The sequence below is a fragment of the Sulfitobacter sp. CW3 genome, from assembly GCF_019392245.1.
GTDB lineage: Bacteria > Pseudomonadota > Alphaproteobacteria > Rhodobacterales > Rhodobacteraceae > Sulfitobacter.
In genome coordinates this window covers 630,997-687,473 of record NZ_JAHXRL010000001.1, presented here as the reverse complement: position 1 = coordinate 687,473, position 56,477 = coordinate 630,997, and the positions used below count along the sequence as shown (strand labels likewise).

57 protein-coding genes (2 of these 57 only partly in view) are annotated in these 56,477 nt (G+C 58.7%); 29 read left to right on the top strand and 28 right to left on the bottom strand.

Annotated elements, in window-relative coordinates; genetic code table 11:
* The 3 genes in view from KZZ06_RS03155 to KZZ06_RS03145 are tightly spaced (each overlapping or abutting the next) and all read right to left on the bottom strand, a layout consistent with a single transcriptional unit that may run on beyond the window.
* Positions 1–27, bottom strand: the 5' end (the start) of a protein-coding gene (locus tag KZZ06_RS03155) for a CinA family protein (RefSeq protein WP_219578552.1). 450 nt of this gene lie to the left of the window's left edge; 27 of the gene's 477 nt are visible here — the first part of the coding sequence; its start codon is at positions 25–27; its stop codon lies off the left edge, out of view.
* The gene (locus tag KZZ06_RS03150) at positions 14–505 is read right to left on the bottom strand and encodes a phosphatidylglycerophosphatase A (protein ID WP_219578551.1); all 492 of its coding nucleotides are present in this window, start codon (positions 503–505) and stop codon (positions 14–16) included. Before KZZ06_RS03150 ends, KZZ06_RS03155 begins: the two co-directional genes overlap by 14 nt.
* Positions 502–1,644: a bifunctional 2-C-methyl-D-erythritol 4-phosphate cytidylyltransferase/2-C-methyl-D-erythritol 2,4-cyclodiphosphate synthase gene (locus KZZ06_RS03145; protein WP_219578550.1), complete on the bottom strand. Its 1,143-nt coding sequence runs from the start codon at positions 1,642–1,644 to the stop codon at positions 502–504. Before KZZ06_RS03145 ends, KZZ06_RS03150 begins: the two co-directional genes overlap by 4 nt.
* 180 nt (positions 1,645–1,824) lie before the next feature.
* On the opposite strand from KZZ06_RS03145, the gene dusB reads away from it, so the two are divergent.
* From dusB to KZZ06_RS03120, 5 genes are all read left to right on the top strand, one after another.
* A complete protein-coding gene (gene dusB / locus KZZ06_RS03140) occupies positions 1,825–2,811 on the top strand; it encodes a tRNA dihydrouridine synthase DusB (protein ID WP_219578549.1) in 987 nt (328 codons plus the stop codon).
* Entirely contained in the window at positions 2,808–3,902 is a 1,095-nt protein-coding gene (locus tag KZZ06_RS03135; RefSeq protein WP_219578548.1) for a nitrogen regulation protein NR(II), read from the top strand. The genes dusB and KZZ06_RS03135 overlap by 4 nt, the downstream gene beginning before the upstream one ends.
* 2 nt (positions 3,903–3,904) lie before the next feature.
* On the top strand, positions 3,905–5,272 hold the full coding sequence (locus tag KZZ06_RS03130) for a response regulator (RefSeq protein ID WP_219578547.1): 1,368 nt from the start codon (positions 3,905–3,907) through the stop codon (positions 5,270–5,272).
* Positions 5,273–5,404: 132 nt separating this feature from the next.
* The gene (locus tag KZZ06_RS03125) at positions 5,405–7,627 is read left to right on the top strand and encodes a PAS domain-containing sensor histidine kinase (protein ID WP_219578655.1); all 2,223 of its coding nucleotides are present in this window, start codon (positions 5,405–5,407) and stop codon (positions 7,625–7,627) included.
* Positions 7,620–9,032 (top strand): sigma-54 dependent transcriptional regulator, encoded by a 1,413-nt coding sequence (locus tag KZZ06_RS03120; protein ID WP_219578546.1) that lies wholly within the window; start codon positions 7,620–7,622, stop codon positions 9,030–9,032. Before KZZ06_RS03125 ends, KZZ06_RS03120 begins: the two co-directional genes overlap by 8 nt.
* Here the strand turns inward: KZZ06_RS03120 and KZZ06_RS03115 are convergent.
* Positions 9,029–9,499 (bottom strand): hypothetical protein, encoded by a 471-nt coding sequence (locus KZZ06_RS03115; RefSeq protein WP_257884168.1) that lies wholly within the window; start codon positions 9,497–9,499, stop codon positions 9,029–9,031. The two genes, KZZ06_RS03120 and KZZ06_RS03115, sit on opposite strands and share 4 nt — an antisense overlap.
* 140 nt (positions 9,500–9,639) lie before the next feature.
* On the opposite strand from KZZ06_RS03115, the gene trkA reads away from it, so the two are divergent.
* From trkA to hflX, 4 genes are all read left to right on the top strand, one after another.
* Complete coding sequence (gene trkA, locus KZZ06_RS03110; RefSeq protein WP_219578545.1) at positions 9,640–11,016, top strand: Trk system potassium transporter TrkA; 1,377 nt, start codon at positions 9,640–9,642, stop codon at positions 11,014–11,016.
* A gap of 22 nt (positions 11,017–11,038) precedes the next feature.
* Positions 11,039–12,577: a TrkH family potassium uptake protein gene (locus KZZ06_RS03105; RefSeq protein WP_219578544.1), complete on the top strand. Its 1,539-nt coding sequence runs from the start codon at positions 11,039–11,041 to the stop codon at positions 12,575–12,577.
* A gap of 140 nt (positions 12,578–12,717) precedes the next feature.
* Positions 12,718–12,957, top strand: a complete 240-nt coding sequence (gene hfq, locus KZZ06_RS03100) for an RNA chaperone Hfq (RefSeq protein WP_093915014.1) — start codon at positions 12,718–12,720, stop codon at positions 12,955–12,957.
* A 41-nt stretch (positions 12,958–12,998) separates the two neighbouring features.
* On the top strand, positions 12,999–14,252 hold the full coding sequence (gene hflX / locus KZZ06_RS03095; protein WP_219578653.1) for a GTPase HflX: 1,254 nt from the start codon (positions 12,999–13,001) through the stop codon (positions 14,250–14,252).
* Positions 14,253–14,342: 90 nt separating this feature from the next.
* On the opposite strand, the gene KZZ06_RS03090 is transcribed toward hflX, so the two are convergent.
* Both KZZ06_RS03090 and KZZ06_RS03085 read right to left on the bottom strand, forming a co-directional pair.
* The gene (locus tag KZZ06_RS03090) at positions 14,343–14,825 is read right to left on the bottom strand and encodes a hypothetical protein (protein WP_219578543.1); all 483 of its coding nucleotides are present in this window, start codon (positions 14,823–14,825) and stop codon (positions 14,343–14,345) included.
* Positions 14,826–14,968: 143 nt separating this feature from the next.
* Positions 14,969–15,958 (bottom strand): IS1595 family transposase, encoded by a 990-nt coding sequence (locus KZZ06_RS03085; protein WP_219578542.1) that lies wholly within the window; start codon positions 15,956–15,958, stop codon positions 14,969–14,971.
* Between the two features lie 162 nt (positions 15,959–16,120).
* Here KZZ06_RS03085 and KZZ06_RS03080 point away from each other — a divergent pair, with 162 nt between their 5' ends.
* Positions 16,121–16,522 carry a DUF2177 family protein gene (locus KZZ06_RS03080; RefSeq protein ID WP_219578541.1) on the top strand — a complete coding sequence of 134 codons (402 nt, stop codon included), beginning with the start codon at positions 16,121–16,123 and terminating at the stop codon, positions 16,520–16,522.
* A 69-nt stretch (positions 16,523–16,591) separates the two neighbouring features.
* Here the strand turns inward: KZZ06_RS03080 and KZZ06_RS03075 are convergent, their stop codons facing one another.
* Positions 16,592–17,155, bottom strand: coding sequence for a pseudouridine synthase (locus KZZ06_RS03075; protein ID WP_219578540.1), 564 nt, complete (start codon positions 17,153–17,155; stop codon positions 16,592–16,594).
* On the bottom strand, positions 17,152–19,620 hold the full coding sequence (locus KZZ06_RS03070) for a penicillin acylase family protein (RefSeq protein ID WP_219578539.1): 2,469 nt from the start codon (positions 19,618–19,620) through the stop codon (positions 17,152–17,154). The genes KZZ06_RS03075 and KZZ06_RS03070 overlap by 4 nt, the downstream gene beginning before the upstream one ends.
* 82 nt (positions 19,621–19,702) lie before the next feature.
* Here KZZ06_RS03070 and KZZ06_RS03065 point away from each other — a divergent pair, with 82 nt between their 5' ends.
* The gene (locus KZZ06_RS03065; RefSeq protein ID WP_308339995.1) at positions 19,703–20,593 is read left to right on the top strand and encodes an NAD(P)-dependent oxidoreductase; all 891 of its coding nucleotides are present in this window, start codon (positions 19,703–19,705) and stop codon (positions 20,591–20,593) included.
* Between the two features lie 44 nt (positions 20,594–20,637).
* On the opposite strand, the gene KZZ06_RS03060 is transcribed toward KZZ06_RS03065, so the two are convergent.
* Both KZZ06_RS03060 and hemB read right to left on the bottom strand, forming a co-directional pair.
* Entirely contained in the window at positions 20,638–21,204 is a 567-nt protein-coding gene (locus tag KZZ06_RS03060; protein ID WP_219578537.1) for a YSC84-related protein, read from the bottom strand.
* Between the two features lie 142 nt (positions 21,205–21,346).
* Entirely contained in the window at positions 21,347–22,345 is a 999-nt protein-coding gene (gene hemB / locus KZZ06_RS03055) for a porphobilinogen synthase (RefSeq protein WP_219578536.1), read from the bottom strand.
* 151 nt (positions 22,346–22,496) lie between these two features.
* Here hemB and KZZ06_RS03050 point away from each other — a divergent pair, with 151 nt between their 5' ends.
* Both KZZ06_RS03050 and mfd read left to right on the top strand, forming a co-directional pair.
* A complete protein-coding gene (locus tag KZZ06_RS03050; RefSeq protein WP_219578535.1) occupies positions 22,497–23,024 on the top strand; it encodes a component of SufBCD complex in 528 nt (175 codons plus the stop codon).
* A gap of 31 nt (positions 23,025–23,055) precedes the next feature.
* Positions 23,056–26,538, top strand: a complete 3,483-nt coding sequence (mfd, locus tag KZZ06_RS03045) for a transcription-repair coupling factor (RefSeq protein ID WP_219578534.1) — start codon at positions 23,056–23,058, stop codon at positions 26,536–26,538.
* A gap of 46 nt (positions 26,539–26,584) precedes the next feature.
* Here the strand turns inward: mfd and KZZ06_RS03040 are convergent, their stop codons facing one another.
* Positions 26,585–27,457, bottom strand: a complete 873-nt coding sequence (locus KZZ06_RS03040) for a DUF533 domain-containing protein (RefSeq protein ID WP_219578533.1) — start codon at positions 27,455–27,457, stop codon at positions 26,585–26,587.
* 140 nt (positions 27,458–27,597) lie between these two features.
* On the opposite strand from KZZ06_RS03040, the gene KZZ06_RS03035 reads away from it, so the two are divergent.
* Positions 27,598–28,488, top strand: a complete 891-nt coding sequence (locus tag KZZ06_RS03035) for a DMT family transporter (protein ID WP_219578532.1) — start codon at positions 27,598–27,600, stop codon at positions 28,486–28,488.
* Here KZZ06_RS03035 and KZZ06_RS03030 read toward each other — a convergent pair.
* The 4 genes from KZZ06_RS03030 to mazG all read right to left on the bottom strand — a co-directional run bounded on the left by KZZ06_RS03030 (position 28,485) and on the right by mazG (position 32,224).
* Positions 28,485–29,897 (bottom strand): YdiU family protein, encoded by a 1,413-nt coding sequence (locus KZZ06_RS03030; RefSeq protein ID WP_219578531.1) that lies wholly within the window; start codon positions 29,895–29,897, stop codon positions 28,485–28,487. The genes KZZ06_RS03035 and KZZ06_RS03030 overlap by 4 nt on opposite strands.
* A gap of 40 nt (positions 29,898–29,937) precedes the next feature.
* The gene (locus KZZ06_RS03025) at positions 29,938–30,387 is read right to left on the bottom strand and encodes an N-acetyltransferase (protein ID WP_219578530.1); all 450 of its coding nucleotides are present in this window, start codon (positions 30,385–30,387) and stop codon (positions 29,938–29,940) included.
* Positions 30,384–31,325 (bottom strand): nucleoside hydrolase, encoded by a 942-nt coding sequence (locus tag KZZ06_RS03020; protein ID WP_219578529.1) that lies wholly within the window; start codon positions 31,323–31,325, stop codon positions 30,384–30,386. The genes KZZ06_RS03025 and KZZ06_RS03020 overlap by 4 nt, the downstream gene beginning before the upstream one ends.
* Positions 31,326–31,399: 74 nt before the next feature.
* Entirely contained in the window at positions 31,400–32,224 is an 825-nt protein-coding gene (gene mazG, locus KZZ06_RS03015; RefSeq protein WP_219578528.1) for a nucleoside triphosphate pyrophosphohydrolase, read from the bottom strand.
* Positions 32,225–32,287: 63 nt separating this feature from the next.
* Here mazG and KZZ06_RS03010 point away from each other — a divergent pair, with 63 nt between their 5' ends.
* From KZZ06_RS03010 to KZZ06_RS02995, 4 genes are read left to right on the top strand one after another with little or no spacing between them, the layout of a single operon-like run.
* The gene (locus KZZ06_RS03010) at positions 32,288–33,457 is read left to right on the top strand and encodes a M20 aminoacylase family protein (protein ID WP_219578527.1); all 1,170 of its coding nucleotides are present in this window, start codon (positions 32,288–32,290) and stop codon (positions 33,455–33,457) included.
* Complete coding sequence (speB, locus tag KZZ06_RS03005) at positions 33,457–34,422, top strand: agmatinase (protein ID WP_219578526.1); 966 nt, start codon at positions 33,457–33,459, stop codon at positions 34,420–34,422. The genes KZZ06_RS03010 and speB (KZZ06_RS03005) overlap by 1 nt, the downstream gene beginning before the upstream one ends.
* Positions 34,419–35,366, top strand: a complete 948-nt coding sequence (gene speB, locus KZZ06_RS03000) for an agmatinase (RefSeq protein WP_219578525.1) — start codon at positions 34,419–34,421, stop codon at positions 35,364–35,366. Before speB (KZZ06_RS03005) ends, speB (KZZ06_RS03000) begins: the two co-directional genes overlap by 4 nt.
* Before the next feature lie 51 nt (positions 35,367–35,417).
* Positions 35,418–35,843, top strand: a complete 426-nt coding sequence (locus tag KZZ06_RS02995) for a DUF1499 domain-containing protein (RefSeq protein ID WP_219578524.1) — start codon at positions 35,418–35,420, stop codon at positions 35,841–35,843.
* Here the strand turns inward: KZZ06_RS02995 and KZZ06_RS02990 are convergent.
* Entirely contained in the window at positions 35,778–36,089 is a 312-nt protein-coding gene (locus KZZ06_RS02990) for a hypothetical protein (RefSeq protein WP_219578523.1), read from the bottom strand. The genes KZZ06_RS02995 and KZZ06_RS02990 overlap by 66 nt on opposite strands.
* A 63-nt stretch (positions 36,090–36,152) precedes the next feature.
* Here KZZ06_RS02990 and prfA point away from each other — a divergent pair, with 63 nt between their 5' ends.
* The 3 genes from prfA (at position 36,153) to KZZ06_RS02975 (ending at position 38,965) form a co-directional block, all read left to right on the top strand.
* Complete coding sequence (gene prfA / locus KZZ06_RS02985) at positions 36,153–37,208, top strand: peptide chain release factor 1 (protein WP_219578522.1); 1,056 nt, start codon at positions 36,153–36,155, stop codon at positions 37,206–37,208.
* Positions 37,205–38,047, top strand: coding sequence for a peptide chain release factor N(5)-glutamine methyltransferase (gene prmC, locus KZZ06_RS02980; RefSeq protein WP_219578521.1), 843 nt, complete (start codon positions 37,205–37,207; stop codon positions 38,045–38,047). The genes prfA and prmC overlap by 4 nt, the downstream gene beginning before the upstream one ends.
* Positions 38,048–38,260: 213 nt before the next feature.
* Positions 38,261–38,965: a DUF4167 domain-containing protein gene (locus KZZ06_RS02975; protein WP_219578520.1), complete on the top strand. Its 705-nt coding sequence runs from the start codon at positions 38,261–38,263 to the stop codon at positions 38,963–38,965.
* A gap of 84 nt (positions 38,966–39,049) precedes the next feature.
* Here KZZ06_RS02975 and rsmA read toward each other — a convergent pair whose 3' ends face one another.
* From rsmA to lptF, 6 genes are read right to left on the bottom strand one after another with little or no spacing between them, the layout of a single operon-like run.
* The gene (gene rsmA, locus KZZ06_RS02970) at positions 39,050–39,892 is read right to left on the bottom strand and encodes a 16S rRNA (adenine(1518)-N(6)/adenine(1519)-N(6))-dimethyltransferase RsmA (protein WP_219578519.1); all 843 of its coding nucleotides are present in this window, start codon (positions 39,890–39,892) and stop codon (positions 39,050–39,052) included.
* Between the two features lie 46 nt (positions 39,893–39,938).
* Entirely contained in the window at positions 39,939–40,907 is a 969-nt protein-coding gene (pdxA, locus tag KZZ06_RS02965; RefSeq protein ID WP_219578518.1) for a 4-hydroxythreonine-4-phosphate dehydrogenase PdxA, read from the bottom strand.
* Positions 40,904–42,121: a peptidylprolyl isomerase gene (locus tag KZZ06_RS02960; protein WP_219578652.1), complete on the bottom strand. Its 1,218-nt coding sequence runs from the start codon at positions 42,119–42,121 to the stop codon at positions 40,904–40,906. Before KZZ06_RS02960 ends, pdxA begins: the two co-directional genes overlap by 4 nt.
* 5 nt (positions 42,122–42,126) lie before the next feature.
* Positions 42,127–44,244 carry an LPS-assembly protein LptD gene (locus KZZ06_RS02955; RefSeq protein ID WP_219578517.1) on the bottom strand — a complete coding sequence of 706 codons (2,118 nt, stop codon included), beginning with the start codon at positions 44,242–44,244 and terminating at the stop codon, positions 42,127–42,129.
* A 1-nt stretch (position 44,245) separates the two neighbouring features.
* Positions 44,246–45,343, bottom strand: a complete 1,098-nt coding sequence (gene lptG, locus KZZ06_RS02950; protein WP_219578651.1) for an LPS export ABC transporter permease LptG — start codon at positions 45,341–45,343, stop codon at positions 44,246–44,248.
* Entirely contained in the window at positions 45,340–46,470 is a 1,131-nt protein-coding gene (lptF, locus tag KZZ06_RS02945) for an LPS export ABC transporter permease LptF (protein ID WP_219578516.1), read from the bottom strand. The genes lptG and lptF overlap by 4 nt, the downstream gene beginning before the upstream one ends.
* Positions 46,471–46,607: 137 nt before the next feature.
* Between lptF and KZZ06_RS02940 the strand changes: the two genes are divergently transcribed.
* Both KZZ06_RS02940 and KZZ06_RS02935 read left to right on the top strand, forming a co-directional pair.
* Entirely contained in the window at positions 46,608–48,080 is a 1,473-nt protein-coding gene (locus KZZ06_RS02940) for a leucyl aminopeptidase (protein ID WP_219578515.1), read from the top strand.
* Between the two features lie 4 nt (positions 48,081–48,084).
* Positions 48,085–48,543 (top strand): DNA polymerase III subunit chi, encoded by a 459-nt coding sequence (locus tag KZZ06_RS02935; RefSeq protein ID WP_219578514.1) that lies wholly within the window; start codon positions 48,085–48,087, stop codon positions 48,541–48,543.
* Positions 48,544–48,561: 18 nt separating this feature from the next.
* On the opposite strand, the gene KZZ06_RS02930 is transcribed toward KZZ06_RS02935, so the two are convergent.
* The 3 genes from KZZ06_RS02930 to KZZ06_RS02920 all read right to left on the bottom strand — a co-directional run bounded on the left by KZZ06_RS02930 (position 48,562) and on the right by KZZ06_RS02920 (position 51,792).
* Entirely contained in the window at positions 48,562–49,149 is a 588-nt protein-coding gene (locus tag KZZ06_RS02930) for a TIGR02281 family clan AA aspartic protease (protein ID WP_219578513.1), read from the bottom strand.
* Positions 49,150–49,200: 51 nt separating this feature from the next.
* Positions 49,201–49,848 (bottom strand): MarC family protein, encoded by a 648-nt coding sequence (locus KZZ06_RS02925; RefSeq protein WP_219578650.1) that lies wholly within the window; start codon positions 49,846–49,848, stop codon positions 49,201–49,203.
* An 81-nt stretch (positions 49,849–49,929) separates the two neighbouring features.
* Positions 49,930–51,792, bottom strand: a complete 1,863-nt coding sequence (locus KZZ06_RS02920; RefSeq protein ID WP_219578512.1) for an ABC-F family ATP-binding cassette domain-containing protein — start codon at positions 51,790–51,792, stop codon at positions 49,930–49,932.
* Positions 51,793–51,896: 104 nt separating this feature from the next.
* Between KZZ06_RS02920 and ndk the strand changes: the two genes are divergently transcribed.
* On the top strand, positions 51,897–52,319 hold the full coding sequence (gene ndk, locus KZZ06_RS02915; protein WP_219578511.1) for a nucleoside-diphosphate kinase: 423 nt from the start codon (positions 51,897–51,899) through the stop codon (positions 52,317–52,319).
* Positions 52,320–52,385: 66 nt separating this feature from the next.
* Here ndk and KZZ06_RS02910 read toward each other — a convergent pair whose 3' ends face one another.
* From KZZ06_RS02910 to KZZ06_RS02900, 3 genes are all read right to left on the bottom strand, one after another.
* A complete protein-coding gene (locus KZZ06_RS02910) occupies positions 52,386–52,796 on the bottom strand; it encodes a DUF4112 domain-containing protein (protein ID WP_219578510.1) in 411 nt (136 codons plus the stop codon).
* A gap of 96 nt (positions 52,797–52,892) precedes the next feature.
* On the bottom strand, positions 52,893–53,225 hold the full coding sequence (locus tag KZZ06_RS02905) for a TfoX/Sxy family protein (RefSeq protein ID WP_219578509.1): 333 nt from the start codon (positions 53,223–53,225) through the stop codon (positions 52,893–52,895).
* A 10-nt stretch (positions 53,226–53,235) separates the two neighbouring features.
* Positions 53,236–53,565, bottom strand: a complete 330-nt coding sequence (locus KZZ06_RS02900) for a hypothetical protein (RefSeq protein ID WP_219578508.1) — start codon at positions 53,563–53,565, stop codon at positions 53,236–53,238.
* A 45-nt stretch (positions 53,566–53,610) separates the two neighbouring features.
* Here KZZ06_RS02900 and KZZ06_RS02895 point away from each other — a divergent pair, with 45 nt between their 5' ends.
* The 5 genes from KZZ06_RS02895 to KZZ06_RS02875 form a co-directional block, all read left to right on the top strand.
* Positions 53,611–53,778, top strand: coding sequence for an RSP_7527 family protein (locus tag KZZ06_RS02895; protein ID WP_257884167.1), 168 nt, complete (start codon positions 53,611–53,613; stop codon positions 53,776–53,778).
* Positions 53,779–53,879: 101 nt separating this feature from the next.
* Positions 53,880–54,092: a DUF1127 domain-containing protein gene (locus KZZ06_RS02890; protein ID WP_219578506.1), complete on the top strand. Its 213-nt coding sequence runs from the start codon at positions 53,880–53,882 to the stop codon at positions 54,090–54,092.
* A 199-nt stretch (positions 54,093–54,291) separates the two neighbouring features.
* The gene (locus tag KZZ06_RS02885; RefSeq protein ID WP_219578505.1) at positions 54,292–55,266 is read left to right on the top strand and encodes a Gfo/Idh/MocA family oxidoreductase; all 975 of its coding nucleotides are present in this window, start codon (positions 54,292–54,294) and stop codon (positions 55,264–55,266) included.
* 83 nt (positions 55,267–55,349) lie between these two features.
* The gene (locus KZZ06_RS02880; RefSeq protein ID WP_219578504.1) at positions 55,350–55,997 is read left to right on the top strand and encodes a hemolysin III family protein; all 648 of its coding nucleotides are present in this window, start codon (positions 55,350–55,352) and stop codon (positions 55,995–55,997) included.
* Between the two features lie 225 nt (positions 55,998–56,222).
* A protein-coding gene (locus KZZ06_RS02875) for a Hint domain-containing protein (protein WP_219578503.1) crosses the window boundary here: on the top strand, positions 56,223–56,477 show its beginning. 1,518 nt of this gene lie beyond the right edge of the window; only the first 255 of its 1,773 coding nucleotides appear in the window; the start codon lies at positions 56,223–56,225; its stop codon lies off the right edge, out of view.

Below are 56,477 nucleotides of genomic sequence, written 5' to 3'. Positions count from 1 at the left end.
CAAGATAGCTGCGTCAGAGAACCCCATGATACAGTCCCGCCAACCCGATCACACAGATCAGGGCAAAGACACCGGCAATCACATCATCCAACATCACACCAAGCGGGTCACCGCGCCGGTCGGCCCATCCGACCAGCAGCGGCTTCCAGATGTCGAACAGCCGGAACAAGGCAAATGCAGCAATCCAGCCCGGCCACATCACGAGGATGTTCAACCCCATCGACCACGCCGCATAGCTTAGCGGTAATAGGGCAATCCACTGGCCTGCGACCTCGTCGATGACAATTTCGGACGGGTCATGATCGGTGCTGCCTGCGGTCATTTTCGCGGTCGCCCACCAACCGGCGGCAAAGGCCACGATGACGCCAATCACCAGTAAGGGGAACCCGCCGATCACATGCAACAACCACGCCCATGGCAGGGCGACCAACGATCCCCATGTACCGGGGGCAGGGCGGATATATCCGACGCCCAGAACGGTGCCGATCAGCTTCGCGAGTTTCATAGTTTCACCAATGTTGCTGTGGCCATGCAGGCGATACCTTCGCCGCGACCGGTAAAGCCCAAACGTTCCGATGTGGTCGCCTTGACCGACACACGATCCGCGTCGATGCCCAGATACAGCGCCATCACATCACGCATCGCGGCGGCGTGGGGCCCGACCTTGGGATGTTCGCAGATCAGCGTGCAATCGACATGGGTCAGGGTGAACCCGTGGGACCGCGCCAGATCGGCGGCATGGGTCAAAAAGATATGGCTGGCGGCACCCTTCCACTGCAGGTCAGAGGGCGGAAAATGCTGGCCGATATCGCCCATGGCAAGCGCGCCATATATTGCATCCGTCACGGTATGCATGCCCACATCGGCATCAGAATGGCCCACAAGCCCCTGATCATGATCAATTTTCACGCCACACAGCATCACATGATCGCCGGGGCCAAATGCATGTACGTCAAAGCCGTTACCGGTGCGAATATCCATCTGGCTCTCCAATATACGTGCGGCCCGGGTCAAATCACCGGGCATGGTTATCTTTAGGTTATCGGCGCTGCCGGGGGTGATGGCAACGGGCAATCCAGCGGCGCGCGCCACTTCAACATCATCTGCTGCGGTCCCCTCGAACGCGGCATGGGCGGCGCGAATGGCCGCTGTGGCAAAGCCTTGCGGCGTTTGTGCGGCATATAATGCTGCGCGGTCCTGCGTGCCTGCGACGTCGCCATCCTCGCCCAGCCATAGGGCATCGGTGATCGGCAATCCGGGTGCGGCGGCGGGACCGTCGGCCAAGGCATCCAGCACACCATCAATAACCGCCCGAGGGACACAAGGCCGGGCCGCATCATGGATCAACACTTGATCGCAACCGTCGAGCAACGCCAGACCATTGCGCACCGATGTCGCGCGGTCGGCACCGCCTGTGGCAATCAGACAGCCTTGGGCTCGAAACCCTTCGGCCTGCGCCATGTCGCTCTCGTTCAGGACAACAACAATGGTGTCGATCCTGTCGTGATACCGAAACGCGGCAACTGTATGGTCGATCACCCGCTTGCCGCATAGGTCCTGCCACTGCTTGGGGATCGCACCGCCCGCACGGGTGCCACGACCCGCAGCGACAATAATGGCGGCAATTCTTGGCGGTGATGACATCGGCAGCCCCTTGATCTGATAGCGTGTTTTTAGGCAAAGCGGGGCTGCGGCGCAATCTCTTGGCCGTTGTGCTTAAAAATTAGGCACATACACGCATATATATGCCATAATAGCGGCGGCTTTCTTGAGTTCAGGCAAGGCTGTCGCTACACCGAATGGAAATGCACAAGGATTAATCGTTTGGGTCTTGCTGATCTGCCATTTTCCCTAAACCCGCCTGTTTTACTTGCACCCATGGCCGGGATTACGGACCTACCATACAGAAATCTGGTCGCCTCGTTCGGGGCAGGGCTGGTGGTATCTGAAATGGTGGCCTCGGAAGATATGATTAACGCACGCCCCGGCACCCGCGAGAAAGCCGAGCTGGGTCTGGGAATCGAAGGCACCGCCGTGCAGCTTGCCGGTCGCGAAGCCGCCCCGCTGGCCGAGGCCGCCCGCATGGTCGAGGCACAAGGCGCGCGTGTCATCGACATCAACATGGGCTGTCCCGCCAAAAAGGTCACCCAAGGCTATTCCGGTTCTGCCCTGATGCGCACGCCGGACTATGCGCTGACCCTGATCGAGGCGGTGGTAAACGCAGTGTCCGTGCCGGTGACACTGAAAACCCGCCTTGGCTGGGATGACGCGATGCTGAACGCGCCGCAAATCGCCACGGCCGCCGAAAACGCGGGCATCACGATGATCACGATCCACGGGCGCACGCGCTGCCAGTTCTATAAGGGGGCTGCCGATTGGGCCGCCATTGCCAAGGTGAAACAGGCCGTGTCGATCCCCGTGATCGCCAACGGGGACATCGTCGACAGTGACACCGCGCGGATGGCGCTGAAGCAATCCGGTGCTGACGGCGTGATGGTCGGGCGCGGATCGCAGGGCCAGCCGTGGATTTTGGCGCAGATCGCGCATCAGCTTTATGGCACGCCGGCACCCGTTGTGCCGCAAGGGACGGATTTCACCCGCATGGTCGCCGATCACTACGAAGAGATCATCCGCTTTTATGGCACCACCATTGGTCTGCGTGCCGCACGCAAACATTTGGGCTGGTATATGGACACCTGCAGCACCCCGACCGACCTGCGCCGCACGGTGCTGACCGCACCTGACCCGCAAACTGTGCACGGTCTGATTGATGATGCCATGGTCGCACATCCCACAAGGGAAGCAGCATGATGAACATGGATGCGGTGTTTAATTCGCTGCCGGTGCCGGCCGTGCTGATCGGGCCGGATGACAGAATCGTCGATCTGAACTCGGCCGCCGAAGGGTTCTTGAACACCTCGGCCAAGTCGGCCAAAGGGACCCCCGTCTGGGATCTGATTGCTGTGAATGCGCCCTTGGAAGAGGCATTTGCCCGGGCACGTAAACATGACACGCCGTTGTTTGTGAATGACGTTGATGTGGGCAGTGGCCAACGCCCTCCGGCGCTGTCCGACCTGCATCTGGCCCCGCTGAACGGTGTGCCGGGCCATATGCTGCTGATGATCACCCCGCGCGAATTTGTGGGCAGGATGAGCCATAACAATCAGGTTAAATCCGCCGCGAAATCCGCGATTGGCATGGCCGAGATGCTGGCCCACGAGATCAAGAATCCGCTGGCGGGCATCACCGGTGCCGCGCAACTGCTGAGCATGAACCTGAACGCCGAAGACCTTGAGCTGACGGATTTGATCGTCGCGGAATCGCGCCGGATCGTGAAGCTGCTTGAACAGGTCGAACAGTTTGGCAACCTGATGCCGCCCGAACTGGGGGCCGTTAACCTGCATGACGTGCTGGACCGCGCCCGCCGGTCGGCGCTGCTGGGCTTTGGCGCGCGGATGACCATCGTCGAAGACTATGATCCGTCCTTGCCGCTGGCATTGGGAGACAAGGATCAACTGCTCCAAGTCATTCTGAACCTTGTGAAAAATGCATCAGAGGCCGCAGGGACGACCGGCGGCACCATTCGTTTGCACAGCTTTTACGAACATTCTTTTCGGATGCGCCGCGCCGATGGTACCGGCCAATCGCTGCCCCTCCAGATCGAGGTGATTGATGATGGTCCCGGGCTGCCACAATCCATTCAGGATGATGTGTTCGAGCCGTTTGTGTCGGGCCGTGAGAACGGCACCGGACTGGGGCTGGCGCTGGTCAGCAAGATCATATCGGACCACGGCGGCTGGATTTCCGTGAACTCCGTCCCCGGCAAAACCGTATTTCGTATTTCCCTGCCACGCGCCGACAAGGCGATGCTGGCGACCCTCGCACCCGAACAGGAGACTTAAAAATGGATGGCACAGTTTTGGTCGCCGACGATGACCGCACAATCCGCACCGTTTTAACGCAGGCTCTGACCCGCGCGGGGTGCAAGGTGCATGCGACCTCAAGCTTGACGACCCTCATGCGGTGGGTCGGAGAGGGCAAAGGCGATGTGGTGATCTCGGATGTTGTGATGCCCGACGGTAACGGGCTTGAGATGTTGCCAAAGATTGCCAAGGATCGCCCCGGTTTGCCGGTCATCGTCATTTCGGCGCAAAACACCATCATGACCGCGATCAAGGCCGCCGAGGCCGAGGCCTATGATTACCTGCCCAAACCCTTTGATTTGCCTGATCTGATGAAACGCACGGCGCGGGCGCTGGAACGTAACGGGGCACCGCGCAGGGCTGTCCAAACCAATGATGCGGGCGACCGCGATGATTTGCCCTTGGTCGGGCGCACCCCTGTGATGCAATCGCTGTACCGCGTGGTGGCACGGGTGATGAACACCGATTTGCCGGTGTTGATCTGGGGCGAATCCGGCACCGGAAAATCGCTGATCGGCAAGGCAATTCACGATTTTTCGGACCGGCGCAATCTGCCCTTTGTCACGGTTACATCAGCCGATCTGCAAGACATCGAAGGGCCAGCGCGCGTGTTGGCTCGGGTGCGGGGCGGGACCTTGCTGATCGACGAGATCGGCGATTTTTCCGAGGAAATTCAAGCGCGTATTGCGCGGATGATGGACACCCCCGGTGATCATGCGCCGCGTTTTCTGGCCACCAGTCAATCCGATCTGGCCGCCGCGATGAAGGCAGGCACCTTGCGTCGCGATCTATATTACCGCCTGTCGGGTGCCACTTTGCACGTGCCTGCGCTGCGCGACCGGGTCGAAGACATCAGCCTGCTTGCCGCCCATTTCCTTGAACGGTCGGAAAGCGGCAACACCGTGCCTCGCGCGTTGTCCGAAGGCGCGGCCAAAGTCTTTGCCAACTATCAATGGCCCGGCAACGTCCGGCAGTTGGAACACGCAATGCGGCAACTTGCGCTGACCAGCCGCGCACCGGAAATCACCCAGATCGAGGCCGAACAGGTGCTGGGCGCACAGCCCGATCCGGAACCTTTGCGGGCGCAAGCCAACACCGAAAAACTGGGCGCGTCGGTGGAGCGTCATCTGCGGCGGTATTTTGATCAACACGGCTCAATGCTACCGCCTCCCGGCCTTTATGCGCGAATTCTGCGCGAGATCGAGGCACCGTTGATCGAAATCGCACTGTCTGCGACCGCAGGTAATCAGGCTAAATGTGCCGATTTGCTAGGAATCAACCGCAATACCTTGAGAAAAAAGATCACTGAACTCGATATTGAGGTGACACGCGGTCGCAAGATGATGTAAAAGAGCCACATAACCGTGGCCATCGGGCCTCACAGCCCGATCAGGACCACATTAATAGGCAGTGGTTGCAGGTATGCATCACATCATCGGTGAGGATTGCGGGTGCTAACCCGGTCACGCAGTTATTATCTGTTGCGTCTTGAGCGACTGCGCCGTGTTCGGCGGTATCGCAACTTGGCGACCCTTGGGCTTGTTGTCCTGGGGCCTGTGCTGGCAATTATCACCTATCTGGTGCTTGGACCGCTCGAGCAGGGCGGCAATACGCCCAGCTTGCGGCTGATCCTGCTGACCGATCTCGTTTATATCCTGTTGGTGGCGGCCCTTGTTTTCATTCAGGTCGGCCGGTTGATCGCTGCGCGCCGGGCGAAATCCGCGGGGTCGCGCTTGCATCTGCGGCTGACCGGCGTGTTCGCCCTTATGGCGCTTATTCCCACGGTCAGTGTGGCGGTTTTTGCCGGGCTGACGATTAATGTCGGCCTTGAGGGGTGGTTTTCGGACCGCGTGCGCAGTGTGGTCGGCAATTCGCTTGCTGCTGCGCAAGCCTACGAATCAGAACAGCGCGATGATCTGATCGCCGACGCCGCGTCGCTGGCACGGGGCATTGATCTGGCCCGCGCCCAAGGTATCGCGCTGCCGGATTCGCAACTGTTGGCCGAGGGGCAGCTACAAATCCAGCGCGGCCTGCGCGAGGCCTATCTGATCGACGGCACTGCCCAAATCCGCGCGCGTGGTGATCGGTCTTATTTGTTCAATTACGAAGCCCCCGAAGCGGATGACCTTAAGCGCGCGCAGGAAAACAACGGCCAGCCCTTGGTGATCGAAGATTGGCCAAACAACGAATTCCGCGCTCTTGTCGCGCTCGATTCCTATCTGGACCGGTTTTTGTACATCAGCCGCGATGTAGACGGTGAAATCCTGTCGCTGCTGGACGACACTAAAGAAACGGTGCGCCTGTATCAGCAGCTTGAAAATGACCGTGGCAAGTTGCTGTTTGAATTTGGCCTTCTCTATGTCGGCTTTGCGCTGATCCTTATTCTGGCGGCGGTATGGCTGGGCCTGTGGTTTGCCGAACGCCTGTCCGGCCCCGTGGGGCGGCTGACGGGTGCGGCGCAACAGGTTGGTGCGGGCGATCTTGAGGTGCAGGTACGCGAAGAAGACGGCGATGATGAAATCGCCATGCTGGGCCGCTATTTCAACCAGATGACCAAACAACTGAAAGGCCAACGCGAGGCCTTGCTGGACAATACCCGCCAGATTGAACGCCGCCGCAGGTTGTTTGATTCCGTACTAAGTTCGGTCACGTCAGGGGTTGTCGGACTTGATCCCGAAGGGCGCGTTGCCTTTGTGAACAAGTCGGCCATGCGGTTGCTGGATTGGTCGGAAGACCAACAATCGCTGGCGATATCGGTGACGGTCCCCGAATTTGGCCCGTTGTTCGACACCGTTGTTTCGGGCCATGGCGAGGTTGCCCAAGGCGAGGTCAAAGTATCGCGTCATGGTCAGATGGAAAACCTGTTGGTGCGCGTCGCCACCCGGCGCAGCGAAGACGGCCGTCTTGAGGGCTATGTTGTTGCCTTCGACGATGTCACCGATCTGGTCAGTGCGCAGCGCATGGCGGCCTGGGGCGACGTGGCCCGCCGCATCGCCCACGAGATCAAGAACCCGCTGACACCGATCCAACTGAGCGCCGAGCGTATCCAACGCAAATTTGCCCGCAAGCTGCCCGATGATGCCGCCGCCCTTGAGCAGATGACCGGCGTCATTATCCGCCAGACCGGCGATTTGCGCCGCATCGTGGATGAGTTTTCGAAATTTGCGCGGATGCCTGAACCTGAAACAACCGAGCAGGATGTCAGACAGCTGGTCGGCGACGCAGTGGTATTGCAGCAAAGCGGCCAGCCCGATGTGACCATTCGCGCCACGTTGCCCGAAGGGCCTGTTGTGGCGCAGGTGGATGCGACCATGCTGTCGCAAGCGCTGACGAACCTGATCAAAAACGCGGGCGAAGCCATTGAAAGCCTAATCAAAAAAGGCGCGCCCGAGGGGTTTGATCCGCGGATCAACGTCGCGCTGACCGTGCAGAAAACCACATTACAAATTTCAATCGCTGACAACGGCATCGGGTTGCCAGAAGACCGCGCGCGGCTATTTGAACCCTATGTAACCACCCGCAGCGAAGGAACCGGCCTCGGTTTGCCGATCGTGAAAAAGATAATCGAAGAACATGGCGGAACTCTGGTTTTGGAAAACGCCCCTGTGTTCAAAGGCCAATCCCATTTCGGGGCCATGGCAATCATTACATTGCCCTTGGCCACCACCCTAAAGACACCCGCATTGGAGACCCAAGATGAGTGATATCCTGATCGTGGACGATGAACGCGATATTCGCGAACTGATTTCCGACATTCTGGAAGACGAAGGTTTTGCCACCCGTCTTGCCGGTAATTCAGACGAAGCGGTGGCGGCCATCAACGCCGAACCACCCGCGCTGATGATCTTGGATATCTGGCTCAAAGACAGCCAGATGGACGGGATCGATATCCTCAAGACCGTCAAACGCGATAACCCCGATGTGCCGGTCGTGATCATTTCGGGCCATGGCAATATCGAAATCGCCGTCGCCGCGATCAAGCAGGGCGCTTATGATTTCATCGAAAAGCCGTTTAATATCGATCAGTTACTGGTGGTGATCCGCCGCGCCATGGAAACATCGCGTCTGCGCCGCGAGAACCTGTCGCTGAAACGTCGCGACGTGGTGAATGCCGATATGATCGGGTCGTCGACCGCGTTCAAAACACTGATGGGACAGCTGGACAAGGTCACCAAATCAAATGGCCGGGTGATGCTGCGCGGGCCTGCGGGGTCCGGCAAGGAAATTGCCGCGCGCTATATTCACAACAATTCCGCCCGTGCGTCTGCACCTTTTGTGACGGTCAACTGTGCCAGTGTCGCCCCCGACCGGATGGAAGAAGTGCTGTTTGGTATTGAGAGCGCCGAGCGTGGGATCGAGCCGGGGTTGCTTGAGCAGGCCCATGGCGGCGTGATCTTTTTCGACGAGGTCGCGGACCTGCCGCTTGGCACCCAATCGAAAATCCTGCGGGTGCTGGTGGATCAGCAATTCACCCGCGTGGGGGGCCAGAACAAGGTGCGCGTCGATTTGCGCGTTGTGTCCAGCACCAACAAGGATCTGGATGCCGCGATCAAAGCCGAGACATTCCGCGAGGAATTGTTTCACCGTCTGAATGTCGTGCCGATTTCTGTTCCCTCGCTCGAGGACCGCCGCGAGGATATTCCGGTTCTTGCCGATCATTTCATCGCCGAATTCAACAGCAGCCAAGGGTTACCGTTGCGCGGGTTTTCGGATGATGCCGTGGCGTTGCTGCAAACAATGGTCTGGCCCGGCAACGTCCGCCAGCTAAAGAACCTTGTTGAACGGGTGCTGATCCTGGGCGATGGCACCGGCCCGATCGAGGCCCGCGAGCTGCCGGGCGAGGAAGAGAACGCCGAGGAAGACGGCCGCGTCGTGCTGTCAGGTGCCTTGGCGACCTTACCGCTGCGCGAAGCCCGCGAGGCATTCGAGCGTGAATATCTGCTGACACAGATCAACCGTTTCGGCGGCAACATCAGCCGCACCGCCAATTTTGTCGGCATGGAACGGTCTGCTTTGCACCGCAAACTCAAGAGCTTGGGCGTGGTGACATCCGCCAAATCCGGCACCCGCATCGCCCATGTCGACGAGGATGCCGAGGCAGATATCTAACCCTGGGTAACGATCTGAAAACTGCCGTCATCGTTGCGGATCACACAAGACTTTTCGTTCAACGGGGGCAGGGTGGTTGTGGCCTGCTTGGGGGCCGCTTGCGCGATTGATGCGGGACACGCGGGGATTGATACAGGGACAAACCCTTGATCGGCCATACATTGTGCCTCGACGCGGTTGCGCAGATCCAGATTGGGGTCGACCGTGTAAATCGCGCCCGGCTCGTAAAAACCGGGAATGACGCGACAGTGGCCTGCGCTGTTGCACAGGGTGTGCGGCGGGACAAAACGCGGCGGCCCGCGTCGGATCTGGGTTGAAACCGGCACTTTGGCCAGCGCTTCGACCTCGCAGGCGGTGGTCTGGCGCTGCACCGACGCCACATCGGCACCGGGCTTGTAATAGGTGTTCAGCGGGGCGCAGGCTCCAAGGCCGATCAACACCGCCGCAGTCATAGTCAAATGTTTCATCGCACTGGTCCCATTTTACCGCTACCCTCATGTAGACATTTGAATTGACCCTTGCAAAGCCATCTGTCATTCAAATCAGCGATCAAGCGGGTGGTTTCCGCCTTGCCCCACTATCAGGCGCAACACCAAAGGAACCTTTCATGAAAGTGATTATTTGCGGTGCAGGTCAAGTCGGCTGGCAAATCGCGCGCCATTTGTCTGGCGAACGCAATGACGTGACAATCGTCGACAGCAACGCCGATCTGGTACGCCGTGCGACGGATACGCTGGATGTTCAGGGGATTGCGGGCTTTGCCAGCTATCCCGATGTGTTGGACCGTGCAGGCGCGCGCGACGCGGAAATGATTATTGCCGCCACCCATTCGGACGAGGTCAACATGGTCACCTGTCAGGTGGCCCATTCGGTTTTCGGCATCAACCGCAAGATTGCCCGTTTGCGCAGTCAGTCCTATCTGACAGCGATTTATTCCGACCTGTACCGCCGCGATCACATGCCCATCGACGTGGTGATCAGCCCAGAAAAGGAAGTCGCGGCAGCCGCCCTGCAACGTCTGTCGGCCCCTGCGTCTTTTGATACCGAAACCTTTATGGATGGCATGGCCCACCTGATCGGTATCCAGATCGACGAGGGTTGCCCGGTCGTGAACACGCCGTTGCGTCAGCTGTCTGATCTGTTTTCGACCTTACGCGCCGTTGTCGTTGGTGTGCGCCGTGATGGCACGTTGTTCGCCCCCGAAAGCAAAGACCAGCTGTTTGTTGGCGACGCGTGTTATGTCTTTACGCACCGCGATGATATCGCCCGCACTCTTGATATTTTTGGCAAGAAAACCAGCAAGCTGGAACGCGTTGTCTTGGTGGGTGGTGGCAATGTCGGTCTGGCCGTCGCACAAAACCTTGAAGGCAAGGAAAGACGCGTCCGCACCAAGATGATCGAAAAAAACCGCGCCATCGCCGAACGCGCCGCCGAGGCGCTGGAACGCACGATTGTTCTGAACGGCGACGGTCTGGATGCCGCCCTGCTGGCCGAGGCCGGGATCAGCCGTGCCGATGCGATGATGGCCATTACCGATGATGACAAAACCAACATGTTGGCCTGTGTCCGCGCCAAGGCCGAAGGCTGCCCCTTTGTGATCGCATTGATCAACGATCCGACCTTGGTGCCCTTGATGCAGCCGCTTGGTATCGACGCCTATATCAACCCGCGTGCAACCACGGTCAGTTCGATCCTGCGCCATATTCGCCATGGCCGCGTGCGGTCGGTCTATTCCATCGGCGATGCCGAAGCCGAAGTGATCGAGGCCGAAGTGCTTTCCACCTCGCCTTTGGCTGGCAAACGCATCACCGACATTGATTTCCCCGAAGGCGTGTTGGTCGGCATGGTACGCAAGGGGGATCAGGTGATCCGGCCCTTGGGCACCACCCGCATTGACGAAGGCGATGTGATCGCTGTTTTCTGTCTGGCCAAAGACGTGCCGCAGGTTGAACAGTTGATGCAGGTATCGATCGACTTTTTCTGATGCGATACCCGGATGCCCCAACATGAAACGCAAAAGCCATATTCGCCGGGAAATCCTTGATCTACCGCTGTTTTTGCTGATCTTCGGCATCTTTAGCGCGTCCATGATCATTCCGGCGTTCTTTGCCGTGGTCACCGATGATCTGCTGGCATCGCGCGCGTTTTTCTATTCCTGTCTGCTCGGCGTCATCGTCTTTGCGATGATTGCAATCGCCCATTCGGGGCGCAAGGCGCGGCATGGATCTTTGGGGCCGTTGCTGTCGCTGTTTTCCAGCTTTGTGATTTTGCCCGCGATCCTTGCGATCCCGTTTCTTGAGGCCTTGCCCACCACGCGGTTCATTAACGCATATTTCGACATGGTCAGCTCGATCACGACCACGGGGGCCAGCCTGTTTGACGATCCCGGCCGGCTCAGCGACACCCTGCATCTGTGGCGTGCGCAGGTCGCGTGGATGGGCGGATTGCTGATGTGGATCGCAGCCTCGGCGATTTTGGCCCCCCTGCATCTTGGCGGGTTCGAGGTCACATCCCAAGCCGAACCCGGCAACCCCGACGACCGCCGCACAACCGCATCCGCGCCGGTGAACCCGCGCCTGCGCTTGATACGGTCGGCCGGGGCATTGGCACCGACCTATCTGGCCCTGACGCTGCTTTTATGGGTTCTGCTGCTGGCCAACGGGGACCGGTCGCTGGTGGCGCTGTGCCATGCCATGTCCGTCATGGCGACATCCGGCATCTCGCCTTTGGGCGGCACCCATGACACCGGGGTCAGCTTTGGTGCCGAGGCAGTGATGATGCTGTTTATGCTGTTCGCGCTGTCGCGCCTGACCTTTTCCAAGGATACGGTGACGGCCACCCAAGGCGGATTGCGGACCGATCCGGAATTCCGCATGGGGCTGGCCCTGATCATCGGCGTGCCGCTGATTCTATTTGCGCGGCATTTTCTGGGTGCCTTTGACGTATCCGCCCCCGGCGAGGCCTATGAGAGCGGTAGCGCGCTTTGGGGCGCGATTTTCACCGTCACATCATTTTTGACCACCACGGGGTTTGTCAGTTCGTCCTGGGCCCAAGCCCAAAGCTGGTCTGGACTGGAAACACCGGGCCTGATCCTGATGGGGCTGGCATTGGTCGGGGGCGGGGTGGCCACCACCGCAGGCGGCGTGAAATTGCTGCGGGTATTTGCGCTGTATCGCAATGGCGCGCGGGAATTGGAACGGCTGGTGCACCCGCATTCGGTGTCGGGGGCAGGGACCACGGGCCGACGGCTCCAAAGCAACGGTGCCTTTATCGCATGGATCTTTTTCATGCTGTTTGCCCTGTCATTGGCCGGTGTCACGCTGCTTTTGACCTTTGTCGGTGCCCCGTTCGAGGATGCGCTGGTGATGTCTGTGGCCAGCCTGTCCACCACAGGGCCGCTGATCGAATTTGCCGCTGACGCGCCGATTACGCTGATCGATCTGGGCGACCCGGCCAAGATAATCCTGATCGGTGCGATGGTGCTGGGACGGCTCGAAACCCTCGCCATTATCGCGCTGCTGACCCCAGACCTGTGGCGCGCGTGACACGGATTGCAATCTGCCGTACGGTGCTGTGTGACATTTGGGGTGGAAACTCCTGACGGGCATCTACATACTCGTTCGAAATAGGGGTCCGGTCCGCGGACATCAGCAAGAACAACAGCAAGAATAAAGGCGAGACCATTATGGCGTCTGACAGACAGAACCTTCAGGACGCATTCCTGAACCATGTGCGCAAAACCAAAGTTCCGGTAACGATCTTTTTGATCAACGGTGTAAAGCTGCAAGGCGTGATCACTTGGTTTGATAACTTTTGTGTACTTTTGCGCAGGGATGGGCAGTCGCAGCTTGTGTATAAACACGCGATCTCGACCATAATGCCAAGTCAGCCAATCTCGCTTTACGAAGGTGAAGACGCGAATTGACGCGCCCTCCTTTCCAGATCGACGACACCGCAGGCCCGAAAATGACACGGGCTTGGGTGTTACACCCTGACATTAAAACCGATAACAGCCGCCGAATCGCGGAACCGGCTCTGGCCGAGGCGGTTGCATTGGCGCAAGCGCTGCCCCAGCTCGAAGTCGTCGGACAAGAGGTTGTCATCTTGCGGACCGTGCAAGCCGGTATGCTGTTCGGGTCCGGCAAGATCGAAGAGCTGAAACGCCGCATGGAGGACGCCGAGGTCGAGCTGGTCTTGGTCGACGGGCATGTGACGCCAGTACAGCAACGCAACCTTGAAAAAGCATGGGGCGTAAAGCTGTTGGACCGGACCGGTCTGATCCTCGAGATTTTTAGCGACCGTGCTGCCACCCGCGAGGGCGTATTGCAGGTCGAAATGGCCGCGCTGAACTATCAGCGGACGCGGCTTGTACGCGCCTGGACCCACCTTGAACGCCAACGTGGCGGATTGGGCTTTGTCGGTGGTCCCGGTGAAACCCAGATTGAATCGGACAGACGCGCGATCGACGAACAACTGGTTCGCTTGCGCCGCCAGCTTGATAAAGTCGTCAAAACCCGCGCGCTGCACCGTGCCGCCCGCGCCAAGGTGCCGTTTCCGATTGTGGCATTGGTCGGCTACACTAACGCCGGAAAATCGACGCTTTTCAACAGGTTGACCGGTGCGGACGTGATGGCAAAAGACATGCTTTTTGCCACGCTCGACCCGACCATGCGCAGCCTTGTCCTGCCCGACGGCCCCGAGATTATTCTAAGCGACACGGTTGGATTTATCTCGGACCTGCCGACGGAACTGGTTGCCGCATTCCGCGCCACCCTCGAAGAGGTGTTGGCCGCCGATATCATCTGCCACGTGCGCGATATTTCCCATGCCGAGACCGAAGAGCAGGCCCAGAATGTCCGCGATATTCTGGCGTCTTTGGGCGTGCCCAAGGAAACCCGCAGCTTTGAGGTCTGGAACAAGATCGACCTGCTAAGCCCGGACCGCGCCGATGCAGTTCGCGCCCGCGCGGCCCGAGACGAGAACGTCTTGGCGATTTCGTCACTGACGGGCGAGGGCCTGGACGAATTTCAAACGGTGATTGCAGAGGCCCTGCAAGGCGCTGTGCGTGAAGCCGATCTGGTGCTTGGGTTTGCCGAAGGTAAAAAACGTGCCTGGCTGTTTGCCCAAGAGGTGGTTTTACACGAAGAGCAGACCGATGACGGCTTTGCCCTGACGGTACGCTGGTCGGCCGAACAAGAAGCCCAGTATCAGCGGCTGTAACGGGCTGCAGCGCGCGGCATAAAATTTTTCCGAAAAATTTGGGGGTGTCCGCAAATCGTGTTGGTCAGCTATGCGAGACAAAGCGGACGCTCACCGAAGTAGGTTTGCGGCAATGATTATTTGAGCGGCGAGCGTCGCTCCAATCGGAACATGGAGAAGAAGGAAGCCAATACTGTTGGTAAGATATGCCATAAGCGCAAACTCTATTCCAAAACCAATACAAACAGGGAAGCCAGCGATGATCCGTGACTGGACAGAACCAGCGACTATAGATCTCCGCAACAAGAACGGCCCCTCTAACGGCTTGTGGATCAGTTGCTCTGGCACGCCCGCTGACGCCCTTTCGCGAGCCAGAGTGGCAGCGTTGAGGCGCAGTGATGCATAGAATATCAAGGGAATTGCCGTAAGACCCGAGACCACGATCACGCCAAGCGCGAGGCCAATCGGGTTCATCGCGCTTATGTGTATGTAGAAATAGACTCCAGCAACGCTCACCATTGGTAGGGTCAGCGACAGAAGAGCGGCAACAACCAACTCGCGGAGGAAGGCTTTTCGACCCAGCGTGATGGCCATTGCCTCTGTTGATTGGGGGTTGAGTATAGGCCCCAGGGTTCGAGACATCACACTGCCTTCCGAATTTGTCTTAGGGTGCCAGCCTAAACCAATAGTAACGGGAAGCAATGGAATCAAAGCAGACCACTGCCGCGACACTTGATTTATGACCTGCGGACAACCTCTGCCGGTCGCACACCGGCCAGCCGAATCTCCAGCCAGCGGATGTAGCCGTTCAGGTTCTTCGTGGCCGGTCCACAGAAGGGCTTGATGAACATCTTGTAGCGGGCATGGAGCGAGTTCACGTTCTGGATGTGATAGCAGTCAGAGGCCACGCGCGTTCCGGGCTTGCTGCCGACGACGTAGTGTTCGAGACCGCCTGCGGCTGCGAGGTTTTTGTAGCCATTGGCAACGTCCGAACATAGCATGGCATCCCTCGGAACCAGCGGCTTCATGGCGTGTTCCAGCGTAACGCCCCTGCGGTTCGGCAGACGTCGGAAGAGACGCGCGCCGCCACGGTCAGCGACGGTGAGAATGGGCAGTTGCCACCTCGACAGGCCCCGCATCATCTTAAGCCCCTGCGTGGTGAAATCCTCCCATCGTGGACGGGGCGGCGGCGCGACCTTCTTCGGATCGGCGAAGTGCCGGACCCATTCGCGAGAACCCTTGCGCGACTCCCGCTGGTAGGTTTCATCCGCCTCGATAATCCCGGAGAAGCCCGTCACAGTGCCATGGCCGATGATCGAAAACACCAGCATCCGCCAGCGCCAGACCGTATATTTGTTGAGCTTCAGCTGCCTCGCAAGCTTACGCACCGACTGCGGCGCGTGAGGTCCCAGCATATTCCTCAGCACGACCATGAACAGGTCAGGACGATGAATGCGGCCGATGACGCTTCCGGTCCGGCCAGAATATGTCTTCTGGCAGCCGCTACATCGGTAGCGCTGGACCTTGGTTCGTGTGCGGCCCCACTTCTGGCGCCGCTCGTCGCAGCAGAAAGGGCACTTGCGTTCTTGGTTCGTCCGCGCTTCGATTTCCGAGATCGCTTCCGTCTGCCTACGGAGATCCTGGATTTTCGTTTGTGCATCCTCGATCTGGGCCGGGTTCAGGTCATCAAGGGCATCGATAAAACGGCGAAAGTCGTGGTGTAGCAAGGGCATCCTCCGCGGGTAAGGCGGAGTAAGATAGGCTTTTTCGAGTCAAGGCGAAGCGAACCAACACGGTTTGCGGACACCCCCAAAAATTTTGGCCGGAAAATTCGAATTTTCCGGTGCCTGACACATATGGTAGTCTCATATCACAGCCGGAGAATGCTTATGACGCTGATCATACTATATGTGCTGACCTTTGCGGTTTTTCTGGGTCTGGATTTTCTGGGGCTGACCTATTTGGTCAAACCGGTCTTTTCCCGCAACATCGGGCCACTGTTGCTGGATCGGTTTCGTTTAGTCCCAGCGTTTGCTTTCTACGGCTTTTACATCGCGGTGTTGTTGTATTTCGTATCCTGGCCTGCGGTGGTGCAGGACAAGGGGTTGGTCTGGGTCTTTGTCAACGCCGCGCTGATTGGGGCGTTGGGCTATGGCACTTATGAATTCACCAACCTTGCTACGCTCAAGGACTGGACGCCGCAGATGGTGGCGACGGATTTTTCATGGGGCGTGGTGTTGACCGGTGTTTCGGCAGCTGTCGGTGTGTGGGTGACGCGGGCGGTTTCCTAGGCGTCACATGTTGTTGGGGGCCAGCCCCCCGGCCTTTGGCCGCCCCCCGGGATTTTTATCCATTTGGAATTAGCGGCCTGTTTCCGATGAGAAGCGCCATGTGCCGGGTTGCATGTTGTTGAGTTGCCAGTCACCGACTTGGGCGCGGATCAGACGCAGCGTCGGCAGGCCCACATGGGCTGTCATGCGGCGCACCTGTCTATTGCGGCCTTCGGTGATGGTGATCGAAAGCCAAGCATCGGGCACTGATTTACGAAACCGTACGGGCGGGTCCCGGTCCCAAAGGTTGGCCGGGGTATCGATTTGGCTGACTTTGGCAGGGGCGGTTTTACCGTCTTTCAGGGTGACACCGTTGCGCAGCGCGTCGAGGGCCGCATCATCGGGGGTCCCTTCGACCTGAACCCAGTAGGTTTTTGCCAGCTTGTATTTTGGGTGCGATATCCGGGCTTGGAGCGGACCGCTGTCGGTGAGCACCATCAACCCTTCGCTGTCGCGGTCAAGGCGGCCTGCGGGGTAGAACCCTTTTTCATCGATATAGGCCGATAGGGTCGGGCGCGGCGACCCTTCGGTGCCTTTGTCGGTGAATTGCGACAGGACCCCGAAGGGTTTGTTGAACAGGATTACGCGGTTCATGGTTGCGCCGGGATCAGTTTGGTCACGCCCACTGATGCGGCGCGGGCCAGATCCTCGTCCAGCGACATGGGGATATATTCACCGCGCCGCCACAACTGGGCCAAGTTGTCATAGTAGCGGGACAGGAAATGTCCCGATTGTCCGGTCGAGGTGATGAAGACCGACGAATCCGGATCGGCAAAGTCATAGACGCCGCGGTATCCGGCCCCGTGCACGTTAAAAAACGGATCGGGGCTGGTGCCCTTGGTACGGCCGCGCAGCAGGGTATTATCCCCCCCCGAGGTCGATTGGCGGATGTTGACGAAATAGCGCAGGATTGGCACCTCGCCCAGCGTCGGGTGATCGTGGGTGGCTTGATGCGCATCGCCCCATCGCAGGGATTCAAGCTGGCTGCCCCATGTTTCGTTGATCCAGATCAGCGCATCATCCAAGGCAAGCCGGGCCATATCCGGGCAGGTTTCAACCGGCGCGGATTGCAGCACATCGCACCAGACAGCCGCACCATCGACATTGCGGAACACCCGTTCGATGAACAGCGGTTCGACATGGTCGAATTCCTGCGCCAAGGGACCCAGCTCATCCTGGATCAGGCGGTCCTGCAGGGCGCGCAGCCACGCCGCATAGATCAGCGGTTCTGGCAGGTGTTCGTTCATCTCGCCGGACCAGCCCGCTAGCAAGATCAAAGCACGTTCGCGTTGACGCTCGGCTGTGCCTTCGGCGGTGGCTTCGCCAGTGAACCACAACTCGGCACCGATCAGCGGCAGCAAACTGCGCGCGGTAAAGCTGACCGTATCAAGTTGCGCTTCGATAAAGCTGTCGCGGGTGTGGACCTGACGGCGTTGCATCAGGTTACGCCAGCGCTGTATGCGCTGCGTATCGCCCCACAAAAACGACACATGGTTGGGAAAGGGGCGATCCACGGTCTTGTTGTTGGTGTTGCCCAGAATGCCGCCAAGCGGGGCAACAAATTCGGGGTTTGACGCATAAGGCAGCCGCCCTTGCCAGCGGTTGGCGGCGTTCCAGCCGACGGTGGGCATGCGACCCTGGCTTTGGTGGGCAGGATCGCGGGCAGGCAATGCACCAATTGTTTTCATCGCAATCGTTTCGGCATCAACAAGCGTCAGGTTTTGCGACGGCGCAAGGTAGTCGGCAGCGGCGGCAAGGCCTGCTTCGACCGATTTCGCCTCCATCAGTGCCATGGCGGCCGCGACGGAGGTGTCGGCGGGGCTGAGCGCTGTCCAGTTCACAGTGGCCACGTGACCCGGTGGGGTAATGGCGGCAAGGTTGTAGTGGCTGCCGGGCAGCACGGGGCCGTTATCTGTCCAACGCAGGGTCAGGGTGATGGGATCGGCGTCTTTTACGGTGATGATCGACGCGCGTTTGACAAAGGGTTTGAACCCGTCCGGGGTACGGTATTCTTCGGGATTTTCGGGGTTCAGTTCTTCTACATAGACGTCTTGATCATCGGCATAGGATGATGTGATGCCCCAGCCCAACGCAGCCGAGCGGCCCGTCAACACCACAGGCAGACCGGGGATCGTGCCGCCAATCACACCGCCCGATTGCAGTTCCAACCGCGCCAGATACCAGATGCTGGGCGCGGTAAAGCCAAGATGCGGATCATTGGCGATCAGCGTGCCGCCCGACGCAGACCGGTCACGCGCCGCGGCCCATGCATTCGATGCACCGGCAAGGTCAAAGGGTTTGAACGGCGACAGCGGATTGGGATCAAGGGGGATGTTTTCGGCAAATTGCGGCACCCCCGGCACAAGTGCTGCGTATTCCGGCAGCGCTGCGATCCCGTTACCTGGCGCATCGGGCAGAATATCCATCAGACGTTCTTGATCCGGCAAGGCAAGCGATACCCGTGCGCGCTTCACCTCGGCGTCCAGATGGCCGGATAGTTGCAGCGCCATCAGCTTGGCCATCGCCAGCGAATCCGCCGGGCGCCACGGGGCGACGGGCACATCGAAAATCAGCATTTCGGGCGCACCCCGGCCCAATGCCTCGTTGTTGATCTGGTCAAGCCGCGCATTCACGCCTGCAGCATATGCATCAAGTGCGGCGCGGGTTTTGGGATCAAGCGTTTCAACGGATCGGACAGCCAGAGGGTACAGATCAAGCCGCCGCAGCAAGCGGTCAATTTCTATTGTCGCACTGCCGAACACCTCGGACAGGCGGCCCTGAACCGTGCGGCGCATGGTGATCATCTGCCACAGGCGATCTTGGGCATGGGCAAAGCCTAGGCCATAAAACACGTCCTGATCATTCTGCCCGAAAATATGCGGCACATTGGCGTTGTCGCGCACGATTTCGACCTCTGCGCGCAGGTTTGGCACCGCAACCGTATCATCATATTCAGGCAGGGACCGCGACGCGAGCCAATAGATACCCACAAGGGCGACCACCGTTAAGACAATCAACAAGCTGGCCAAACGCATAAGCCACTTAAATACCACTGCCATTGGCTGCTCCTGAATAAACCCCGCATATGATTGACCAAAGTCTGTGGGATGTTAGGTGTTACACCAGCCAATAGCGCAACTAATAGATAAGGAAAAGACGATGGCAAAACTTGCATTTCTGGGACTGGGCGTCATGGGCGGCCCGATGGCCGGGCATCTGCAGAAAGCTGGCCACGACGTGACCGTATACAACCGCACAACGGAAAAAGCCCGCCAATGGGCCGAAACCTATGGCGGCGCGATGGCGGAAACGCCGCGCGAGGCGGCGCAGGGTGCCGATTTCGTGTTTTCCTGCGTGGGCAATGATGATGATCTGCGGTCTGTCTGCGTGGGCGCGGATGGCGCGTTCGCCGGTATGGCCGGGGGGACAGTATTTGTCGATCACACCACCGTTTCCGCGGCTGTAACCCGTGAGCTGTCCAGCGCCGCAAATGACGCGCAGATCAGTTTTGTGGATGCGCCGATTTCAGGCGGGCAGGCGGGCGCGGAAAACGGCCAACTGTCGATTATGTGCGGCGGCGATGCGGGTGCGTTTGACCGTGCCTTGCCGATCATGGAGGTCTATTCCAAGATTTGCCGCCGTTTGGGCGACACAGGCGCAGGCCAGATGACCAAAATGTGCAACCAGATCGCGATTGCGGGTCTGGTTCAAGGCCTGTCCGAGGCGCTGCATTTCGCACAGAAAGCCGGCCTTGATGGCCGCGATGTGGTCGAAGTCATCAGCCAAGGTGCCGCTGGAAGCTGGCAAATGTCCAACCGCTTTGAGACGATGCTGGACGATAAGTTCGATCACGGTTTCGCTGTGGACTGGATGCGCAAGGATCTGGGCATCTGTCTGGACACCGCAGACGAGATCGCGGCAAGCCTGCCCGTCACAGCCTTGGTCGATCAGTTCTATAAGGATGTGCAGAAACTGGGCGGTGGCCGTTGGGACACCTCAAGCCTGATCAAACGTCTGAACGCCGCAGGCTAGAAATAACGCCCGGTCCGCAACATCTGCGGGCCGGGCATTTCTACTTATGGAATGATGCGCGTGTATTTGCTGCCCTCGAGGGTGGCACCGATGCGCAGACCGGCACGGCCAAACACGGCGGCCAAGACCGGAGAAAGCGATGTAGTGGTGCCAGCGTTCACACTGTCGCCCACATTATCAATCACATACTCGATGTTCGCGCCCGCAGCCCAACCGGGGGAACGGCGGAAATTGTTCAGCGCGTCTTCGGTCATGAAAAACAGAACATGCGCGTATTGCTGCGCACCAATCTGAAGCCCGCCCGACGCCTTGGTCATCGAATAGTAATCGACCGAAACATTGTTCACACGCAGCGCACCGCGCCCGTAACCGCCGCCCAGGCCAAGGCCCGCTTCGGTGACCAGTGGCATGACCAGCATACCGTTAGATTTCGCGGCCAGTTGCCGTGTGTTGGGGTATTCGCGGTACATCTGCTGCAGGGTTGCTTCGACCCGTGCATCGATCTGACCGCTGCCACGGCTTCCGACACCATTGCCGCATGCCGCCACGGCCCCGGCAGTTGCCAACGCGCCCAACGCAAACGCGCGGCGCGAAAAAGAAGAATTGCTCATTGTCATATGCCTGTAATTGCCTGTGCCGGCTTCTCCCGACTTATGGGCGACCTTATGCCGAATAATCCGGGGTGTCACCATTTTAGGGCATGAATCGGCGGTGAACTGCCGCCCATTCACGATTTTTGCGCGGGTTTTAGGGTCAAGACCCCATCAAACGCGCAACTGCGGGCGCGAAGTAGGTCAGCACACCATCACAGCCTGCACGCTTGAAGCCCATCAGGCTTTCCATCATCACGCGCTCTTCGTCGATCCACCCGTTTTGGGCGGCGGCCTTGATCATGCTGTATTCACCGGACACCTGATAGGCAAAGGTTGGCGCGCCAAAGGTGGTTTTCACGCGGTGGCAAATATCCAGATAGGGCAGGCCGGGTTTCACCATGACCATGTCCGCACCCTCGCGCAGATCGCGTTCAATCAGGCGCAGGGCCTCGTCACTGTTGGCATAATCCATCTGATAGGTCTTTTTATCGCCCGTCAGTGCGCCTGATGCGCCAACCGCATCGCGGAACGGGCCATAGAATGCAGACGCATATTTCGCCGAATAGCTCATGATCATCACATCGCTGTGGCCTGCGCCTTCCAGACCCGCACGGATCGCCCCGATGCGACCGTCCATCATATCAGACGGCCCGATGATATTCGCCCCGGCCTCGGCTTGGGCCAGCGACATTTTTACCAAGGCCTCGACCGTGCGGTCATTGACGATGATCCCATCTTCGACAAAGCCATCATGGCCGTTGATATTATAGGTATCCAGCGCCACATCGGTCATGATCACCATTTCAGGCACCGCCTCGCGGATCGCGCGAATGGCACGGTTGGGGTTGTTCTCGGGGTCCCATGCGCCCGCGCAATCCTCTGTGCGATCTTCGATCCCGGTATAGGGAAAGATGCACATCGCCCCGATCCCCAGATCAGCCGCCTCGCGCGCCGCCTCGACGACTTTGTCGACGCTGCGGCGGAACACCCCGGGCATAGATGGAATGGGTTCCTCGATCCCTTCGCCAGAGCGCACGAAAACCGGCCAGATCAGATCCCCCAGTTCAAGCGAGTTTTCACGCACCAGCGCACGGATGCCTGCAGATTGACGGGTGCGGCGCAGTCGTGTCGCGGGATAGGCGGCTTGTTGGGGTCTCATGTAAAAATACCTTAGATGTTTCTGCATAAGGCTTGGCATTTATTTTTGCACGGCTCAAGGCTAGGAATTGGCGGCAAGCGCCGCTATGACAGCGTAGGCGCGGCGAGAATTGCCGCAATCCGCTATTTTTAAGAGCAGAGACAGGCATTCCTTGGACTTGTATCAGACAATCTTAGAAGTGATCGACATGCGGTCGTTCTCAAACCTGTGGTTCTGGATTGTACTGGCCGTCGTGTGGTCATCGGTAAGCCACTGGGTTTTGGGCGTCCCTTACGATATGGTGTTGCGCGCCCGCCGCCACGGAGAGCAAACCCAAGTCGATCTAGAAGACATGGTCCGTATCAACGTCAACCGCACGCTGTACATCACCCAAGTGTCGGGGATGTTGATTTTGACGTTAGCCAGCTTTGTCCTGACGGTGCTGTTCATACTGGCCGTCTTTTATAGCGTCGAATTCGCCCAAGCGGTGCTTTTCCTAGCATTTCCCTTGTCCGTGGTCGGCATGCTGAATGTTTCAACCGCCCAACAGATATACGAGGAATCCGCCACGGGCGAGCTGCTGTATAAACGGCTTTCGCGTCACCGCCTGTATACGCAGATCATCGGGATCGTTTCGATTTTCGTCACGTCGATCTGGGGCATGTATCAAAACCTTTATGTGGGTCCGTTCGGCGGTTGACAAACCTGACCCAAGGAACAACTGACATCTCATGTCGAATTCCACACAAATAACGCTGTCCGGTGTGCCCGAGGGCTTTGATGCCCGCGCTTTGCTGGATGAGCTGGCCAAAAACAAGCGCCCCGTGATCCATGTTGCGCGCGACGATAAACGTATGGCCGCGATGCAAGCCGCCTGTCGTTTTTTTGCGCCCGATGTGCCGGTGATCACCTTTCCCGGCTGGGATTGTCTGCCCTATGACCGCGTGTCGCCCAACGCCGATATTTCGGCGCAGCGCATGGCCACGCTGGCAGGGTTGGTGCACGGGATGCCGGACCAGTTTATCCTGCTGACCACGTTGAACGCCGCGACCCAACGGGTGCCGGCGCGGGCCATTCTACGCGATGCTGCGTTTTCTGCCCGTGTAGGCGACCGCATCGACGAAGCGGCCTTGCGGAATTTTCTGGTGCGTATGGGGTTTGTGCAAAGCCCGACAGTGACCGAACCCGGCGATTATGCCATTCGCGGCGGCATTATCGATATCTATCCGCCCGGTGATCTGGGGCCTGTGCGGCTGGACCTGTTCGGCGATACACTCGATGGCGCGCGCCGCTTTGATCCGCTGACCCAACGCACCACCGAAAAGCTGGAAATAATCGAACTTGCCCCCGTAAGCGAGGTAATCCTGGACGAGGCGGCGATTACGCGTTTCCGCCAGAATTATCGTATCGAATTCGGGGCCGCTGGCACGGATGATCCGCTGTACGAGGCGATCAGCGCGGGCCGCAAGCACCAAGGTGCCGAACATTGGATGTCGTTCTTTCACGAAGAGCTTGAGACCATCTTTGACTATCTGCCCAAGGCCACCGTCACGCTGGACGATCAGGTCACCGCGCAGCGCTTGTCGCGGTGGGACAGCATCGCCGATCAATACGAGACGCGGCGGCTGGCCATGGCGAACCGGTCCAAGATGGACAGCGTCTATAAACCCGCGCCGCCCGAAGGGTTGTACCTGACCGATACCGCATGGGAACAGGCGTTGATTGGCAAGCGGGTGATCCAGTTCAAACCCTTGCCGCAGCCCACAGGCCCGAATGTGCTGGACGCGGGCGGCCGTATTGGCCGTGATTTTGCGCCGGAACGCCAGCAAGAATCTATCAGCCTTTTCGGTGCCTTGGCGTCGCATCTTAAGGTAAAGCTGACCGAAGGCCCCGTTGTCATCGCCAGCTATTCCGAAGGTGCGCGCGAACGTCTGACCGGATTGATCGAAGACGAAGGCATGGGTGAAACCATTCCGATCGCCAATGGCACACGCATCGGCAAACGCGGCCTTTATCAGGCGGTTTGGGCGCTGGAACACGGGTTCGAGGCCCCTTTGTCGGGGGATGGCCAAAAGCTGACCGTCATTTCCGAACAGGATATTCTGGGCGACCGTCTGATCCGGGCGACCAAACGCAAACGCCGCGCTGAAAACTTCCTCACGGAAACGCAATCCCTGACGCCCGGCGATCTGGTGGTGCATGTGGACCACGGCATTGGCCGCTATCTGGGGATGGAGGTCATCACCGCCGCAGGGGCCGCCCATGAATGCCTGCTGCTGGAATATGCCGAGAATTCAAAGCTTTACCTGCCAGTCGAAAACATCGAACTGCTGTCGAAATACGGCCATGACGAAGGTCTGCTGGACAAGCTGGGCGGCGGAGCATGGCAGTCGAAAAAGGCCAAGCTCAAGGAACGTATCCGCGAGATGGCGGACAAGCTGATCCGCATCGCAGCCGAACGTGCCCTGCGCCGCGCGCCGATTATGGACCCACCGCCGGGCATGTGGGACGCGTTTTCCGCGCGCTTCCCCTATACCGAAACCGACGACCAGATGTCGGCGATCAACGATGTGGTCGACGATCTGACCAGCGGCAACCCGATGGACCGTCTGATTTGCGGTGATGTCGGCTTTGGCAAGACCGAGGTCGCCATGCGCGCCGCATTCGTGGCTGCGATGTCGGGCCTTCAGGTGGCGGTTATCGCGCCGACGACCTTGCTCGCACGGCAGCATTACAAATCCTTTGCCGAACGCTTCCGTGGCTTCCCGCTTGAGGCCCGCCAGCTGTCGCGTTTTGTGTCTGCAAAAGAAGCAAACGCCACTCGTGAAGGCATGGCCAAAGGCACAGTCGATGTTGTTATCGGCACCCATGCGTTGCTGGCAAAGAACATCAAGTTCAATAACTTGGGCCTGTTGATCATTGACGAAGAACAGCATTTCGGTGTCGGCCACAAAGAGCGCCTGAAGGCGATGCGCACCGATATTCACGTGCTGACCCTGACCGCGACACCGATCCCGCGCACCTTGCAGCTAAGCCTGACCGGCGTGCGCGATTTGTCGATCATCGGCACGCCGCCCGTCGACCGCTTGGCGATCCGCACCTATGTCAGCGAATTCGACAGCGTCACCCTGCGCGAGGCGTTGCTGCGCGAACATTATCGCGGTGGACAGTCCTTTTATGTGGTCCCGCGCATCTCGGATCTGCCCGAGATCGAGGCCTTCCTGAAGGAACAACTGCCAGAACTGACCTATCTGGTGGCCCATGGCCAGATGGCGGCGGGCGAACTCGATGACCGGATGAACGCGTTTTATGACGGAAAATATGACATCCTGCTGGCCACCACGATCGTTGAATCCGGTTTGGATATCCCGACCGCGAACACCATGATCGTGCACCGCGCCGATATGTTTGGTCTGGCGCAGCTTTATCAAATTCGCGGACGTGTCGGTCGTTCGAAAACCCGCGCCTATGCTTATCTGACCACCAAACCGCGCGCCAAACTGACCGCCACCGCGGAAAAACGTCTGCGGGTGTTGGGCAGCCTTGATACGTTGGGGGCAGGGTTCACGCTGGCCAGCCAAGATCTGGACATTCGCGGCGCGGGCAACCTGCTGGGCGAGGAACAATCCGGCCAGATGCGCGACGTCGGGTTTGAGCTGTACCAATCCATGCTGGAAGACGCGATTGCCAAGATCAAAGCGGGCGAGCTGGAAGGCGTGATCGACGATGACGGCCAATGGGCGCCGCAGATCAATCTGGGCGTGCCTGTGTTGATCCCCGAAGCCTATGTGCCTGACCTTGATGTGCGGCTGGGGCTGTACCGCCGCCTGTCCAGCCTGACCACCAAGGTCGAACTCGAAGGCTTTGCCGCCGAAATGATCGACCGTTTCGGCAAGCTGCCGCGCGAAGTGAACACGCTGATCCTTGTGATCCGCATCAAAGCGATGTGCAAACGGGCAGGGATCGCGAAACTGGACGGCGGCCCAAAAGGCGTGACGATCCAGTTCCACAACGACAAATTCGCCTCGCCCGAAGGCTTGGTCACGTTCATTCAAGACCAACGTGGACTGGCCAAAGTCAAAGACAACAAGATCGTGGTGAAACGCGATTGGGCCACGGATACAGACAAGATCAAAGGGGCCTTTGCCATTGCCCGCGATCTGGCCGAACATGTCATCGCCAAGGAAAAGCAGGCCAAAAAAGCAAAAGCCTGAGCCGTTTCCGGCCCAGGCTTTCACGCTGTCATTCAGATCGTCTGGATCAGGTATAAAGCGACGGCACACCCATTTGCGCGTGGATTTCATTCACTGCCGCGGGTTTCATGCCGTAGCCTTTGGCCAGCTGGTGCAGATATTGCGCCTCGTCCTGGGTATCGAGATCGATGGCCAGCAGGGACATCGCATAAACCTGCGCTTCCATGCCCGCTGGGGTCTGTGCAACCAAGCCGTCAATATCAACGGGCGCGTCCATACGGGCGTTCACGAATGCGGCTTCCTCGGCGTCTACATCGCCAAGGTGGCTTAGCAGTTTTTCACGCTCTGCCTGGTCAAAGGTACCATCGGATTTCGCCGCTTGGATCATCGCGGCGATCATCAGGGCGGCCAACACCTCTTGGTCTTGCGAGGGCTGGATCGCGGGGGTCGGGTTCGCATCAAACTGCGAATTCAACACCGCCCCAAAATCGGCTTCTTCACGCTTGGGCTTGCCGCTGGTTGATCCGCCAAGGCCTGCCATCAAGCCACCAGCACCCGCAGCACCGGCCAAACCGCCAAGCAATCCACCCAGACCGCCACCAGATGCGCTGGACCCGCCAGCACCGCCCAGTTGGTTCAACAAATCACCCAAACCGCCGGAAGAGCCACCGGCGCTGCCGCCAAGCTGGTTCAGCAAGCCGCCCAAACCGCCAGCGGACCCGGCGCTGCCGCCCATCAAGCCGCCCAGCATATCCTGCAAACCGCCGCGGGATGATCCCGCACCGGCCCCAGACCCGCCAGCCAAACCGCCAAGCAACCCGCCAAGGCCGCCCGCGCTGCCAGCACTGGCGCTGCCGCCGCTTTTTTTCATCATCGCGCTGGCACCTTTGGCCACAGCAACACCAATGGCCACTTTGGCCAGTGTTTTCATCAAGCTCATTTTGTTGACTTCCCCGTTTGTAAATTATGCACGGAGTGTGTTGTAAATCTTTGACAGACACAACCAGATAGCGATCAACCCCGCGTCGTTAGGCGCCTTATTGCGATTGACAACATGCCGGTAACGCGGGTCTGTGGGGCATGGAACGTAAAACCCAAATTGACACATTTGGCGCCCTCGCGCTGATCGCCTTTGCGCTGAACCTTGCCTTTAATCAGGTCGTGATCAAGGTCACGAACGGTGGCTTTAATCCGGTGTTTGCGGCTGGCCTGCGGTCACTGGGGGCCATTGTCATTCTGGCCATCTGGATGAAACTGCGCGGGGTCAGTTTTTCCTTTCCGCGTCCCACATGGGGTTGGGCCGTGGTATCGGGGTTGCTGTTCACCTTTGAATTCACCTGCCTTTTCATCGCATTAGACACAACAACCGTCAGCCGCGCGTCGGTGATATTTTATTCCATGCCCGTATGGCTGACCATTGCCGTCAATTTTCTGCTGCCCGATGAACGGCTGACCAAGCTCAAGATGATCGGCTTGGGGTTGGCGATGGCGGGTGTGGCCGTAGCGCTAAGCGAACGCAGCGGCGGGCATGTCAGTTGGTTGGGCGATCTGCTGGCGCTGACCGCTGCGCTGTGTTGGGCGGGCATTGCGTTGTTGGTGCGGGTGACCCCGCTGGAAAAGGTACCGCCTGCGCAGCAGCTGATGTGCCAGGTTGCGATCTCCGGGCCCATTCTGGTGCTGATCGCCCCGCTGTTCGGCCCCCTGATCCGCGACGTGCAGATGATTCATCTGGCAGGCCTCGGCTTTCAGATTATCGCGGTAGCGAGCCTTGGGTTTCTGGCGTGGTTCTGGCTGATGTCGGTTTATCCCGCCTCAACCGTCGCCTCGTTCAGCTTTCTATCGCCCGTGTTTTCGGTAATACTAGGCTGGTTGCTGCTGTCCGAAGACGTCGCCCTGTCGGTGTGGGCCGCGTTGGTATTGGTCGCCCTCGGGATTTACCTGATCAACCGCAAACCGCGCCTGCCCAATTAAGTCCCACAAAATGTCGCCGGTACGATTTCGCTGTCCGTTGGCGGGCGCTGCAGGTCGGCATCGGTGGTTTGATAGGGTGATGCCAGCGCCTTAATCAACCGCTCAAACGGTGCCATGTCGCCAGCAACGGCGGATTGGATCATCTGTTCAATACGGTGATTGCGGGGAATGATCACCGGGTTTGCCGCATTCATCACGGCCAGCGGATCGGTTTCTGCTGCAATACGCGTCTGCCATCTGGCCTGCCACGCGGCAAACCCATCTTGGTCAAGGAATTGATCCTGCGGGATATCGCCCGACAGGGCGCGGAACGCATTGGTGAAATCGGCACCGTCCTGCTGCATCAGCGCCAGCAGATCATCAATCAGCGCGGCGTCCTGTGGCACCGGATCAGCGATCCCTATTTTCGCGGCAAAGCGTTTCAGCCAAGCGGCCTCGATCAGCGCGGGCATGGCGTGCACAATCTCGGTCGCTTCGGCGACGGCATCATTCGGATCCTCCAACTGCTGGATCAGCGCGGTTGCAAGCTGTGCCATGTTCCACACTGCCATTTGCGGCTGGTTCGAGAACGCATAGCGCCCCTGACGGTCGATCGAACTGAACACGCGATTGGCATTAAACGCATCCATGAACGCGCAAGGGCCATAATCAATCGTCTCGCCCGAGATCGAACAGTTATCCGTATTCATCACCCCGTGGATGAACCCGATCGACATCCACGCCGCGATCAGATCGGCCTGTGCTGCACAGACAGCGCGCAGCAGGCCCATGGGGCCGTCGGCCTGCGGATAATGTCGTTTAATCGCATAATCGGTAAGGGTGCGCAGGTTTTCAACCTCGCCGCGGTGGGCAAAGACCTGAAACGTGCCGACGCGCAGATGGCTGGCCGCAACGCGGGTCAACACAGCGCCGGGCAGGGCGGTTTCGCGGTAGATGTCCTCTCCGGACGCGACGGCGGCAAGGGCGCGGGTGGTGGGAATGCCAAGGGCATGCATCGCCTCGGAGACCACATATTCGCGCAGAACAGGACCCAGCCACGCACGCCCGTCACCGCCCCGCGAATAAGGCGTGCGGCCAGAACCCTTGAGCTGGATATCGCGGCGCTGGCCATTGCTGTCCACGACTTCGCCCAGCAAAATCGCACGGCCATCGCCAAGTTGGGGGTTGAAGTTGCCAAACTGGTGGCCCGCATAAAGCTGCGCCAACGGGTCGGCACCCTGCGGCAGTTCGTTGCCACCAAAGATAAAGGCCAGATCGTCAGTGCCGACATCGGCCAACCCCAGCGTTTTCGCCAATTCCGCGTTAAAGGCCAACAGCTTGGGGTCGGCCACGGGGGTCGGGATGATGCGGGTGTAAAAGCCGGCCGGCAATGCGGCGAAACTGTTATCGAAGGGGGCGCTGAATGTCATGGTTTAGATATAGCTATCAAAAGCCGATTGGCCAGTGCGATCACAGCTTTCGCGTCATGAACATATAGTTATCACGGGGCCGAAACCCTGCACGGCTGTATAGTTTTTGCGCAATCAGGTTTTCTTTGTCGACCTCAAGATGCACGGCCTTCACGCCACCACCGGACAAGGCATTGGGCAGGGCCAGCAGCGCCTCGGATGCGATGCCGCGACCACGCACGCCGGGGCGGACATAGATTTCATCAATGATTGCGTCCAACCCACCAAATTCCACCGACCAGCCAAGGGTGATAATAACATAGCCGATGGGCGCACGGGGCGGCCCGATCAGATAGGCGATGCCATGGGGGATACCGTCCAGCAGCGGTGCGATCCCATTATGTCGGTCCTCGTCTGATTGTTCGATCCCGGCCTCGGCGTGAAAGGCCGCGACCAAGGCAATCAGCCGCTCAAGATGTTCGGGCTTGGCAAGGGTGAAGGCGGCGCTCACAACCGGGCCAGACGTTCGGTGAGCAGCGTGAAAAACCCGTCTGCATCCAAATCGCCCATGAATGTCGCGTTGGGGGCGCGGTCGGTGACGCCCCACCAATCGGCGACGGTCATGCCCATGGTCAGCTCGGATTCTGTTTCGATCTCGACATTGATATGGCGGCCTTTGAACAAATCGGGGCGGATCAGATAGGCGGTCACGCAAGGGTCATGCAGCGGTGCCCCTTCGGAGCCGTATTTTTCCTTGTCGAAGCGTTCAAAGAATTCAGTCATCTCGGCCACTGCAATGCCCACGGGGCTACCGATGTTGCGAAACGCGTCATTGCGGGCGGTGGTGACCAGCGCCTTGTGGGTGACATCAAGGGGCATGACTACAATCGGCGCGCCCGATTTAAACACGATATCAGCAGCTTGCGGATCGACATAAATGTTAAACTCTGCCGCAGGGGTGATATTGCCCCCCTCGAAATAGCCACCACCCATCAGGATGATCTTGGCAATACGGCTGGCAATATCGGGGGCCTTTTGCAGCGCCGTCGCGATGTTGGTCAGCGGTCCCAGCGGGCATAGCGTCACGGTGCCGGGTGCGTATTCGCGCAACATATCGATGATGAAATCCACCGCGTGGCCCTCTGCGATTGGCATCGTAGGTTCGGGCAGCACGGGGCCGTCAAGGCCGGTTTTGCCATGCACATGTTCCGCCGTGACCAATGCGCGGCCCAGCGGGCGGTCGCATCCGGCAAAGATTTTCACGTCGGTTTTGCCCGCCAATTCGCACACAATCCGCGCGTTTCGCACTGTCAGATCCAGCGGCACATTGCCCGCAACGCAGGTGATCCCCAAAACATCGATGTCTTCGGGGCTGGCCAACGCCAGCAAAATCGCCACAGCGTCGTCCTGACCGGGGTCGGTATCGATGATTATCTTGCGCGGCGTCATGGCGGGTCTCCTGTCTTTCATGTTGTCCGAGCCTTGCCGCAAGCCGTGGGGCTTGTCCAGTACAAGCACTTGATCTAGCTGCGTTCCGCCTGTTTCACCGCGTCCCACAGTGCGTCCATCTCGGCCAGATCACTTTGTTCGGGGATTTTGCCGATCTGCGCAAGGCGCGCCTCGACGCCCTCGAAACGGCGGATAAATTTGGCGTTGGCACTGCGCAGGGCGGCTTCTGGGTCAAGGCCCAGATGCCGCCCCAGATTGGCCATCACAAACATCAGATCACCAAATTCTTCTTCGACCTCTGCTTGGGTCAGGGTATCGCGGGCTTCGACCAATTCGGCGGCTTCCTCGGCTATTTTGGCAACCACATCGCCGGTGTCAGGCCAGTCAAACCCGACCCGCGCGGCACGTTTTTGCAGTTTATAGGCGCGCAGCAACGCAGGCAGTCCCACGGCCACACCATCAAGCGCGCCGCCTTGGGCCTTGCCCGCACGTTCGGCTGCCTTGATCTTTTCCCAATCCGCCGTTTGCTGATCGGCCGATTTATCGCGCGATTCATCGCCAAACACATGCGGGTGCCGTGCGACCATTTTATCGCTGATGTTGCGCACCACGGATTGAAAGGTGAAATGCCCGTCTTCTTCGCCCATAGCCGTGTGATAGACGGTTTGCAGCAACAGATCGCCCAATTCGCCCTCCAACTCGGGCCAGTCACCCCGTTCAATCGCATCGGCAACCTCATAGGCCTCTTCGATGGTGTAGGGGGCGATGCTGGCGAAATCCTGCTCGATATCCCACGGACAGCCGGTTTTAGGATCACGCAAGCGGCGCATGATTTCCAAAAGCCGCTCAATCCCTGCGCTTTGATCAAAGATCAGTGCATCTTTCGATGTCTCGGCCATTGCAGCCCCCGTGTGTCTGGTGTCAGATGCAACCTGACCAAGATATATGCAGGAGTCCACCCAATGCCCGTCGTGAACCGTATCGCGGATTTTGCCCCCTTGATGACCGAATGGCGCAGACATCTGCACACGATCCCGGAACTGGGCTTTGACTGCCCCAAAACAGCGGCTTTCATCAAAGAGCGTTTGCAGGAACTGGGCGCTGACGAAATTCACGAGGGCATCGCGCAAACCGGTATTGTGGCGATTATCAATGGCAGCAGCGATGGCCCGACAATCGGCCTGCGCGCTGACTTCGATGCGCTGCCCATTCACGAGGAAACCGGCGTTGAGTATGCATCGACGCATCCCGGCAAAATGCACGCTTGTGGCCATGACGGGCACACCGCCATGCTGCTGGGGGCCGCGAAATACCTGGCCGAGACGCGCAATTTCGCAGGCCGCGTGGCGCTGATTTTCCAACCCGCCGAGGAAGACGGCGGCGGTGCGCAGGTTATGTGCGCAGAAGGCATGATGGACCGTTTCGACATCGCGCAGGTCTATGGCATCCACAATATGCCGGGCAGCGAATTCGGGTCATTTTTCACCACGCCGGGGCCGATCATGGCAGCGGTTGATTCCTTTACCATCCAGATCAACGGGCGCGGCGGGCACGGTGCCATGCCGCACGAAACCGCCGATCCCGTCGTCGCGGCCTGCGGTATCGTTCAGGCGATCCAGACGATCACCAGCCGCAACGTACCATCGGCGCAGGAAATGGTGATTTCGGTCACGCAAATCCACACCGGTTCGGCCAGCAATATCATTCCCGACACGGCGATGATCAACGGCACCGTGCGTACCTTTGACAAGGACGTGCAGGCGCTGATCCGCAAACGCATGGAAGATATCGTTCAAGGGCAGGCGGCCAGTTACGGCGTGACCGCGACACTTGATTACGAGGTTGGATATCCCAGCACCCAAAACGCCCCCGAACAGACAGCGCTGGCAGCCGATGTGGCCCGCACGGTTGCAGGCGACGCCCATGTCGACGCCGAATTCCCCCGTGTCGCAGGTGCCGAAGACTTTGCCTATATGCTGGAAGAGCGGCCCGGTGCCTATCTTTTCCTAGGCGCGGGCGAGGGTGCGGGATTGCATCACCCCAAGTTCAACTTCAACGATGATGTGGCACCCGTTGGGGCCTCGTTCTTTGTCCAGCTGGTAGAACAGCTTCAACCGGCGATGGTAAAATAATGGCGCTCGAAGACGCAAAAACACAAGTAGATCAAGCGTTTACCCGTGATGATCTAAAAGGGCCCAGCTTTGAAAACGCCTTTGGGGGGGCGACATCATTCCTGCGCCGCCGCTATACCAAAGACCTGACCGGCGTTGACATCGCCGTGACAGGCGTGCCGTTCGATCAGGCCGTGACCAACCGCACCGGCACGCGGCTTGGCCCCCGCGCGATCCGCGAGGCATCAAGCCTGCAACCCTATGACCCGCCCTATGGCTGGGATTTTGATGTGCTCAGCGAATGTGCCATCGCCGATTATGGTGATCTGGCGTTTGATTATGGGCACACCAGCCAGTTTCCCGCCACTTTAACCAAACATATCAAAGGGATATTGGACGCAGGTGCCGCCAGCGTGGTGCTGGGGGGCGATCATTACATCAGCTTTCCGATCCTCAAAGCCTATGCCGAAAAATACGGGCCGATCAGCCTGCTGCAGTTCGATGCGCATTCCGATACCTGGCCTGATGACGATATGGACCGGATCGACCACGGCACGATGTTCTACAAGGCGGTGAAATCCGGCATCGTAGATCCGCTTACTTCGGTTCAGGTGGGGATCAGAACCACGAACCCCGATACTTTGGGCGTCACCACCATTGACGCGCGCGAGGTTCATGAAAAAGGACCACAAGCCGCAGTTGCCAAGATAAAACAAGTACTTGGCGACCGTCCTTGCTATCTGACCTTTGACATTGACGCGCTTGACCCGGCCTTTGCGCCCGGTACCGGCACGCCGGTTTGGGGCGGTCTGACCTCGGCGCAATGCGCCATCATGTTGCGTGATCTGGCAGGGATCAATATTGTGGGCGGCGACGTGGTCGAAGTATCACCCCCCTTTGATACAACCGGGGCCACAGCCATTGCAGGTGCCCATGTAGCGACCGAGATCCTTTGCCTGCTGGGATGGAGAATGCGGAACAGATGAGCGGAAAAAACCAACCCATAAGTGGCAATGATCTGGCCCGATTTTCAGGCCCCAACACATTCATGCGGCTGCCTTCGGCGAGTGACCTCAAGGGGTTGGATGTCGCAGTTCTGGGCATTCCTCTGGATATTGGTACGTCATGGCGATCCGGCACGCGCTTTGGCCCCAAACAGGTCCGCGCAGAAAGCGCGATGCTGCGGCCCTATAATCTGGGCACCGGGGCCGCGCCGTTTGATTCACTACAGGTCGCGGATATCGGTGACTTGGCCATCAATACGTTTTCGCTATCGGATAGTTTGTCAATAATTCAAGATAGTTACACTGAAATCCTAAGGTCGGATGCGATGCCCTTGGCGATTGGCGGGGATCATTCGATCACGCTGCCAATCCTGCGCGCGATGGCCAAACGGCACGGGCCTTTGGCGCTGGTCCATGTAGATGCCCATGCGGATGTGAACGACGATATGTTCGGAGAGCGCGAAACCCATGGTACAGTCTTTCGCCGCGCCTATGAGGAAGGCCTGATAAACCCGCATAAAACCTATCAAATCGGGTTGCGCGGCACGGGCTATGGTGCCGATGATTTCACCGAAGCCACCGGTTGGGGGTTCCAGCAATTCCCCGCCCAGGAACTGTGGCATCGCAGCCTGTCACCGCTGGGGGCAGAAATCAGACGCGATATTGGCGACGCGCCTGTCTATGTCACCTATGACATCGACAGTCTGGACCCGGCCTATGCCCCGGGCACCGGCACGCCGGAAATCGGCGGTTTGACGACGCCGCAAGCGTTAGAGCTGATCCGTGCGCTGAAGGGGTTGAACGTGGTAGGGGCCGATCTGGTTGAGGTATCACCGCCCTATGACACGACCGGCAACACAGCGCTGACAGGGGCAAATATCCTGTATGAAATCATGTGCATCCTACCCGGGGTTGCATATCGCTGATCCGGCGGACGCTCCGCAGGGAGTTTAAAAAGCAAAATGAAAGCAAAGCGAATGATGAGTTTCTTTTGGGTCCTGATTTTGGTGTTGATAGGTTTGCAGGCCTATATCCGCTTTGCCCCAACTGACGCTGCAAACTGGACGGTGGATGCCAATGCTGATGCGCCTGGAACCTACCCCACGGAGGGTGGTTTTAAGGTTGTCACCAAGGTTGATCAGGCCCCTGAAGCGGTTCTGGACGCCTTTGACACAGCCATGATGGCGCAGCCGCACACGCAAAAGCTGGCTGTGGTAGACGGGCAGCAGATATATGTGACCCGGTCTGTGCTTTGGGGTTTTCCGGATTATACAACCGCCGCGTTGTCAGACGATGGGAGCCGTGCGACGTTCTATAGCCGCTTGCGCTTTGGCAAGTCAGATATGGGTGTGAACCGCAAACGATTGCAGCAGATTTTGGCCACCATCGGCATCGCCATCTAAGGCAGAGGTTTGGCAGCCTTGCTGCACCTCGCGCCACATCGGCACATTCAACGACATCTGGCATTGCGCCTGAAACAAGCGGTCGCCTATTTGCATGCAAATGACTTGGCCCAGTTCCACGCGGTGGCCTTGGGTATTGGTGCAATAGCAATCAACCGCCTTGCCGCTGGGATAGGTCGCTTGTGCGGGTGCCGATTGTGCCGTCAGGCCGAGTAACAGGCCCGATATCAGAGCAATCTGTTTCATTGCCAATCACATTAACACACGGCGGCCCTTGACCAAAGCGCAATCATCAGCGACAGAAACGCGATGATCCCCATGGACCGCCTTGCCCAAATCGCCCAACGTTTCCAGTTTCTGGAGGCGTCTATGTCGTCTGGCTCAGACGGTGCCGACTTTGCCAAGCTGGCCAAGGAATATGCCGACCTGCGCCCCGTGGTCGAACAGATCGAAGAATACCGGCAATTGTTGCAAGACATGGACGACGCACGTGCCATGTTGAAAGACCCCGAGATGGCGGAACTGGCCGAGGAAGAACTGCCACGGCTCAAGGCGGCATTGCCCAAGGCCGAGGCATCCTTGCAACTGGCGTTGTTGCCCAAAGATGCGGCGGATGCCAAACCTGCCATGCTTGAGATACGGCCCGGCACTGGCGGTGACGAAGCCGCGCTGTTTGCCGCCGATCTGTTGCGGATGTACCAGCGCTATGCCGAGGCGCAGGGCTGGAAGTTCGACCTGATCGAAGAGCAGATGACCGAGCTGGGGGGCGTCAAGGAAGTCGTGGCCCATATCAAGGGTCAGAATGTCTTTGCCCGTTTGAAATACGAATCCGGCGTGCACCGCGTGCAGCGTGTGCCGACGACGGAAAGCGGCGGGCGCATACACACGTCGGCGGCAACCGTCGCCGTGCTGCCCGAAGCGGAAGACGTGGATATTCACGTCGACCCCAATGATTTGCGGATCGATACGATGCGCAGTTCAGGGGCAGGGGGCCAGCACGTCAACACCACGGATTCCGCCGTGCGCATCACCCATATCCCGACCGGCATTGTTGTGACGTCTTCCGAAAAATCACAGCACCGCAACCGCGAGATCGCGATGCAGGTCCTGAAAGCGCGGCTTTATGATGCGGAGCGTCAGCGCGTCGACAGCGCACGGTCGGCTGATCGTGCGGCTCAGGTTGGATCGGGCGACCGGTCGGAACGGATAAGGACTTATAATTTCCCCCAAGGGCGGATGACCGATCACCGGATCAACCTGACCCTGTACCGCCTTGATGCCATCATGCAGGGTGATCTGGACGAAATCATTGATGCGCTGACGGCGGATGCCCAGGCCCGAATGATGGCGGAGATGGGACAGTGAGCGCGCCCACAGCGGCGCAGGCGATGGCATCGGCAGCGGCACGATTACGCGCCGCTGGTGTGCCGGACCCCGCCCGCGATGCACGGCTATTGCTGGCACATGCGGCATCGGTAGACGCATCGCGTGTGACCTTGATTGCCCCCGAAGAAATCGCGCCAGAAATCGCAGAGCGCTATGAGAACCTGATCGCGTTACGTGCCGTGCGCGTGCCTGTATCACATCTGGTCGGGCAGCGCGCCTTTTACGGGCGCGATTTCAAGGTCAGCCGCGATGTGCTGGACCCGCGGCCCGAAACCGAAACGCTGATCGAACTGGCCCTGTCTGAACCGTTTGACACTGTGCTGGACCTAGGCACCGGATCGGGCTGCATATTGGTCACCTTGCTGGCAGAACGGCCGGACGCGCAGGGCGTGGGGTTAGACCTGTCAGAATCAGCCTGCTTGCAAGCCAGCGCAAATGCGGTGCTGCACGGCGTTCACGCGCGTGCAGACATCCGCCAATCCGACTGGTTCGAGGCCGCAAATGGCCGGTTTGATCTGATCGTGGCAAACCCGCCCTATCTGGCAAAATCGGAAATGGCCGCAGTATCCCCCGAATTGCGTCTACACGAACCTGAAATGGCGTTGACAGACGGGTTAGACGGGCTAAGCGCCTATCGGGTGATTGCATCCCAAGCCCAAGGGTATCTGACCGCCACGGGCCGCGTGTTGGCCGAAATTGGCTGGCAACAAGGGCCGGACGTGGTAGAGATCTTTAAATCGGCCGGATGGGGACGGGTACGGATTCTGCCCGATTTGGATGGCCGTGACCGTGTTCTTTGGGCCGACACACCAGCATGAAACCGCAAAATAAGCATGATCTCACGCATTCTTGACAGTTTGTGCTTGATCGCGCCTGACAGCCGTGCTTATTCAATCTTGTTGCAGCGGTGGATGCCAATTGGCGGTCCCGCGCGGCGTTAAGCCCAACAAATCGTATGGCGCGCTTTTGAAGCATGTAGATGCATCCGGCGGCTTTCTCGAAGCACAGCACAACAAGGCTGAACGAATTACATGAAATCTTCAAGATCACGTTCCAGATCCAAGAACAGTCGCAACCGTCAACCACAAGGTGGCGGCAACGTCGTTAACCGCGTGTTCGACAGCTCTGGCCCAGAAGGCAAAGTCCGCGGTACGCCGCAGCAGGTTATTGAAAAATATAACCAGCTTGCCCGCGATGCTCAGCTGAGCAATGACCGTGTTGCCGCCGAAAACTTTCAGCAGCACGCTGAACATTATCTGCGCATGCTATCCGAGGCACAGCGCGAAATGGACCAACGCCGCGAAGAGCAAGAGCGCCAGCAGCGTGAACGTCAGGAAGAGCAGGAGCGTCAGAACCGCGAACGCCAAGCCGAGCGTGACCGCGAACGGGCCGAGCGTCAGGAACGCGAAGCGGCCAATGGCGGCCCCTCCAATGAAGGCGAGGCCGAGACGGGCAACCAGGGCGCGGCCCAGGGCAATGACCAGCCACAGCCAGCCCAAGACACCGCGGACCAGCAGCCCAAGCGCCGCCGGAACAACCGCAACGCCAAGCAACCGGACCTTCTTCAGGACGATAGCGCGGCACAGGGTGGTGACGATGCCAGCAATCTGGTCGAGACCCCCGAGAACAAGCCAAAGCCACGCCGCGCGCCCCGGCGCAAGCCACAGCCTCAAGCGGACGACACGTCCGGTCAGGCCCCCGATGGTGGTGGCGATCAGACCGAAGCGGCTGAGTAAAGCTGCGTAAACTGGGATAGAAATTAGGAAAGGCCTCGCTATTTGCGGGGCCTTTTCGCTTTTGATCGACAGGTTTGTGTGGGGTTAAGGCTTGGCGATCTCGCGGGCCAAGGCGCAGAACGCTTCAAGCGATAGCTGTTCGGCACGCTCGGTCGGTTTGATGCCCGCCGAGATCAGGCGATCTTCGATGTCGGGTGCCGCCGCCTTGAGCGCCGAGCGCAGCATTTTGCGGCGCTGGTTAAATGCCATCGCGACAACGCGGTTAAGCACGGCAGGATCCGCCGGAAAACGGGGTTCCGGCAGGGCGGTCAAATGCACCACGGCCGAGGACACTTTGGGCGGCGGGGTAAATGCCTCGGGGGGGAGATTCATCACGATCCGCGCATCCGCCCGCCACTGTGCCAGCAATGCCAGCCGCCCGTAAGCTTTGGAGCCGGGTTTGGCCACGATGCGTTCGGCGACTTCGCGTTGGAACATCAATGTCAGGCTGTCCCAGAACGGCGGCCATTCGGCGGGGGTCAGCCAGCGCACCAGCAATTCGGTGCCGACGTTATAGGGCAGATTGGCGGCGATCCGAATGGGCGGGGTCAGGTAGGCGAGCGGATCGATTTCAAGCGCGTCGCCTTCGATCACGGTCAGCCGTCCGGGATAGGCCTCGGCGATTTCATTAAGCGCGGGCAAGCAGCGTTTGTCTTTTTCGATGGCCAACACACGCCGTGCCCCTTCGGCAAGCAATCCACGGGTCAGGCCACCGGGCCCGGGACCAATCTCAAGCACATCGCAGCCGGACATATCCCCCGCCTGCCGCGCAATTTTGGCGGTCAGGTTGAGATCAAGCAGGAAGTTCTGCCCCAGCGATTTGCGCGCCTTGAGGTCGTGGGTGTTGATGACATCGCGCAGAGGCGGAAGCGTATCGATTGTGGTCATGTTGTACTTTCGCCTTCGGCGAGGATATTTAAGAGCCAGAGAAGCATCAGGACGCGGCCATTTTATGGGCCAGGCGGATTGCTTCGACCATGCTGGTGGGATTTGCGATACCTTTGCCTGCGATGTCAAAGGCCGTGCCGTGATCGGGCGAGGTCCGGATAAAGGGCAAGCCCAGCGTCACATTCACGCCGCGGTCAAAATCGAGCGTCTTGATCGGGATCAACGCCTGATCGTGATACATTGCAATTGCGGCGTCATAGCGGGCACGGGCGGCTGCGTGAAACATCGTATCGGCGGGCAGCGGACCCATCAGGTCATAGCCTTCGCCTTGCATGGTCGTGACCAGATCGTTCATCCAGTCGACTTCCTGACGGCCCATTGTGCCGCCTTCGCCTGCGTGGGGGTTCAGGCCCGCGATGGCGATCTTGGGCTTGGCAATGCCGAATTGGCTTTTCAGGCCCGCAGCGGTGATTTCGATCACCCGGCGCAGATGGGGTGGTGTCAGAACATGCGGGACCTGATCCAGCGCGATGTGGATTGTCGCAGGCACCACGCGCAATTGATCCGACGCCAGCATCATCACCACATCATCGATACCGGCAAGCGCTGCGAGGTATTCGGTATGGCCCGGATAGGCAAAATTCGCCCCGTCCTTGAGCGCCTTTTTATGGATCGGTGCGGTGGTTAGCGCGCAGGCATCCCCCGCGCGCACCAGATCAACGCCGCGTGCGATCACATCAATCACCGGTTGGGCATTGGCCGGATCGGCCAGCCCCGGAACATTGTCGGCGGGGAAGGGGTGGGCAAGCACGGGCAGGGCATCTGCCCCGACATCCAAGGCCTGATCGCAACGATCAATCACGCGGTGGGGGATGTCGGCGGGCAAATGGCGCGGGTCGCCCAGCCAGACCATTGGTACTTCGCCAGCGAGCACAGCCCATGCACGGGCTGCGACCTCTGGTCCGATGCCTGCCGGTTCACCGCACGAGATGACGACAGGCCGGGACACGGTCATTTGCGCACGATACGCGCGTCGGCTTTGAGCTGCTCAAGCAGTTGCTCCGCATAGCCCACCAGACGTTCCTGACGCAGCGAATTGATCACGGCCTCGCGGCTTGCTTCTTGGTTGGCGGCAGCGGTGCGGCTGCACATCATCAAGAACATCAACGTTTGGCCGTTGGAGCGGGTCAGCGCCGTCGACACTTCGCCCGCGTCCAGCTTGGACAGTTCAATCGCGACGTCTTGGGGGATGTCGGCGGGGGCCTTGGTGGCGCGCTCAAGCACCTCGGCAGGCTGGCCCTGTGCTTCTCCGTAAAGATCGTTGCAGTTGTCGACACGGGCGGCAATTTTCGCAGCTTGTGCCAATGTTTCCGGACTGCGGCCACCGGGTAAATAATAGGCAGCATATTCAATCGACGAATAGTTGTTGGTCGGGCTGCCGGTTTCCTGGATATCGCGCAGCTGGAACAGGGCAACGGCATTCGGGATCGGCAGCGGGGCAGTAACCTCGCCCGGGGCAAGCCCAAGGATCAGCGGCTGGATGCTGGGCGGCAGCAGGGACAGGTCTTGCCAGCCCAAACGACCACCACGGCCGCGCGAGGCGGTTGCGGAATACTGGGTGGCATAGTTCGAAAATTCGGACACCGAACGGGACTGCGAGATTTGTTCAGCCAACGCATTTACCCGCGCCGCGTTTTCAGGGGGGGCCGGAATAATGATCTCGGACACCAGCACGCGCACACCGCTGTTATTTGCGGTGCCAAGCGCGCGGTCGATTTCGGCATCGGTGATCTGCACCCGCGACGCATAGCGCGCCCGGACTAATTCACGCCAGCCGATGGAATTCACCACAAAATCACGGAATGTCTCGGGGGACACGCCAGCCTGACCAAGCGCCTTGGTAAACTCGGCTGTGCTTAGATTGGCGCGGCCTGCGAATTCAGCGAGGCTTTCATCGATGCCTTCGGGGGTCAGTTCGATCCCCGCATCGGCCACCGCTTCGTTGCGCACACGTTCGTCGATCAAGGCGTCGATCACCCCTTCGCGGGTGGCACCCGGCGCGTTGAGCAGTTGCAAGAACCGTTGACGCTGCTGGACTTCGAATTCGGTCACAACGGATTGGTTCACCTTGGCCACCGGCGCATAGAGGTTCTGCGCAAGCACGGGTGCGGCTGTCATGACCGCAAGGCCAACAATCGCAACGCGGCGTGTCAGACGGTTCAGGTTCATCTTAGTTACATCCCACATGATCGCACATATCTTTCTTTTCCGTTGGAGGCCGAAAAGCCCCGCAGGCCGATGTTAAACCCGATATCTGTCGAGGGCTCAACACTTGTTGATGAGGTATAGCGCCGGCGGACGGAAAGGTCGACGCTGACGCATTCATTGTTATAGGTCAGGCCAAGACCCGCCGTCGCAGCACGGTCATTATCGACGTCATAGCGGACGTCGGCGCTGGCGGTCCAATGATTGCGAAAATCATAGGACCCATCCAGTGAAATCTCGGACACGGGTTCTGTGCGGTCTTCGGCTGCATCTGCTTCAAGCCAGACATATGTGCCTCCAAGGGTGACGTTCCTAAAGCCCAGATCGCCGCGCAGCTCTGTCTTGGATACCTCAAAGTTGTTGTCAAACAGGGTGCGCGCGGTAAGCGACAAACCGGCGTGGTTGCGGATTTGCCCGGCCAGCAGGATGTTGGATTTGGTGCCGGACAGGCCTGACGAATTGGTGAAATCGCTATCCAAGACCGACCGGAACACCTGACCCACGGCAATATGCGTATCCCACCCCTGCGGGTCAAAGCGTGACCAGTTCATCCCCACAGCGGTAACAGTACCCCGTTCCTGCCGGTCAGAGCTGGGAAAGCGTGACAGGCTCAGCAGGTTGCCCTGATCAAACTCGACCCGTGTGCTTTCCTCGTTAGGGATGTCCAGACGTTCCCCCCCCGTCCATCCGACTTGCGCCAGAGGCGTCAGCATCTGCGTCACACCACCCGCCCCGCGGCGCACCATAGGATAGCTTAGGCCAACAGAAGCAGAGGGCACCAGATCGGTGTGGTTTTGCGAATATGTCGTGTCTTGAGTGATATCAAACGCGTTAAAACCCAGGCCGGCACGCGCGTCCGTCACCAGCCCGCTTTTGTGGGTGAACCGCCGCAGATATTCAAGCTTGCCATTGATCCGCGCCACGTCCCGGCCAATCACATCCACCGTCGAACTGCGTTGATGGCTGTGGGCCTCAAGCGAAAACCGAACCTCGCCCCCGACCGACTTGGGGAAAAACCGGCGCTCGAATTCGCCGTCGATCACGAGGGTGGGCAGGGTCGAATTGATCTCGCCGTCGCGCAGGGTTTCAAAGTTATACAGACTGGCCCGTACATAGCTGTCACGCCGTGCGCGGCTGACGGTGATATCGCTGCGCAAACGGTCTTCGTCCAGATAGCCGTATTCGGTAAAATAGGCCTCGTCGCTGACGATCTTGATGTTGAAGCTTAGTTTGTAATCGCGCCGCAGATCAAACGCGCCTTGCCAATCCAGATAGCCGCGGTTCGTATCGGGGATCTCATCATCTCGGGTATAGGCCCCTTCGAATGAAATATTGCCGCCGACAAACGCCTGCCGATACCTGAATTCAAGCGTCCGCGTCGCGGTCGACAGATACGGGGCCAAGGTCAGATCACGGCTGTCGCCCAGCTTGATAAAATACGGCAGTTTAAGGCCTGTGCCCAATTGCGACGTGGTCCGGATTGAAGGCGTCAGAAACCCGGTCGCACGGTCAAGCGTCGGGTCCGGCATGCGCAAACGGGGCAGGTGAAAGACCGGAACGTTTTTGATGTGAAACGTCGCATCGTCGAAATAAAGCTGCTGCCCGACCTCGTCGTGGATGACCCGACGCGCCCGGATCTGCCACAAGGGTACTTCGCCATCTTCGCATATTTTACAAGACGTTACGGCAGTTTTATAAAGCTGGCTATAACGCCCGTCCACGCGGTCGATCTGCACGGCGGCCAGTTGCACCTGTTGGTTCATCACCATACGTGCGCCGGTCAAAAGACCATTTTGCAAACTGCTGTCCAGTTCGGCAGCGTCAGCCAAGATCACCGATCCCGCACCATCGGTCAGCACAATAGGCCCCTCGATGGTCAGCGCGCCGGTCTGTTCATCATAGCTGATTGATTTGGCACGAATGCGGGTGTCGCCTTGGAAGGCCTCGACGTTGCCGCGGGCGATCAACACCCGGTCGCGGGTGATCAACAAGTCGTCAGCCACCAGAACCGCAGGCCGTTCATCAAGGTTTTGCGCCGTTGCGGGCAGGGGAAGCAGCAAGCAAAGCACTAGGATAAACCGCCGCATCTTAGCCATCCTCCGCATGGAGCAACAAACCAAGGGCCAACAGGATCGACGCCACCGGCGGTGCCCATGCCGCGAGGATCACCGGGATCTGCCCGTTTTCCCCTAAAATTTGTGCAAAGCTGCGAATGAAATACAAGCCAAACCCCAACAGAACTGATGCCAACACGGCAACGCCTGTGCCTCCGAACCTCGTATGGCGCATGGTGAATGCGCTCGCAACAAGAACCATCGCCACAAGGAAAAACGGGCGGGCCAATTCGGTCTGAAGCCAGACCTTGTGCCGGCGGGGCGAAAACCCGGCCTGTTCAAGCTGGCTGATAAATTCGGGCAGATCATAGATCGACACGGCACCCGGATCACTGATGCTTTCGCGGATACGGTCCAGCGTCAGGTTAGACGGCAATGTCAGTGTCTCGAAGAATTCGGCATTGCCTTCGGCGTTCACCCCGACCTGGAGCGGCCATGATTTTGCGCCGGTCAGCACCCATGAATTCTCTTCCAGTTCGGCACTGGTTGCCTCGATCCGGCGAATGGGGCCACCGTCGGGGGCATAGGAAATGAACGTCACATCATACAACACCGACGCATCGGCGTTGGACCGCCACGCGCGGATCACGGTTTGCCCTTGCTCGCCACCCTGACGCAGCCACAATCCTTCGCGGCTGATCGACAGGGCCGACGCACCGCCCGCGCGGATGTTCTCGGACACTTGCACATAGCGTTTTGCCGTGGCGGCCACGATCGGGTTCAACATGCCAACCGCCATGACCCCGATGATAAATGCCACCATAACAGGGGCCTGTAATGCGCTAAGCGCTGATCGCCCTGCAGCACGGGTGACGACCAGTTCGGAAGACCGCGCGAGGGATAGAAACAAAACGACCGTCGCCAAAATCATGATCAATGGCAAAATCAGGTTCATGGTCGCGGGGGTGTTCAACATGGTCAGCCCGAAAATGCGCTGCCAACCGATGTCATAGCTGCCAAATCTGCGGGCCTGTTCGACCATATCGACCAACACCAACAGCGCAAACAGCACCGCCGAGATCAGCACAAAGCCGGTTAGGAAACGGCGCGCGAAATAGAAATGCAGGATCATACCGCCACCTTTGCCCGGCGCATTCGGCGCAACCAACCCGGATGGGCGGTTTGCCAAATCATCGCCAACACCAAAATAAGGCCTATCAAGCTGGGCAAATAGATCAACGGCCAGCGGCTGGCGTCACTGCGCACCATACCTTCCAATGTGCTGCGAAGACCATCAATGGCAATCAGCAGGCCAAAGGCGATCACGATCTCGCGCCAGACGCCAAACCGCGAAAACCCGCCCAAGATCAGCGTGGCATAGCCGATCATCGCCGCGACAATGCAAAACAGCGGCGCGGCAAAGCGGGCGTGAAATTCTTCGGTGATGACACCTTGGGATATTTCGGCCTTGTCCCCAAGGGCCGTCCAATCGGTAAACAATGCAGGCGTGACCATACTATCCACCGATGTATATTCCTCGGTGCTGTTACTGACCAACGCCGAGATATCGAAGGAAAAATCGCGGAATTTCGCGGTGGACAGCTGATTGGTCTCGCTTGTGAGGCGCTGCGCCAATCCATCGACCATAATCAGCGTGGTCCCTTCGCCATTGCGCACAAGATAGGCCTCGGATGCGGAATAGATAATGCCTTCTTCGGGGTTGCGGCGATCCGAAAGAAACACATCGCGCAAAACGCCATCGGTGCCAATCAGCCGCGTGTAGAACGTCACCTTGGACGAGGGGTGCAGAAACTCGCCCTCGGTCAGCAACCGCGCGGACACGTTTTGCGAAATCTCGGCCTCGCGTTGGGATAATTGCGCCTTGGCCATGGGCACCAGAAAATGCGTCAGAACCGACATCATCACCGCAACGCAAACACCGTACACCAACACAGGGCGCGCCAACCGCCACGGCCCGCTGCCCGTGGCCTGCAGCACTGTCATCTCGGATTCGCTGGTCATGCGGTTGATCACATAGACCGACCCCGCGAATGCAGCGATGGGAAACACCGTGGTGATCAGCTTGGGCAGGCCCAGCACAGTGAATTCCAGAAACACCAACGCCGTCTGGCCGTCGCCAATCAGGCGATCAAACAAGATAACGGCGCGGTTGATCCAAAAAATCGCGACCAGGATCAGCGCGAAAAAACTGAACAGGATCAGGAACTGGGACAACATATAGCGGTCAAACTTAGCCAATCTGCATCCCTTAGATATTTATGCTGATATTTTGCACGCACGATAAAACAAATTTTCGTCGGCGAAAACTGCTATCTGGCAATACCGGCGGCTGCGCGCTAGGTCTTGGGGTAATTCATACCAAAAGGACGCAGACCATGACCGCATTGACCCCAATCAGCTTTGCCCAAACAGACGTAGACCAGATTGCGGAACACGCTGGTCGTGTTGCCGTCACCATCGACGCCGAAGGCAAGATGAACCCAAGCGCCCGTCGGATCAACAAGCTGACAAAAGGCGCGCTGGAACGTCTGGTCCAAACCACCAAATTCGCCGATCTGAAACCCGGCGACGTGCTCAGCATGGGCTATCCCACGGGCATGCTGGCCGAGGCCGTGGACGTGATCCAACTGGCGAACAACGCCAATGTGCAGGATCTGCGCAAAGCCGGCGGCAGCTTGGCCAAGCTGCGGGGGGCCGCGGATTTGCTGGTTCTGACAGGCGGGCTGCGCAAATCGGCCGAGCTGTGCTTTGGCCTTGCCATGCGTGACTACAGCTTTGAGGACAACAAGAGCGACGGCAAGCCGCGCAAGGGCGCTATTACGATTATGGCCAGCAAGCCCGACGAGGTGAAAGAGGCCGCAGAACCTTTGCTCGCCATCGCCGACGGTGCCTTTATGACCCGCGATCTGACCAATGAACCTGCCAACGTGCTGACCACCACCGAATTCGCAAACCGTCTGGCCGAGATGGAAAACATCGGCCTCGAGGTCGAAGTGCTGGACGACGCCGAACTGGAAAAGCTGGGCATGCGCACGCTTTTGTCGGTTGGCCAAGGGTCGTCCAGCCCGTCCTATGTTGTTGTTATGAAATGGAATGGCGGCAAGAAAGACGCGGCCCCACTGGCGCTGGTCGGCAAGGGCGTTGTCTTTGACACCGGCGGCATCAGCCTGAAACCCGGCCTTGGCATGGAAGACATGACCATGGATATGGGCGGCGCGGGCGTGGTGGCTGGCGTGATGCGCTCCCTTGCCCTGCGCAAAGCCAAAGCCAATGTTGTGGGCCTTGTTGGTATCGTCGAAAACATGCCATCGGGCATGGCGACGCGTCCGGGCGATGTGATCAAATCGATGAAAGGCGACACCGTCGAGGTGATTAACACCGACGCCGAGGGGCGTTTGGTGCTGTGTGACGTGCTGTGGTACGCGCAAGACCGCTTTAAACCTGCGGGCATGATCGATTTGGCGACGCTGACGGGCGCAATCGTAATTGGTCTTGGCCATGAAAATGCGGGCGTGTTTTCTAACAATGACACCCTGTGCAACGCGTTCCTCAAGGCCGCTGAGGCAGAGAACGAAGGTGCATGGCGGATGCCTATGGGCCCCGGCTATGACAAGCTGCTGAAAAGCCGGATTGCCGACATGAAAAACATCGGCGGCCGCGATGGCGGTGCCGTATCTGCGGCGCAGTTCCTTGGGCGGTTCGTGAAAGACGAGACACCCTGGATTCACCTTGATATTGCAGGTGTGGCGTCGCTCAAGACAGAAACGACATTAGCACCGATCGGGGCCACAGGATGGGGCGTTGCATCCTTGAACCGGTTGATTTCGGATAATTTCGAGGTCGAATAAGCCCATGGGTGCCGCGTATTTCTACCATCTGACACAGCGACCTTTGGTCGAGACGTTAACCATGCTGTTGGGCAAGGCCCAAGGGGCAGGGTGGCGTGTGGCGGTACGCGGCACCGACCCCGATTTGCTGGCGCAAATGGATGCCGCCCTGTGGCAAGGCCCCGATGACGGGTTCCTGCCGCACGGGTTGGCCGGTGGGCCCCATGATGCGGAACAGCCGGTTTTGTTGACCACCCAAACCGAGGCACCGAACGGTGCCACCTGTGTGTTTTCGATCCACGGGGCAGATGTGACCGCTGCCGAGGTCACAAATTTGGACAGGGTGTGCATTCTGTTTGACGGGCTGGACGAGCGGGCCCTGAACAAGGCGCGCGGACAATGGAAAGCGTTGAAAGACGCAAGCGTGTCGGCGCAATACTGGTCCGAAGAAAGCGGTCGCTGGGAGAAAAAGGCAGAAACGTGAGTGGGTTACTGATCGATCTTAACGTGTCAGGATCAGCTCGTTATTCGAAATCTCGATCCGGCCCCAACGTTGCAGATAACCCATCCCCAACAAAGATTGCCCCATCTCGCCGTCATTCACCACGGCAGGCACATCGAAATCGCGCACTTCCCCCAATTGCACTTCGTTCAGGCGTACAAAGGCGGTGCGCACCTCGCCATTGGCGGTATTGGCGCGACCAAGGTAGTTGAGCGTATCGGGCGACAGGCCGACACGCTGCGCATCCTCGCGGGTCAGAACCATGTCGCTGGCCCCCGTGTCCACGACAAAGCGGATCGGCGCGCCGTTGATCTGCACCGTCAGGTAATAATGGCCATCACGCGCACGGGGCAGGGTGACGGTGCCGATCCCGTCCGCATAGCTTTGCTGGGGTGCGCCCGAATTGCGCGTGATGTCGCCCCACAGCGCGTAACCTGCGACGGCACCGACAAAGATCATGCTCCAAACCGCGGCCTGTTGCAGGGTTTTGTTAAATCCCTCGCCGCGGCCCTGCATAAAGAACCAGCCCGCGACCATCGCCAGCAACACCAAAAGATAGATCAGACGACCGGTTTCAAATTCTGCCATTGGACGCTCCGTTGTTCCTTGGGTGGAATATGGGGCGTGTGACGGGTTTTGTCAGCCCGCACCCGGCCCAAAACCAAAGGCGCTGAGACCTTCGAGCACGAATTGCACCGAAAGCGCGGCCAAAAGCATGCCCAGCAGTCGCGTGATGACATTGATCCCGACTTTGCCCAAAACGCGTTCCAGATAGCCGCTTGCCTGCATCGTGATCCCCATCAGCGCCAGCACGGCAAAGGTGATCCCCATCACGGTCACGAACCCTTCGATGCCGGGTTTTTCACCGGTAAGCAGGATGACCGACGCGATCGAACCCGGGCCCGCGATCAACGGTATCGCCAGCGGAAAGACCGACGGATCGTCGTGATCGTCGGCGTCGTGATCAGGGTCTGTCGTGCTTTGCTCGCGCCGTTTTGTGCGGCGGTCGAACAGCATTTCAAGCGCGGTCAGAAACAGCAAAATCCCCCCGGCGACCCGAAACGCGGGCATGGAGATGCCGATAAAGCCCAGCACGGCCTCGCCGAAGGCCGCGAAAACCAACAAGATCAGCCCCGCAATGAACACACCACGCCATGCGATGCGGCGCCGTTGTGCATGGGACAGGCCGGGGGTCAGAGCCAGAAACATCGGCCCAATCGCAAAGGGGTCAATGATGACGATCATGGTGGCAAAGGCCGTGATCATAAAGGCAATGTCGAGTGTCATCATATGTATTTCCGGGGGCCAGCCCCCGGACCCCCGGGATATTTATGAGCCAGAGAAGCCAAGCGAAGAGTGTGTCAGTCGTCAGGCGGAGGCTGTTTCAAGTTTTTCCAGAGCGGCCATCCAGATCGATTCCGCACGTTCAAGTGCGGCCATGACTTCGGCGTATTTTTTGTTCCACACCTCAAGTTCGCCGACTTTTTCCTTTTCGTAAAGGGCAGGGTCGGCAAGTTTCTTGGCCAGCTTGTCGCGCATGTCGTTGATTTTGGTCACGCGGGCCTCGGCGGTGCGCACTTCGGAACGCAGGGCAAGGATGTCTTCGCGCGAGGCGCGCTTGGGTTTTGGCGCTTCTTTCACCGGCTTGGCGTTCTTGCTGACGGGCTTTTCAACGGTCAGCAGCATTTTGCGATATGCTTCGAGGTCGTCCTCGTAGGGTTTGACTGTGCCGTCGGACACCAGCCACAGACGGTCGGCCACCATCGACAGCAGGTGCATGTCGTGGCTGACAAGGATCACAGCGCCGGAATAACGGGTCAGCGCCTCGACCAGTGCCTCGCGGGATTCGATATCGAGGTGGTTGGTCGGTTCATCGAGGATCAGCAGATGCGGCGCATCGAGCGTGGCAAGCAGCAGCGACAGGCGCGCCTTTTGACCACCGGACAGGCGGCCAACTTCGGTGTCGGCTTGATCGGGGCCAAGGCCGAAACCCGCCAGCTGTGCGCGCAGTTTTGACTGCATGACGCCGGGGCGCGCGGTGATCATGTGCTGCAACGGCGTTTCATTGATGATCAGTTCGTCGACCTGATGCTGGGCAAAGAAGCCGATGCGCAGCTTGTTGGAATTGACCGCTTTGCCTTCGAACAGGACCAGACGGTTGGACAGCAGTTTCGACAGGGTCGATTTGCCCTGACCGTTGCGGCCCAAAAGCGCGATGCGGTCGTCCTGATCGATGCGCAGGTTAAGGCGCGACAACACGGGCTGACCTTCGGTATAGCCGGTGGATCCGCCTTCGATGCTGATGATCGGTGGCGACAATTCATCGGGCTGCGGGAAGGTGAATACCTTGCGCGCTGCTTCCTCTGGTGGGGTGATTGTCACCATCTTTTCAATGGCTTTCATCCGCGACTGTGCTTGTTTGGCTTTGGATGCCTTGGCCTTAAAGCGGTCGACGAAGGCCTGCATGTGTGCCTTGTGCGCCTGCTGCTTTTTCGCAGCGGCAGACAGTTGCGCACGTTTCTCGGCGCGCATTTTAGCGAATTGGTCGTAGTTGCCTTGGTAATAGGTCAGCTTGCGGTCTTCGAGGTGCAAGATACCACCGACGGCGCGGTTCAACAGCCCACGGTCGTGGCTGATGATGATCACCGTGTGGGGGTATTTGGCCAGATAGTTTTCAAGCCACAGCGCCCCTTCGAGGTCGAGATAGTTGGTCGGTTCATCGAGCAGCAGCACATCGGGCTGCGCAAACAGAACACCCGCCAAAGCCACGCGCATGCGCCAGCCGCCGGAATAGGCCGAACAGGGCTGTTGCTGGTCGTGATCGTCAAAACCAAGCCCCTTGAGGATCGAGGCCGCACGCCCTTCGGCAGACCACGCGTCGATATCGGCAAGGCGGGTTTGCACCTCGGCGATGCGTACAGGATCCTTGGTGGTCTCGGATTCTGTGATCAGAGCGGCCCGTTCGGTATCCGCCGCCAACACCGTATCAATCAGCGACACGTCCGACGATGGCACCTCTTGCGCGACGCCGCCGATCTTGGCGCGGGACGGCAGGGTGATTTCACCCGCGTCCAAACCCAATTCCCCGCGAATGATGCGAAACAAGGTGGTTTTACCCGCGCCATTGCGGCCGACGAGGCCCACTTTATGACCTTCGGGAATGACGGCGCTGGCCTCCTCAAAGAGGGGGCGGCCTTCGACGGAATAGTTGATTTCTGAAATGCGTAACATGGGCGCGGTGTGAACCATGTCTGGCCCCGCGTCAATCGCGCCTTTTCACGCGGCAATCCCCATGTTAGGGAGCGCCCAAATTAACCCCACAAAGGAGAGCTATCATGGCCCTTGAGCGCACATTCTCGATCATCAAACCAGACGCAACACGCCGCAACCTGACCGGCGCAATCGTTAAGAAATTCGAAGACGCAGGCCTGCGCGTTGTCGCAAGCAAGCGTATTCACCTGTCCAAAGCACAAGCCGGTGAGTTCTACAAAGTACACGCCGAGCGTCCTTTCTATGACGAACTGTGCGAATTCATGGCGTCCGCGCCAATCGTTGCTCAGGTTCTGGAAGGCGAAAACGCCATCGCGAAAAACCGCGAAGTTATGGGCGCAACCAACCCAAGCGACGCAGCAGCCGGCACAATCCGCGCTGAATTTGCTGAATCAGTTGGCGAAAACTCGGTTCACGGGTCGGATGCACCTGAAGCAGCGGCAGAAGAAATCGCTTACTTCTTCTCGGGTCTTGAACTGGTTGGCTAAGCCCACCTGCATTTAAGAAATGTTTAAGGGTCGCAGGAAACTGCGGCCCTTTTTCGTATCAGCCGTTCACCCGCGCAAGCGGGGCTGATCTGAGGACAAACGCCCCGTGGCCACATCCAGCGCGACGCTGCGATCAGCCAAGTGATCGCTAAGCAAAGCGACATTGCGGGTGTTGGCCTTCCAACCGATGTCGAACAGGTCACCGATCAGTGGAATCGCACCGATCACCAAATCTATGCCAACATTCGCCCCCATCCGGCCCAGCACGGTGCTGCTTGCGCCCATGCGATGCGCCTCTTTTATAATGTAGCCGGCAGGGGCCAGAGCCAGCGCATCGCCGACCCCCGGCACCAGACCCAAGATTGAATCCCAACCCAAGCGGACGCCAAGCAGCGGAATGCGAAACGCATAATCCATTCTGCGGGCCAGCCGGTGCAGGCGGTCCAGATCATTTTCGGTGGTGGGGTTTAGCGCCATGGGGCCCTCATATGCATGTTGTTCACTAAACAACGCGCATGGGACGGTCCGGTTCCTATAAGGTCAAGGGTCGAGGGAGGGTGTGCGACCTGTATGCTATGAACTGAGCGTTCTGACGCCAATCTGGTCCATCATACGTTCAAATTCCGACTGGGCCGGGTCAATGGCCCGTGCCTTCATCGCGTCGAACTTGACGCGCAAGGCTTTCTTTTCGGCACCTTTGCAATCATTCCATGGGCGGCCCTGTAGTCCCATCACCAACACATAGTACCCTATGAAATGCGGGCGGTGTCCGGCGCGGAGCAGCATTTCATACGCGGCGTCTGCGCCAAGGTCGCGCAGTTCATCGGCGGTGTGGACGCCAACCTTGGCCAGGCTTTGTTCAAAAGCGGGGCCAAGATTACGGATAGAGGAAACAGGTTCGGACATGGCGCAAAGTTTACCGCGTCCGACGTCCGGTGTCACGCGTCAGATGCTGGCGTAATCCGTGAAAACCGGCACATTTGTCTGGGGCTGTGCTGGTTTTGATGGCGCAGGCGCGGCCTTGACGGGGGTGGGTATGCTTTGGGCCATTTGATTGCTCCGTAGGGGTGCGAAAGTCTATCTCGCGGGCCGGATAAAGATCACGTGCCACTCTGTCCATCCCAAGGCGGGTATGTGGCCATTCTGTGCCTGAAAACCAGCCCGAAATCGGCAACATCCCGCCGCCCGACAAGCCATGCAAAAACTGCATATCGACTATGGTTTGCACCTTTGCATGGTCAGGCACATATGCATCCCACGGGCAATGAAGCCCAGAAATGGAAAGCTGAAAATGACTACCAACGTTACATACCGTACCGCTACACCGTCAGAAGTTGACCGGATCCTTGCACGGGCCAATGCAGAACGCAGCGCGTTCCTCGCATCGCTCGCTACCAAAGCATCCGTAAAACTGCGCGGCCTGTTTGCGAAAACACCACGTGGGGCCGTTCCTGCGTAATTCCTGCGACTGATCCCGACCCTCCCTTAGGGATCAAAAAGCAGCACCAACCCGTTGCGGTGGATAGGCCACCGCAAACCGAAGATGAAAAGAGAAAAAAAATGAGCTATACAACAACAACCACGCCAAGCTTTGACGTAGCTGCAAAAATGCACAGCCTGATTGAAGGCTATCGCGCGAACCGCGCCCAAAAGCGCGCCGAACGTCAAACCTTTAGCGAACTTGCCGCAATGAGCGACCGCGATCTGGCCGATATCGGCATTGCGCGCGGCGAAATTCGCCACATTGCCGCACAGGCAGTCGTTCTGCGCTAAACCGCGTCCAGAACACCCCAGAGATTTCACCCCCGCATGGCCCCGCGCTATGCGGGGGTTTCATATTTTAGGGGGTGGGTTTTCGGCTCGCTGTTTGGGATGTTCCTGTGCTAGGTCAAGACAACGCAAGCCTTTGGCCGCCTTGGACGAATTGGTCAGGGGGGCACGGGAAACGGGCATCTGGAATTCGGGGAACGTCATGACAATCAAAACAGCAATCATCGGTCTGGGCATCATGGGGCAGCGCATGCTGGATCATATGCAGCAGCATCCCGCATATTCGGTCGTGGCGATCTGGGACCCCAGCGATGCGGCATGCAGCACAGCCAAGGCTGCCGCGCCTGATGTCACGCTGGCCGCTACCGCAGAAGACGCGATTGCCGCCGCCGATCTGATCTATCTTGCCTGTCCGCCCGTACCGCGCAAGGCCTATGCCTTGGCCGCTGCCGAGGCTGGCAAGGCTGTGTTCCTCGAAAAACCGCTGGGCATCGACATCGAAGAAAGCCGCGATCTTGTGGCAAAAATCGGTGCGTTCGGTGTGCCTGCTGCGGTTAACTTTACCCAAGCTGCTGGTGCCGCCCTGACGGATGTTCATGCCGCCGCCAAGGCAGGCGAACTTGGCGAATTGGCAGGCGCGGATATTATCGTGACCTATGCCGCATGGCCGCGCGCGTGGCAGCAGGCCGCCGATTGGCTGCGTTTTCGTGCTGAAGGCGGCATGACCCGCGAGGTTATCTCGCATTTTCTGTTCTTTTCCGAACGCATCTTAGGGCCGTTGGAACTGGTTTGGGCGCAACCCGATTATCCCGCAGGTGGTGCGTTGTGTGAAACCCATGTTGCCGCGCGGCTGGTATCGGCATCGGGCGCACCGGTCACTATCATGGGCAGTGTCGGCGGTGCGCAACCCGACCGTCAGGAATTGACCATCAAGGGGACCAAGGCCAGCAGGCGCATCTCGGAATTCTACCTTGATGATGTGTCGACGGGGGGCCCTTTCACCCCGATTGTTGAGGATTACGCAGACCCGCGTGCGACCAGCCTGCGCGCCCAGCTGGACGATCTGGTCCTGCTGATCGACGGCAAACCGAACCGTCTGGCCACCTTGCCCGAAGCGCTGCGCGTTCAAATCCTGATCGAAGCCATTTTAGCAGGCAAACCCGCGCCAGCCGCGTAAAATTAACGGGGCTGACGTACCGGCGTGGTGGACTTTGGGCAGGGCGGCGGCTACCGACGTCGCAAGCTTTGCCAGAGACACCTATGACAAATACAACTTTCCCGAGCTCAAACCCGCGCCATCGCCGTGCGGATATGGCGGTTCACGCTTTCGGATTGATGCTGGTTCTCGGTGCAGGCAGCGCGTTGATCACCAAGGCCACAGCGCAGTTGGGCACAGCGCAGATCATTGCCGTTTGGGTCTACGCGCTTTGCGCATTGGCATCTAATCTGGCGTCATGGTCCTATCATTTCCTGCCCTTGCATGCACAGCGCGTAAAGCTGCGCCGCATCGATCATGCCGCTATTTATCCCAGCATCGCGGGTACCTTCACGCCGTTCTTTGTCCAGGCGGGGACACCATGGACGATCTTTCTGTTGTGCCTGTGTTGGGGTCTGACTGTCGTGGCGATTTGGAACAAAATCACCAATGAACAGGTGAAATCGCGCTGGTCGACTGCATCGTACCTCGGGCTGGGGGCAATCGGTTTATGCGCGCTGCCCGATCTGAAAACGGTACCAATAGAAACGCTGTGGTGCGTCATTGCGGGCGCGGGTGCCTATGTCGTGGGGACGACTTTTTATGCCCGCAAGACCATGCCGATGCGGTATGCGATTTGGCACCTCTGGGTCAATATCGGCAGTATTTTGATGTTCATCGGAATCTGGCGCGCCTACTTTTACCCACTATAACCCGCACTGGTTGTGGCTCAGCGTAATCACGCCCACAACTCATGATTAATTGTTAAAGTTTTCTCAATAGTTACCTGAAAAGACAGTAAAAAACCGATCACATTTTCGAGTACTGGCTGTTGTAAGGAATGCTTTGCATATAAATAAACGAAGAATTTTGCTGCGTTTGAAAACCGGTTCGCTGCTGAACCGTTCACCCGCAGAGATACTTAAAAGGCTGCTTTGATGGCGACGATCAATGGGACTACGGGCTCTGATACTATTCAGGGCACGGCTGAAGACGACCAGATCACAACTGGTGCCGGGAATGACCGCATATCCGGCGAAGGCGCAGATGACTGGATCGACGGCGGTGCAGGCAATGACGTTATATTCGGCGATGCGGGCATAGGCACCGCACCCGGCAATGACGCAACGCCCGTTACGCTGTCGTTTGACAACCGCGTTTCAAACTCCGTCGGCAATGCGATGCCGGGCGAT

Excerpts from the sequence above, each read along its gene's own strand:
- KZZ06_RS03150 (WP_219578551.1), bottom strand. The coding sequence starts at position 505 with ATGAAACTCGCGAAGCTGATCGGCACCGTTCTGGGCGTCGGATATATC.
- KZZ06_RS03145 (WP_219578550.1), bottom strand. The coding sequence starts at position 1,644 with ATGTCATCACCGCCAAGAATTGCCGCCATTATTGTCGCTGCGGGTCGT.
- KZZ06_RS03135 (WP_219578548.1), top strand. The coding sequence starts at position 2,808 with ATGATGAACATGGATGCGGTGTTTAATTCGCTGCCGGTGCCGGCCGTG.
- KZZ06_RS03130 (WP_219578547.1), top strand. The coding sequence starts at position 3,905 with ATGGATGGCACAGTTTTGGTCGCCGACGATGACCGCACAATCCGCACC.
- KZZ06_RS03120 (WP_219578546.1), top strand. The coding sequence starts at position 7,620 with ATGAGTGATATCCTGATCGTGGACGATGAACGCGATATTCGCGAACTG.
- KZZ06_RS03115 (WP_257884168.1), bottom strand. The coding sequence starts at position 9,499 with ATGAAACATTTGACTATGACTGCGGCGGTGTTGATCGGCCTTGGAGCC.
- trkA (WP_219578545.1), top strand. The coding sequence starts at position 9,640 with ATGAAAGTGATTATTTGCGGTGCAGGTCAAGTCGGCTGGCAAATCGCG.
- KZZ06_RS03105 (WP_219578544.1), top strand. The coding sequence starts at position 11,039 with ATGAAACGCAAAAGCCATATTCGCCGGGAAATCCTTGATCTACCGCTG.
- hfq (WP_093915014.1), top strand. The coding sequence starts at position 12,718 with ATGGCGTCTGACAGACAGAACCTTCAGGACGCATTCCTGAACCATGTG.
- hflX (WP_219578653.1), top strand. The coding sequence starts at position 12,999 with ATGACACGGGCTTGGGTGTTACACCCTGACATTAAAACCGATAACAGC.
- KZZ06_RS03090 (WP_219578543.1), bottom strand. The coding sequence starts at position 14,825 with ATGGCCATCACGCTGGGTCGAAAAGCCTTCCTCCGCGAGTTGGTTGTT.
- KZZ06_RS03080 (WP_219578541.1), top strand. The coding sequence starts at position 16,121 with ATGACGCTGATCATACTATATGTGCTGACCTTTGCGGTTTTTCTGGGT.
- KZZ06_RS03075 (WP_219578540.1), bottom strand. The coding sequence starts at position 17,155 with ATGAACCGCGTAATCCTGTTCAACAAACCCTTCGGGGTCCTGTCGCAA.
- KZZ06_RS03070 (WP_219578539.1), bottom strand. The coding sequence starts at position 19,620 with ATGGCAGTGGTATTTAAGTGGCTTATGCGTTTGGCCAGCTTGTTGATT.
- KZZ06_RS03060 (WP_219578537.1), bottom strand. The coding sequence starts at position 21,204 with ATGAGCAATTCTTCTTTTTCGCGCCGCGCGTTTGCGTTGGGCGCGTTG.
- hemB (WP_219578536.1), bottom strand. The coding sequence starts at position 22,345 with ATGAGACCCCAACAAGCCGCCTATCCCGCGACACGACTGCGCCGCACC.
- mfd (WP_219578534.1), top strand. The coding sequence starts at position 23,056 with ATGTCGAATTCCACACAAATAACGCTGTCCGGTGTGCCCGAGGGCTTT.
- KZZ06_RS03040 (WP_219578533.1), bottom strand. The coding sequence starts at position 27,457 with ATGAGCTTGATGAAAACACTGGCCAAAGTGGCCATTGGTGTTGCTGTG.
- KZZ06_RS03035 (WP_219578532.1), top strand. The coding sequence starts at position 27,598 with ATGGAACGTAAAACCCAAATTGACACATTTGGCGCCCTCGCGCTGATC.
- KZZ06_RS03030 (WP_219578531.1), bottom strand. The coding sequence starts at position 29,897 with ATGACATTCAGCGCCCCCTTCGATAACAGTTTCGCCGCATTGCCGGCC.
- KZZ06_RS03020 (WP_219578529.1), bottom strand. The coding sequence starts at position 31,325 with ATGACGCCGCGCAAGATAATCATCGATACCGACCCCGGTCAGGACGAC.
- mazG (WP_219578528.1), bottom strand. The coding sequence starts at position 32,224 with ATGGCCGAGACATCGAAAGATGCACTGATCTTTGATCAAAGCGCAGGG.
- KZZ06_RS03010 (WP_219578527.1), top strand. The coding sequence starts at position 32,288 with ATGCCCGTCGTGAACCGTATCGCGGATTTTGCCCCCTTGATGACCGAA.
- speB (WP_219578526.1), top strand. The coding sequence starts at position 33,457 with ATGGCGCTCGAAGACGCAAAAACACAAGTAGATCAAGCGTTTACCCGT.
- speB (WP_219578525.1), top strand. The coding sequence starts at position 34,419 with ATGAGCGGAAAAAACCAACCCATAAGTGGCAATGATCTGGCCCGATTT.
- KZZ06_RS02995 (WP_219578524.1), top strand. The coding sequence starts at position 35,418 with ATGATGAGTTTCTTTTGGGTCCTGATTTTGGTGTTGATAGGTTTGCAG.
- KZZ06_RS02990 (WP_219578523.1), bottom strand. The coding sequence starts at position 36,089 with ATGAAACAGATTGCTCTGATATCGGGCCTGTTACTCGGCCTGACGGCA.
- prfA (WP_219578522.1), top strand. The coding sequence starts at position 36,153 with ATGATCCCCATGGACCGCCTTGCCCAAATCGCCCAACGTTTCCAGTTT.
- KZZ06_RS02975 (WP_219578520.1), top strand. The coding sequence starts at position 38,261 with ATGAAATCTTCAAGATCACGTTCCAGATCCAAGAACAGTCGCAACCGT.
- rsmA (WP_219578519.1), bottom strand. The coding sequence starts at position 39,892 with ATGACCACAATCGATACGCTTCCGCCTCTGCGCGATGTCATCAACACC.
- pdxA (WP_219578518.1), bottom strand. The coding sequence starts at position 40,907 with ATGACCGTGTCCCGGCCTGTCGTCATCTCGTGCGGTGAACCGGCAGGC.
- KZZ06_RS02960 (WP_219578652.1), bottom strand. The coding sequence starts at position 42,121 with ATGAACCTGAACCGTCTGACACGCCGCGTTGCGATTGTTGGCCTTGCG.
- KZZ06_RS02955 (WP_219578517.1), bottom strand. The coding sequence starts at position 44,244 with ATGCGGCGGTTTATCCTAGTGCTTTGCTTGCTGCTTCCCCTGCCCGCA.
- lptG (WP_219578651.1), bottom strand. The coding sequence starts at position 45,343 with ATGATCCTGCATTTCTATTTCGCGCGCCGTTTCCTAACCGGCTTTGTG.
- KZZ06_RS02940 (WP_219578515.1), top strand. The coding sequence starts at position 46,608 with ATGACCGCATTGACCCCAATCAGCTTTGCCCAAACAGACGTAGACCAG.
- KZZ06_RS02935 (WP_219578514.1), top strand. The coding sequence starts at position 48,085 with ATGGGTGCCGCGTATTTCTACCATCTGACACAGCGACCTTTGGTCGAG.
- KZZ06_RS02930 (WP_219578513.1), bottom strand. The coding sequence starts at position 49,149 with ATGGCAGAATTTGAAACCGGTCGTCTGATCTATCTTTTGGTGTTGCTG.
- KZZ06_RS02925 (WP_219578650.1), bottom strand. The coding sequence starts at position 49,848 with ATGACACTCGACATTGCCTTTATGATCACGGCCTTTGCCACCATGATC.
- KZZ06_RS02920 (WP_219578512.1), bottom strand. The coding sequence starts at position 51,792 with ATGTTACGCATTTCAGAAATCAACTATTCCGTCGAAGGCCGCCCCCTC.
- ndk (WP_219578511.1), top strand. The coding sequence starts at position 51,897 with ATGGCCCTTGAGCGCACATTCTCGATCATCAAACCAGACGCAACACGC.
- KZZ06_RS02910 (WP_219578510.1), bottom strand. The coding sequence starts at position 52,796 with ATGGCGCTAAACCCCACCACCGAAAATGATCTGGACCGCCTGCACCGG.
- KZZ06_RS02905 (WP_219578509.1), bottom strand. The coding sequence starts at position 53,225 with ATGTCCGAACCTGTTTCCTCTATCCGTAATCTTGGCCCCGCTTTTGAA.
- KZZ06_RS02895 (WP_257884167.1), top strand. The coding sequence starts at position 53,611 with ATGACTACCAACGTTACATACCGTACCGCTACACCGTCAGAAGTTGAC.
- KZZ06_RS02890 (WP_219578506.1), top strand. The coding sequence starts at position 53,880 with ATGAGCTATACAACAACAACCACGCCAAGCTTTGACGTAGCTGCAAAA.
- KZZ06_RS02885 (WP_219578505.1), top strand. The coding sequence starts at position 54,292 with ATGACAATCAAAACAGCAATCATCGGTCTGGGCATCATGGGGCAGCGC.
- KZZ06_RS02880 (WP_219578504.1), top strand. The coding sequence starts at position 55,350 with ATGACAAATACAACTTTCCCGAGCTCAAACCCGCGCCATCGCCGTGCG.